Origin of the sequence: Streptomyces sp. DSM 15324, assembly GCF_001514285.1 — a bacterium.
GTDB lineage: Bacteria > Actinomycetota > Actinomycetes > Streptomycetales > Streptomycetaceae > Streptomyces.
This window is the reverse complement of record NZ_KQ949030.1, coordinates 408860-462524: the sequence shown is the minus strand read 5'-3', so window position 1 is coordinate 462524 and position 53665 is coordinate 408860. Positions and strand designations below refer to the sequence as shown.

41 protein-coding genes and 3 pseudogenes (1 of these 44 only partly in view) are annotated in these 53665 nt (G+C 71.6%); 23 read left to right on the top strand and 21 right to left on the bottom strand.

Annotation, left to right across the window (positions count from 1 at the left end; translation table 11 throughout):
• Nucleotides 1-11: 11 nt before the first annotated feature.
• The 5 genes from AQJ58_RS26125 to AQJ58_RS46020 all read left to right on the top strand — a co-directional run bounded on the left by AQJ58_RS26125 (nt 12) and on the right by AQJ58_RS46020 (nt 7069).
• On the top strand, nt 12-1244 hold the full coding sequence (locus AQJ58_RS26125; protein WP_067254196.1) for a sarcosine oxidase subunit beta family protein: 1233 nt from the start codon (nt 12-14) through the stop codon (nt 1242-1244).
• Between the two features lie 30 nt (nt 1245-1274).
• Entirely contained in the window at nt 1275-4478 is a 3204-nt protein-coding gene (locus AQJ58_RS26120) for a sarcosine oxidase subunit delta family protein (RefSeq protein ID WP_067254193.1), read from the top strand.
• The gene (locus AQJ58_RS26115; RefSeq protein WP_067254190.1) at nt 4471-5067 is read left to right on the top strand and encodes a sarcosine oxidase subunit gamma; all 597 of its coding nucleotides are present in this window, start codon (nt 4471-4473) and stop codon (nt 5065-5067) included. The genes AQJ58_RS26120 and AQJ58_RS26115 overlap by 8 nt, the downstream gene beginning before the upstream one ends.
• 86 nt (nt 5068-5153) lie before the next feature.
• Complete coding sequence (locus tag AQJ58_RS26110; protein ID WP_067254187.1) at nt 5154-6776, top strand: serine/threonine-protein kinase; 1623 nt, start codon at nt 5154-5156, stop codon at nt 6774-6776.
• Between the two features lie 131 nt (nt 6777-6907).
• Nucleotides 6908-7069: a hypothetical protein gene (locus tag AQJ58_RS46020; RefSeq protein ID WP_159056340.1), complete on the top strand. Its 162-nt coding sequence runs from the start codon at nt 6908-6910 to the stop codon at nt 7067-7069.
• Between the two features lie 236 nt (nt 7070-7305).
• On the opposite strand, the gene AQJ58_RS26100 is transcribed toward AQJ58_RS46020, so the two are convergent.
• The 6 genes from AQJ58_RS26100 to AQJ58_RS26075 all read right to left on the bottom strand — a co-directional run bounded on the left by AQJ58_RS26100 (nt 7306) and on the right by AQJ58_RS26075 (nt 14388).
• A complete protein-coding gene (locus AQJ58_RS26100) occupies nt 7306-8448 on the bottom strand; it encodes a LacI family DNA-binding transcriptional regulator (protein WP_079079239.1) in 1143 nt (380 codons plus the stop codon).
• 607 nt (nt 8449-9055) lie between these two features.
• Entirely contained in the window at nt 9056-10171 is a 1116-nt protein-coding gene (locus AQJ58_RS26095; protein WP_067254179.1) for a CU044_5270 family protein, read from the bottom strand.
• Nucleotides 10168-10842, bottom strand: a complete 675-nt coding sequence (locus tag AQJ58_RS26090; protein WP_234360300.1) for an RNA polymerase sigma factor — start codon at nt 10840-10842, stop codon at nt 10168-10170. The genes AQJ58_RS26095 and AQJ58_RS26090 overlap by 4 nt, the downstream gene beginning before the upstream one ends.
• A gap of 144 nt (nt 10843-10986) precedes the next feature.
• A complete protein-coding gene (locus tag AQJ58_RS26085) occupies nt 10987-12363 on the bottom strand; it encodes a phosphoinositide-specific phospholipase C-related protein (protein ID WP_067254176.1) in 1377 nt (458 codons plus the stop codon).
• Between the two features lie 106 nt (nt 12364-12469).
• Nucleotides 12470-12994: an HAD domain-containing protein gene (locus AQJ58_RS26080; RefSeq protein ID WP_067254174.1), complete on the bottom strand. Its 525-nt coding sequence runs from the start codon at nt 12992-12994 to the stop codon at nt 12470-12472.
• Between the two features lie 23 nt (nt 12995-13017).
• Nucleotides 13018-14388 carry an MFS transporter gene (locus AQJ58_RS26075; protein ID WP_267892094.1) on the bottom strand — a complete coding sequence of 457 codons (1371 nt, stop codon included), beginning with the start codon at nt 14386-14388 and terminating at the stop codon, nt 13018-13020.
• Nucleotides 14389-14629: 241 nt separating this feature from the next.
• Between AQJ58_RS26075 and AQJ58_RS26070 the strand changes: the two genes are divergently transcribed.
• From AQJ58_RS26070 to AQJ58_RS26045, 6 genes and pseudogenes are all read left to right on the top strand, one after another.
• Entirely contained in the window at nt 14630-15874 is a 1245-nt protein-coding gene (locus AQJ58_RS26070; RefSeq protein ID WP_067254171.1) for an MFS transporter, read from the top strand.
• 37 nt (nt 15875-15911) lie between these two features.
• Nucleotides 15912-16193 carry a hypothetical protein gene (locus tag AQJ58_RS26065; RefSeq protein ID WP_234360299.1) on the top strand — a complete coding sequence of 94 codons (282 nt, stop codon included), beginning with the start codon at nt 15912-15914 and terminating at the stop codon, nt 16191-16193.
• 164 nt (nt 16194-16357) lie between these two features.
• Nucleotides 16358-17242: pseudogene (locus AQJ58_RS26060) on the top strand (ABC transporter permease); the annotation flags it as partial.
• 301 nt (nt 17243-17543) lie between these two features.
• Nucleotides 17544-17898 (top strand): annotated as a pseudogene (locus tag AQJ58_RS41535) (phosphoesterase); the annotation flags it as partial.
• Nucleotides 17899-17997: 99 nt separating this feature from the next.
• Complete coding sequence (locus AQJ58_RS26050) at nt 17998-19023, top strand: helix-turn-helix domain-containing protein (RefSeq protein WP_067254162.1); 1026 nt, start codon at nt 17998-18000, stop codon at nt 19021-19023.
• A 1366-nt stretch (nt 19024-20389) separates the two neighbouring features.
• Nucleotides 20390-21046 carry a hypothetical protein gene (locus tag AQJ58_RS26045; RefSeq protein ID WP_234360298.1) on the top strand — a complete coding sequence of 219 codons (657 nt, stop codon included), beginning with the start codon at nt 20390-20392 and terminating at the stop codon, nt 21044-21046.
• Between the two features lie 189 nt (nt 21047-21235).
• On the opposite strand, the gene AQJ58_RS26040 is transcribed toward AQJ58_RS26045, so the two are convergent.
• Nucleotides 21236-23764: a glycoside hydrolase family 32 protein gene (locus AQJ58_RS26040; protein WP_067254158.1), complete on the bottom strand. Its 2529-nt coding sequence runs from the start codon at nt 23762-23764 to the stop codon at nt 21236-21238.
• Nucleotides 23765-24188: 424 nt separating this feature from the next.
• Here AQJ58_RS26040 and AQJ58_RS26035 point away from each other — a divergent pair, with 424 nt between their 5' ends.
• From AQJ58_RS26035 to AQJ58_RS45725, 4 genes are all read left to right on the top strand, one after another.
• Entirely contained in the window at nt 24189-24734 is a 546-nt protein-coding gene (locus tag AQJ58_RS26035) for a GNAT family N-acetyltransferase (protein WP_067254155.1), read from the top strand.
• Nucleotides 24735-24955: 221 nt separating this feature from the next.
• Entirely contained in the window at nt 24956-26596 is a 1641-nt protein-coding gene (locus AQJ58_RS26030; RefSeq protein WP_159056339.1) for a hypothetical protein, read from the top strand.
• A 297-nt stretch (nt 26597-26893) separates the two neighbouring features.
• Nucleotides 26894-28795, top strand: a complete 1902-nt coding sequence (locus AQJ58_RS26025; RefSeq protein ID WP_234360297.1) for a WD40 repeat domain-containing protein — start codon at nt 26894-26896, stop codon at nt 28793-28795.
• 437 nt (nt 28796-29232) lie between these two features.
• Nucleotides 29233-29643: a hypothetical protein gene (locus AQJ58_RS45725; RefSeq protein ID WP_159056338.1), complete on the top strand. Its 411-nt coding sequence runs from the start codon at nt 29233-29235 to the stop codon at nt 29641-29643.
• A 115-nt stretch (nt 29644-29758) separates the two neighbouring features.
• Here the strand turns inward: AQJ58_RS45725 and AQJ58_RS26015 are convergent, their stop codons facing one another.
• A complete protein-coding gene (locus tag AQJ58_RS26015) occupies nt 29759-30538 on the bottom strand; it encodes a hypothetical protein (protein ID WP_067254146.1) in 780 nt (259 codons plus the stop codon).
• A gap of 155 nt (nt 30539-30693) precedes the next feature.
• Nucleotides 30694-31601, bottom strand: a protein-coding gene (locus tag AQJ58_RS41520) for an IS5 family transposase (protein ID WP_099053913.1) whose coding sequence is annotated in 2 segments (ribosomal slippage) — nt 30694-31256 and nt 31256-31601 — 909 coding nt in all. Because the reading frame shifts where the segments join, the coding sequence is not laid out codon by codon here.
• Nucleotides 31602-31698: 97 nt separating this feature from the next.
• Between AQJ58_RS41520 and AQJ58_RS26000 the strand changes: the two genes are divergently transcribed.
• Together AQJ58_RS26000 and arr are read left to right on the top strand one after the other, a co-directional pair.
• Nucleotides 31699-32118, top strand: a complete 420-nt coding sequence (locus AQJ58_RS26000; RefSeq protein ID WP_067254144.1) for a nuclear transport factor 2 family protein — start codon at nt 31699-31701, stop codon at nt 32116-32118.
• A gap of 151 nt (nt 32119-32269) precedes the next feature.
• On the top strand, nt 32270-32680 hold the full coding sequence (arr, locus tag AQJ58_RS25995; RefSeq protein WP_067254141.1) for an NAD(+)--rifampin ADP-ribosyltransferase: 411 nt from the start codon (nt 32270-32272) through the stop codon (nt 32678-32680).
• Nucleotides 32681-32800: 120 nt separating this feature from the next.
• On the opposite strand, the gene AQJ58_RS25990 is transcribed toward arr, so the two are convergent.
• The 4 genes and pseudogenes from AQJ58_RS25990 to AQJ58_RS44830 form a co-directional block, all read right to left on the bottom strand.
• Nucleotides 32801-33778 carry a hypothetical protein gene (locus tag AQJ58_RS25990; protein WP_067254137.1) on the bottom strand — a complete coding sequence of 326 codons (978 nt, stop codon included), beginning with the start codon at nt 33776-33778 and terminating at the stop codon, nt 32801-32803.
• A 509-nt stretch (nt 33779-34287) separates the two neighbouring features.
• Nucleotides 34288-34950: a response regulator gene (locus AQJ58_RS25985; protein WP_067254135.1), complete on the bottom strand. Its 663-nt coding sequence runs from the start codon at nt 34948-34950 to the stop codon at nt 34288-34290.
• Nucleotides 34947-36068 carry a sensor histidine kinase gene (locus AQJ58_RS25980; protein WP_067254294.1) on the bottom strand — a complete coding sequence of 374 codons (1122 nt, stop codon included), beginning with the start codon at nt 36066-36068 and terminating at the stop codon, nt 34947-34949. Before AQJ58_RS25980 ends, AQJ58_RS25985 begins: the two co-directional genes overlap by 4 nt.
• 169 nt (nt 36069-36237) lie before the next feature.
• Nucleotides 36238-36463, bottom strand: a pseudogene (locus tag AQJ58_RS44830) (ATP-binding cassette domain-containing protein); the annotation flags it as partial.
• Nucleotides 36464-37250: 787 nt separating this feature from the next.
• Here AQJ58_RS44830 and AQJ58_RS25975 point away from each other — a divergent pair.
• Nucleotides 37251-38792, top strand: coding sequence for an alpha/beta hydrolase (locus AQJ58_RS25975; RefSeq protein WP_067254133.1), 1542 nt, complete (start codon nt 37251-37253; stop codon nt 38790-38792).
• A 44-nt stretch (nt 38793-38836) separates the two neighbouring features.
• Here the strand turns inward: AQJ58_RS25975 and AQJ58_RS43500 are convergent, their stop codons facing one another.
• Nucleotides 38837-39088: a hypothetical protein gene (locus AQJ58_RS43500; protein ID WP_159056337.1), complete on the bottom strand. Its 252-nt coding sequence runs from the start codon at nt 39086-39088 to the stop codon at nt 38837-38839.
• A gap of 287 nt (nt 39089-39375) precedes the next feature.
• Here AQJ58_RS43500 and AQJ58_RS25965 point away from each other — a divergent pair, with 287 nt between their 5' ends.
• Entirely contained in the window at nt 39376-41802 is a 2427-nt protein-coding gene (locus tag AQJ58_RS25965) for a SpoIIE family protein phosphatase (RefSeq protein ID WP_067254128.1), read from the top strand.
• A gap of 98 nt (nt 41803-41900) precedes the next feature.
• The gene (locus tag AQJ58_RS44825) at nt 41901-42536 is read left to right on the top strand and encodes a hypothetical protein (protein ID WP_159056336.1); all 636 of its coding nucleotides are present in this window, start codon (nt 41901-41903) and stop codon (nt 42534-42536) included.
• Here AQJ58_RS44825 and AQJ58_RS25955 read toward each other — a convergent pair.
• The 3 genes from AQJ58_RS25955 to AQJ58_RS25945 all read right to left on the bottom strand — a co-directional run bounded on the left by AQJ58_RS25955 (nt 42518) and on the right by AQJ58_RS25945 (nt 46112).
• Nucleotides 42518-43300: a 3-oxoacyl-ACP reductase gene (locus tag AQJ58_RS25955; protein WP_067254124.1), complete on the bottom strand. Its 783-nt coding sequence runs from the start codon at nt 43298-43300 to the stop codon at nt 42518-42520. The two genes, AQJ58_RS44825 and AQJ58_RS25955, sit on opposite strands and share 19 nt — an antisense overlap.
• 2 nt (nt 43301-43302) lie before the next feature.
• Complete coding sequence (locus AQJ58_RS25950) at nt 43303-44670, bottom strand: aldehyde dehydrogenase family protein (protein ID WP_067254121.1); 1368 nt, start codon at nt 44668-44670, stop codon at nt 43303-43305.
• A 74-nt stretch (nt 44671-44744) separates the two neighbouring features.
• Complete coding sequence (locus AQJ58_RS25945) at nt 44745-46112, bottom strand: glutamine synthetase family protein (RefSeq protein ID WP_067254118.1); 1368 nt, start codon at nt 46110-46112, stop codon at nt 44745-44747.
• A gap of 514 nt (nt 46113-46626) precedes the next feature.
• Here AQJ58_RS25945 and eat point away from each other — a divergent pair.
• From eat to AQJ58_RS25930, 3 genes are all read left to right on the top strand, one after another.
• A complete protein-coding gene (gene eat / locus AQJ58_RS25940) occupies nt 46627-48129 on the top strand; it encodes an ethanolamine permease (protein WP_067254116.1) in 1503 nt (500 codons plus the stop codon).
• Complete coding sequence (locus AQJ58_RS25935) at nt 48126-48848, top strand: gamma-glutamyl-gamma-aminobutyrate hydrolase family protein (protein ID WP_067254114.1); 723 nt, start codon at nt 48126-48128, stop codon at nt 48846-48848. The genes eat and AQJ58_RS25935 overlap by 4 nt, the downstream gene beginning before the upstream one ends.
• Before the next feature lie 197 nt (nt 48849-49045).
• On the top strand, nt 49046-50593 hold the full coding sequence (locus AQJ58_RS25930; RefSeq protein ID WP_067254111.1) for an amino acid permease: 1548 nt from the start codon (nt 49046-49048) through the stop codon (nt 50591-50593).
• A 130-nt stretch (nt 50594-50723) separates the two neighbouring features.
• Here AQJ58_RS25930 and AQJ58_RS25925 read toward each other — a convergent pair whose 3' ends face one another.
• The 4 genes from AQJ58_RS25925 to AQJ58_RS25910 all read right to left on the bottom strand — a co-directional run.
• Nucleotides 50724-51557, bottom strand: coding sequence for a PIG-L family deacetylase (locus AQJ58_RS25925; RefSeq protein WP_067254108.1), 834 nt, complete (start codon nt 51555-51557; stop codon nt 50724-50726).
• A gap of 288 nt (nt 51558-51845) precedes the next feature.
• Nucleotides 51846-53042: a fumarylacetoacetase gene (fahA, locus tag AQJ58_RS25920; protein WP_067254106.1), complete on the bottom strand. Its 1197-nt coding sequence runs from the start codon at nt 53040-53042 to the stop codon at nt 51846-51848.
• Nucleotides 53039-53386: a hypothetical protein gene (locus tag AQJ58_RS25915; RefSeq protein ID WP_234360296.1), complete on the bottom strand. Its 348-nt coding sequence runs from the start codon at nt 53384-53386 to the stop codon at nt 53039-53041. The genes fahA and AQJ58_RS25915 overlap by 4 nt, the downstream gene beginning before the upstream one ends.
• Nucleotides 53383-53665: the end of a homogentisate 1,2-dioxygenase gene (locus tag AQJ58_RS25910; RefSeq protein WP_067254103.1), read on the bottom strand. The gene runs 899 nt beyond the window's last position; the window shows 283 of its 1182 coding nt (coding positions 900-1182); its start codon lies beyond the right edge, outside the window; the stop codon is at nt 53383-53385. The genes AQJ58_RS25915 and AQJ58_RS25910 overlap by 4 nt, the downstream gene beginning before the upstream one ends.

Below are 53665 nucleotides of genomic sequence, written 5' to 3'. Positions count from 1 at the left end.
GGAGACGCCCGATGAGCCCTCGTACCCCCGGCGCAGAGCTTCCGGACCACCCCGACTGGCTGTGGCGGACGCCCGAGCCGAAGCGGTCGTACGACGTCGTGATCGTGGGCGGTGGTGGTCACGGCCTGGCCACCGCGCACTATCTGGTGAAGAACCACGGCATCACCAATGTGGCGGTGCTGGAGAAAGGGTGGCTGGCGGGCGGGAACATGGCCCGCAACACCACGATCATCCGCTCGAACTACCTGTGGGACGAGAGCGCGGGTATCTACGAGCACGCCCTGAAACTCTGGGAGGGCCTGGAGGAGGAGCTGGACTATCCGATCCTGTTCTCCCAGCGGGGCGTGCTGAACCTGGCGCACAGTCTCCAGGACGTGCGGGACAGCGTGCGCCGGGTGGAGGCCAACCGGCTCAACGGGGTCGACGCGGAGTGGCTCGACGCCGAACAGGTCAAGGAAGTCTGCCCGATCGTGAACATCTCGCCGGATGTGCGCTATCCGGTCCTGGGCGCCACCTATCAGCCGCGGGCGGGTATCGCCAAGCACGACTACGTGGCGTGGGGCTTCGCGCGGTCGGCGGACGCGGCGGGTGTGGACATCATCCAGAACTGCGAGGTCACCGGCCTGGACGTGGTCGGTGGCCGGGTGGTCGGCGTCCAGACCACCCTGGGGCCGATCGCGGCGGGCAAGGTGGCCCTGTGCTCGGCCGGCCACACCTCGGTCCTGGCCGCGATGGCGGGGATCGAGCTTCCCGTGCAGAGCCACCCGCTCCAGGCGCTGGTCTCCGAGCTGCTGGAGCCGGTGCACCCGACGGTGGTCATGTCCAACGCGGTGCATGTGTACGTCAGCCAGGCGCACAAGGGCGAGCTGGTGATGGGGGCGGGCATCGACGCCTACAACTCCTACACCCAGCGCGGGGCGTTCCACATCATCGAGGAGCAGATGTCCGCGGCCCTGGAGCTGTTCCCGGTCTTCGCGCGGGCCCATGTGCTGCGGACCTGGGGCGGCATCGTGGACGTGAGTCCGGACGCCTCGCCGATCGTGGGCCTGAGCCCGGTGGACGGTCTCTACCTCAACTGCGGCTGGGGCACGGGCGGTTTCAAGGCCACGCCGGGCGTGGGCTGGGTCTACGCCCACACCATCGCCCACGACAGCCCGCACGCCCTGAACGCGCCGTTCTCGCTCGACCGTTTCACCACCGGCGCGCTCGTCGACGAGCACGGCGCCGCCGCCGTGGCCCACTAGGACACCACCGCACTCTTTGGGAGCCGATCCATGCTGCTCATCCCCTGCCCCTGGTGCGGGCCCCGTGACGAGGCCGAGTTCCACTACGGCGGCCAGGCTCACGTGCCCTACCCGGAGAACCCGGCGGAGCTGTCCGACCAGGAATGGGCCCGTTACCTGTTCTTCCGCGACAACCCCAAGGGGCCGTTCGCCGAACGCTGGAGCCACTCGGCGGGCTGCCGCCGCTGGTTCAACGCGGTCCGCGACACCTCCACCAACGAGATCCTGGCCGTGTACCGCTCCGGCGAGGAACGCCCGCAGCGGCTGGAGCCCCGCCCGGTCACCACGCAGCCGAGGCCGCCCCAGCCGGCCTCTCCGGTGTCCGAGAACGGAGCCGAGGCCCTCTCGGGGCGGAACGGAGACCCGGCGGCGGAGCCTGCGGCGGAATTGCGGCACCCGACGCTCGGCCGCATCGACCGCGGCACACCCCTCACCTTCACCTTCGACGGCACCGAGTACCAGGGCTACCGGGGTGACACCCTCGCCTCCGCCCTGCTCGCGAACGGCGTGATCCAGGCGGCGACGAGCATCAAGCTCGGCCGGCCGAGGGGCATCTTCTCCGCCGGTGTCGAAGAACCCAACGCCGTGATCCAGATCGAGGCCCCCTTCCCGGAGCCGATGCTGCCGGCGACCGCAGTGGAGCTCTACGACGGTCTGGTGGCGAGCAGCCTGCCCGGTCAGGGCCGACTGGCGAGCGAGCCGGACCCGGCCCGCTACGACGCCGTGCACGCCCACTGCGACCTGCTGATCGTGGGCGCCGGTCCGGCGGGCCTGGCCGCCGCGGCCGCGGCCGCCCGCTCGGGCGCCCGGGTCATCCTGGCCGACGACCAGCCGGAGCCGGGCGGCAGTCTCCTCGGCAGCGGCGAGCACCTCGACTGGGTGCGGGAGGTCGGCGCACTTCTCGAAGCGGCCCCGGAGGTCCGCGTGCTGCCGCGCACCACGGTGTTCGGCCACTACGACGACAACCACCTCCTCGCCGTGGAGCGCCGTACCAACCATCTGGGGGCGGCGGCCCCGGCGAACACCTCCCGCGAGCGGGTGTGGCGGATCCGGGCGCGCCGGGTGGTCCTGGCCACCGGCGCCCACGAACGGTCCCTCGCCTTCGCGGACAACGACCGGCCCGGTGTGATGCTGGCCGCCTCGGCCCGCACCTATCTGCACCGGCACGGCGTTCTGCCCGGCCGCCGTGCGGTCGTGTTCACCACCAACGACAGCGCGTACACCGCGGCCCTGGACCTGCGTGCCGCCGGTGTGGACGTCGCGGCGGTCGTCGACACCCGTACGGACGCGGGGGAGTGGGGCCGACGGGCCGCAGCCGCGGGCATCGAGGTGCTGACCGGACACGCCGTGATCGGCACCGAGGGCGAGGCCCGTCTGAGCGCCGTCACCGTCGCCCCGTTCGGCGAGACCGAGGGCGGCCGGGAGGTCGCCGCCGATCTGCTGCTGGTCTCGGGCGGCTGGAACCCCGTCGCGCACCTGTTCAGCCAGTCCGGCGGCAGGCTCCGCTACGACGACACCCTCGGCTCCTTCGTCCCCGACACCGGCCGCCAGGCCGTCGAGGTCGCGGGCTCCGCGAGCGGCGTCCTCGACCTGCCCACCGTACTCGCCCAGGGCGCCGCGGCGGCCGCCCGCGCCCTGGAGGCCGAGGGCCACCCCTTCGAGCGGCCCGCCCTCCCGGACGTGGCCGCCGCCCCGCACACCGCGCCGATGCACGTGTTCACGGTCCCGGGCCGGGAGGGCGCCCCGCGTTTCGTGGACCTGCAGCGCGACGTCACGATCGAGGACCTCCACCGGGCCACGGGCGCGGGCCTGCGGTCGGTGGAGCACACCAAGCGCTACACCACGGCCGGTACCGCCAACGACCAGGGCAAGACCTCCGGTGTCCTGGCCAGTGGAGTGGTCGCCGAACTCCTCGGCGTCGACGTCTCCGCGCTCGGCACCACCACCTTCCGCCCGCCCTACGTCCCGGTCTCCTTCGCGGCGCTCGCCGGCCGCGACCGGGGTGCGCTCAGCGACCCCGTCCGCACCACCGCGCTGCACGACTGGCACGTCATGCAGGGGGCGCTGTTCGAGAACGTGGGCCAGTGGAAGCGCCCCTGGTACTACCCCCTGACCGGCGAGGACATGGAGACCGCGGTGCTGCGCGAGTGCGCCGCCGCCCGCGAGGGCGTCGCTTTCATGGACGCCTCCACCCTCGGCAAGATCGACGTCCAGGGCCCGGACGCGGGCGTCTTCCTCGACCTGCTCTACACGAACATGATGAGCACCCTGAAGCCCGGCATGATCCGCTACGGCGTCATGTGCCGCCCCGACGGCATGGTCTTCGACGACGGCACCGTCATCCGCCTCACCGCGGACCGCTTCCTCGTCACCACCACCACCGGCAACGCCGCCACCGTCCTGGACTGGATGGAGGAATGGCTGCAGACCGAATGGCCCCACCTGCGGGTGCACTGCACCTCCGTCACCGAACAGTGGGCCACCGTCGCCCTCGTCGGCCCGAAGTCCCGCGAGGTCCTCGGCTCGCTGGCGCCGGAACTGGCCGTCGGCAACGACGACTTCCCCTTCATGGCCTGGCGCGACACCACCGTCGCCGGCATCGAGGCCCGCGTCTGCCGGATCAGCTTCTCCGGAGAACTCGCCTACGAGATCAACGTCTCGCCCTGGCACGCCCTTACCCTCTGGGAGGCCGTCCACGAGGCGGGCACCCCGTACGGCATCACCCCGTACGGCACCGAGACCATGCACGTCCTGCGCGCCGAGAAGGGCTACCCCATCATCGGCCAGGACACCGACGGCACCATCACCCCCCAGGACCTCGGCATGGGCTGGGCGGTGTCGAAGAAGAAGCCCGACTTCCTCGGCAAGCGCTCCTTCGCCCGCGCCGACACCCAGCGCGCCGACCGCAAGCACCTGGTCGGGCTGCTCCCCGAGGACCCCGCCGACTTCCTCCCCGAGGGCACCCACCTGGTCGCGGACAGCGTCCTGCCGCCCCCGCCGGTGCCGATGCTCGGCCACGTCACCTCCAGCTACCGCAGCGCCGCCCTCGGCCGCACCTTCGCCCTCGCCCTGGTCAAGGGCGGCCGCGACCGCATCGGCGAACGCCTCTACGCCCCCGTCGGCGACCGGCTCGTCCCGGTCACCGTCACCGGCCCCGTCCTCTTCGACCCCGAGGGAGCCCGCCGCGATGGCTGACCCGACACGCACGCCCCGCAGCCCCCTGCTGGGCGCCAAGGACCGGCTGGCCCACGCCACCCGCGCCTCCCACGGCCGGGTCCGCCTCGCCGAACTCCCCTTCCTCACGCAGATCGGTCTGCGGCTGGACCCCAAGGGCCCGGCCGCCGACGCGGTCGGTGTCGCCCTCGGCGTCCCCCTGCCCCTCGAACCCAACACCGTCACCCGCGCCCGCGAACTGACCGTGCTCTGGCTCGGTCCCGACGAATGGCTCGTCGTGGGCGAGCCCGGAGCCGGGCGCGCGCTGGAGGACCGTATCCGGGAGGCCGCCGGGGGCGAACCGGTCTCGGTCACCGACGTCTCCGCCCAGCGGACCACCCTCCTGGTCTCGGGCCCCCACGCCCGTGACCTCCTCGCCCACGGCTGCTCCCTCGACCTGCACCCCCGCGGCTTCGCGCCGGGCCGTTGCGCGCAGACCACCCTCGGCCGCACCCAGGTCGTCCTCGTCGCCCGGGACCGTCCCGATGCCGGATTCTGGGTCCTCGTCCGTTCCTCGTTCGCCGGGTACCTCACCGACTGGCTGCTGGACGCCGCCGCCGAGTACCTGTGAACACCCCGGTCACCCCGCTCGGCTAGAGTCTCGCCTCGACCTCGGCCGGACGTCCCGGCCGGGGTGGCGCGCTGGGGGTACGGCACATGGGGCCCGGAAGAATCGCACTGTCCGGCTACGAGATCCAGGAGGTCCTGGGCCAGGGCGGGTTCGCCACGGTCTACCGGGCCAGGCAGCTGGCCGTCGGCCGGGAGGTCGCGCTCAAGGTGGACAGCAGGGTGCTGTCCACCCCGCGCGACCGGCAGCGCTTCCTGCGCGAGGTCACGGCGGCCGGGCAGCTCTCCGGACATCCGCACGTGGTCCCGGTGTACGACGCCGGGGTGCTGGCCGACGACCGCCCCTACATGGTCCTGGAGTTGTGCCCGGGCGGTTCGCTGGGCGAGCGGCTGCACCGGCAGGGCGCCCTCCCGCCGAAGGAGGCGCGGGACATCGGCGTGGGGCTTGCGGACGCCGTGGCCGCCGCGCACGCCGCGGGGGTGCTGCACCGCGACATCAAGCCCGGCAACGTGATGGTCAACCGCTACGGAGGGGTGGCCCTCACCGATTTCGGGCTCGCGGCCATGCCCCGCCCGGGGCGCGAACTGTCCGTGACTCGCGAGGCGTTGACCCCCGCCTACGCCCCGCCCGAGGCCTTCCGCAGCGCCGAGCCCAGCCCGGCCGGCGACGTCTACTCCCTGGCCGCCACGCTCTACGCCCTGCTGCGCGGTTTCCCGCCGCACCACCCGGACGACGGGACCCAGCTCAGCCTGGCCGAACTCATCGTGCGGCACACCTGGCCGTACGTCCCGCTGCAAGGCATGCCGACGGCCCTCAACGACGTGCTCCGGCACGCCCTGGCCCCGGACCCGGCCGAGCGGCTGTCCGACGCGGGCGCCTTCCGTGACGCCCTCGCCGCCGTCGACCTCGACACCGTGCACCTCGGTGGCAACGGCGGACCCGGCGGCTTCGGACCGGCCCCGACCATGACCACCGTCCCGTACCACCGCGACGCGCCGCCCGTCCAGGACGCGATCCCCGACTCCACGGCGGCCCCGGGCCGGCCCGGCGGAGGGGGCGCTACGACCGTCGCCACCGCGCCGGGCGGCGGCGACGGCGGTGGCGGTCGCCGGGGCGGCCGCCCCACCCGGCTCGTCGCCCTGCTGGCGGCCGTCGTCGTCTCCGTGACCGTGTCGGTCACCGTGGTCACCCAGCAGTACTTCGGCTCGGACGGCGGCGGCACCTCGGGGACGGACGCGCCCTCCGCCGAGGCCACCGCCCAGCACCAGGGCGCCACCGGGTTCGGTGTGCCCACCACGACCGAGAACTGCCCCGCGACGAGCGTCGACGGCGTGGGCGGACGGTGTGTCGCGAGCCCGGAGTGCTGGAGCGGCATCGTCGACATCTCCGGCATCATCACGGTCAGCCGTGCGGACTGCGCGGCCGAGCACGTGTGGGAGACCTTCGCGATCGCCCCGCTGCCCGAGGACGGCATGACGAACAACGCCCGGGACCTGATCAAGCACCCGGACGTCAAGGCCCTCTGTTCGCAGCGGGTGATGGCCGCGACCATGCTCCCCGAGGGGCGCACGCTCGCCAAGGAGTGGCAGACCGACGTCATCCCGCCCACGGCCTCGGAGTGGGACAAGGGACTGCGCGTCTTCCGCTGCGTGGCCGCGGCCCGCACGGAGAACGGACAGAAGACGGGAAGCCAGTTCGCCGTGGCGAACTGACCCCGCGCGGGGACGGGTCAGGAACGGTCGTCCGCGACCAGCACGCGGACGTCCCACGGGCCGAGGTCCAGGCGGAGGCGCCGTACGGCCGCAGGTCCAGCAGGCTGTCGGTGAGGGTGAAGGCGACCTCCTTGGCGATGTTCGGGACCCACGTCCAGAACGTCAGCTCGGTGGGTGTCCTCATCGCCTTGTCGATGTCGGCCCGGCTGACCGGCATGGAGGTGTTTCTGGGCAAGGTGGATTCCCGCCGGGGCGAAGAAGGAGGCACGCGGGGCGAGGGCGTGCGGGGGTGAAGGAAGAGCCAGGAAGCGGAGCGGTGCAGCAGGGTGGGCGCGACGTGGCCACCGGGCGGGTACGCCGATGAGGGGAGGGTGGGTCGCGGGTCAGCGGCGGCCCAGGGGGCGCGCGGGCGACGAGGTGAAGGGGGAGGGCACGGGCGGGACGGGTACGGCGGCTCGACCGTCGGTCACGCTCGGTGCCGTGGGCTCAGGGGCCGGTGGGCCGGTGGGCCGGAGGGCTGGTGGGCCGGTCAGGGACGGCTGGCGAGACCTCCTGTCGTGGGCGTGGGCGCCGGGGCGCCTCCGTCGGCAGGGGAGACGGTGCGCCGTGCGCGGGCCGGGTTCGTCCGGTCGGCGGGGGGCGCGGTCGAGGCGCGGACGACGAGGTCGACCGGTGGGTCGCTCGGCGGCAGGAGATCGGCGTCGGGGTTCTCGATGGCGTGCACGAGACGCTTGAGTCCCTCCTGGGCCACGGTGTCGAAGGGCTGGCGCACCGTGGTCAGCGGGGGAGCGATGTAGGCGGCGACCGGGACGTCGTCGAAGCCGACGACGCTCACGTCCTGCGGCACCCGCAGTCCGGCCTCCGTCAGCGCGTGGATCAGCCCGATCGCCATGTCGTCGTTGGCGACGAACACGGCGGTGAGCGTGTCGTCCGCGGCGAGTTCGCGACCCGCCCGGTATCCGGATGCGGCCGACCAGTCGCCCTCGACGACCGGGGGAACTCGCCTGCCGTCCGCGGTCAGTGTGGCCCGCCACCCCTCCAGCCGGTCCCGGGCGGCGTACCACCGCTGCGGCCCTGCGAGGTGATGGACCGTCGGGTGCCCCAGGTTCAGCAGGTGCTCGGTCGCCGTACGGGCCATGACATCGGCGCCGTCGCCGGCCGTGAGCACCGTGGGCGCGGTCAGTGCCGGGGGCGCGCCGAGGACCAGGACCGGCACGTCGACCCGCAGGGTCGTCTCTCCCCCGGGCCCGCTCTCGTCGATCGGCTCGGAGATGACGATGCCGTCCACGCCCTGGTCGAGCAGCGAGTTCACGGCACCGGCCACCCCGGCGGGGTCGCCCTCCACGGTGTTGACGACCCGGAGCGCGTAGCCCGTGTCCCGGACGACCCGCTCGACCCCCATCAGGAGCGAGGCGGGGCCGTACAGGGCGGTGCCGAGGGTGACGACGCCGATGGAGCGGCTGCGGCCGGAGGCCAGCGCGCGGGCGGCGTTGTTGCGCCGGTAGCCAAGCTGCTCGGCCGCTTCCAGCACCCGTCGGCGGACGTCGGCCGAGACATACGGCTCGTCGTTGAAGACCCGCGACACCGTCTTCTGCGAGACCCCGGCGAGCCGGGCGACGTCCACACTGCGCGCCGCCGCGGAACTGGTGCCCCGCCCTGTCGCTCGCGTCATGGTGTCTCCCGGTGCGCCGAACGGTCGTCCTCGTGCATCGATGATGTCAGACGCCCCGCGGTGAAGCGGGTCTGACTGCGTAGTCATGTCTGCGCTGTCATGTCTACGCAGTCATAGGCAGCGCGTCAAGAGGTCGGACGGTAACGCAGGTCGGACGGGTAACGGGAGGCGCGCGCCCGAGCGCCCCGTCCCGGCGCCACCGCTCAGTCGCAGCGGGACCGGATGAGCAGCAGGGCGATGTCGTCGCGCGCGGAGCGGAGCGACGGGCGCGGCGGACGAGGGTGTCGGCGAGGGCGTTCATGGTGCCGCCGTTCTCCCGCACCGCCTCCGCCACGGCGGCCCGCAGAAGCTCCGGACCGGCCCCGACGTCGACGGCGTCAGCCCCCGGCGCGTCGCCGACCTCCCGGACCCTCGTCCGCACCGCGCTCCGGCCGGTCCGCCGGCGCACACGCCGGCCACCGGCCCCAGCACTCACGAGCCGCCGACCGGGCCCGTGGAACGGCCCCCATGCACGGACCATAGGCCCGCGGCGGGGCGACGGCACCGTCCGGTGCCGTCGCCGCTCGGAGCGGCGGGCGGCGCCGCTCCGGCCGGAGAGCGCCGGTCGTCAGCCCGCCTGCGACGGCGGCTGCTTCATGGCGTCGACGACCGCCCGCTTCAGGATCGCGCTGGTGTCCATCACGGTGCCGGGCCTGAGCAGTCGGTCGTCCCCCTCGCCCTGCTTCACCTGGACGGTACGCTCGCCGAGGAAGACATGGGTCTTCCGGTCGAAGATCCATTCCTCGCGCTGTCCGCTGGTCTCGTCGAGCCGGGCCACGGCCACCCCGCGCCGGCCTACGGCGTCCACCGCGTCGTCGACCACGACGACACCGGGGATCTTCGCGGCGGCCTTGAACAGCGCCGAGTAGAGCGCCGCCGGGGGGTAGCTCTCGCCGAGCAGGTCCCCGATGGTGGCGAACGCCTCCTGGTCGGGCGTCCTGCCCTGCCCCTTCGTCTCCTTGTAGATCTTGGCCAGCAGGACGTCGGGGTCCGTGGGGAGCTTCGCCAGATAGTCGTACGAGGGATCGTTGAGCGTCGCCACCGGGGTGTCGCCCTGCTCGTCGGGCAGGCTGAGCGTCTCCCCCTCGGGGCTCTCGTTCACGGCCGGGTCGATGAGCCAGCCCTTGGTGCCGTCCGCCGACTTCCACACCTGACGGCGGTGCAGGCTGTGGCTGGCCAGGCTCGACTCATCGCCTTCGTACTGGATGAACGTGTCGGCCGTCTGGGACTCGATGTAGACGAACTGCCCCGGCTCGACGGAGGGGTGGGACACGTCGGCCGCGGCCAGCGAGATCTGGTCGAGCAACTGGGGCACGCCCCGGGTGCTGGCCGCGCCGACCTCGGTGGTCAGGGCCGGTCCGGTGGCGAGGGCCGGTCCGGTGGCGACACCGCCGTCCCGCGCCCCGCCCCCGACGGACGGCGACAGCCCGGCGACGACCGCCGCCACCACTGCGGCCGCCATGACGGGCAGGGTGACCGCCGGGCGGGGCAGCCGCAGCCGCCGGGGCCGCGCGGGCGCGGCCGTCGCCGTGCGCTCGTCCTGCTGCAGGTCGTGGATCTGGGCCATCAGGCGCTCCTTGTGGAACTGGTGGCGGCCCGGCGGCAGTTCACGCGTGGTTCCGGAGAAGAGCGGGGCGCTCCCGGTCCGTTCGGCGGGCTGGTGCCCGGACGTGTTCGCGTTCATCGGTTTCCCTCCTGTGCGGGCCGGATCACGTTCGTGCGATCACCTCTTGTCTGTCGGGCGGGACGGCCGCCTTCCCGTATTCCGCGCACTTTTTCGTACGGTGTCCCGCTCGCGGGACCGACCGGTTCGGGCTCGGCGAGCGAACGGAGTTTCCTGCGGGCCCGGGAGAGCCGGGAGGCCACCGTTCCCACGGGGATCCCGAGGGCCTGCGCCGCAGCCTCGTAGTCCAGGCCCTCGCCCAGGCAGAGCGTGACGACCTCGCGCTCCGGCCGGCGCAGCCGGGCGAGGGCGGTGAGGGCGGTGGCGAGGCGGCGCCGGTCGTCGACCCGGGCGGCCACCTCGTCGGCGTGGTCGGGCACCGACAGCTCGGCCGCCGCGGCGGCGTTGGCGGCGGCCCGGTAACGCCGGTTGCTGCGGTACTGGTTGCGTGCGGTGTTGGTGGCGATGCCCAGCAGCCAGGGACGCAGCGAGCCGCCTTCGGGGTCCACGCGGTCGCGCAGCCGCCAGGCCTCCAGGAAGGTGGCCGCCATGACGTCCTCGGCCACCGACCAGTCCGCGGTCAGTCGGAAGGCATGGTTGTAGACCGCGCCGGCGTACGCGTCGAACAGCTCCGCGAACGCGCTCGATTCCCCGGCCCGAACCCGGGTACGCAGATGAGTGCTCACCTCCATGAGCTGTCCGGCACCCCGTATCGCCTTCCCGTGACCTGCGCCACACCCGTCACACCTGTCACGGCCGCCGCGGCCGCCACGCCGCCCCCCGCGGCAGATCTTGGCGCGGGGGATCCGAGTCTCGCGCTCGCGGCGGCCCGTGGCTCACTGCCCCGGGGCGAGGACGTACGTGTTGAGGGTGCCGACCTGGCTGAGCGGGGTGGGGGAGCCCAGGTCGTAGCGGTCCACGGCGAGGTAGGTGGGCTTCTTGCGCGCGGCGGGCGTGCAGAAGTTCTGCGCGCGGTTGAGGAGCTTGCCGTTGTCCGTCGTGGTGGTGCCGCTGATCGTGTAGTCCCGGAAGTGGTTCATCACGAACAGCGGGTGGAAGGCGGCAGAGTCCACGGTCAGCGGCCGGCCGGTGCCCCAGCGGCTGTAGCAGGACCAGTCCGAGGAGCCGATTCCGCCGCCCATGGACCAGTAGTTCTCGACGGTCCACTCCCGCTGGTACATCACACCGAAGGTGTCACGGGCGGCCCAGCCGTTCGCGATGTCGCTCGCCCGCGTGCGGTCGCTGAAGATCAGCAGCCGCTTGCCGCGCGCCGCGAGGTCCGCCATGGTCGGCCAGCCCCTGGCCGCCACACCCTCCTGGTCGGGCCGGTACAGCACGTCGGACAGTCCGCTCACGGAGGCCAGCGAGGCCTTGAGCACGTCGGAGGAGGCGTAGTCCTCCAGGAACACCGTGACGAACTGGCCCGGGTTGGCCTTGAGGAAGTCGACCATGCGCTGGAGGTCGGTGGCGAGCGGGACGGGGCTGCCGACACCGTCACAGCTGTTGTGGCAGAGCACGGCCTTCCCGGAGACGGTGTAGTCGTCCAGCATGAACCCGCGTACGCCGTCGCTGAGTTGGCGGCTGATGCCGTAGTTCTGGTTGGGGAAGAGATTCACCGGGAAGGAGGCGAAGTTGCCGTCGGCGCCGTTGGCGAAGGCGTTGTGCGCGGTCAGGAAGGTGACCTGGTCCAGGGTGCGGGTGTCGGCGGAGGGCATCGGGGCGGTCGCGTACGACACCGGGGTGAGGTACCAGCGGGCGAGATCACCGGCCTGGCCGAGCGCCACGGCACCGGAGTCGGAGGACGACGCGGTGAGGTACTGCGAGGTGCCGGGGGCGCTCACGGTGTACGTGCTGTCCGCGGCGGCGGCGATCGTCCACACGGTGCCCGCCGTTCCGCACGAGGCGGTCACCGCGGAGGTGCCGCTGCGACCGAGGCAGGTGCCCGACTCGTCGGAGTTCCGCAACTGGTAGCCGCCGTCGACCGCGACCGGGGTCCACTGCTGGTGGTCCTCGTTGCCCTTGGGGTTGTGCGCGGCGACCGTGCCGCCGCTGTCGGCGGCGTTCAGGCCGGTGGCGTAGTTCTGCAGATAGGCCGAGGAGACGGGGACGGCCGCCGTGGCCTGCCCGGGGGACAGGACCGGCAGGGTCAGGGCGAGCGCGGCGGAGCCGCAGAGGAGGCGCAGGGGGCGCAGACGCACAGGGTTTCCTTTCATTCCGGCACTGGCCGGCCGATGGCAGAGGCATGACATACCGCCGCCGCCCTCCCGCGCCAGGCTTCTCACTTGAACTCACAGTAGGGGTTGGACATCTGACGTACGGTCACTGGCCGTCGGCGAAAGACGCCTCCCCGCGCAACCAGGCCTCCAGTGCGGCGAAGTCGGACGCCGTGAGGCCGCTCCCGGGGTCGACGCGGTGCAACAGTGCGCGCCCCGGGTGGTGGGCCGAGACCCAGGCGTGGTCGAGATCGGAGATCTCGTCGTCGACCCAGATGAACGGCCGCCCCATCGCCAGCCGGACCAGAGTGCGCGTCTTCCAGTGCAGCACGCCCGCCTCGTCCTCCAGGGGCGCCTGCGGCAGTCCCGCCACCGGCAGCGCGGGCAGTCCGAGCAGCGGCGCTATCACCTCATTGGCCCTGGTCATCCAGGCGGTGGCCCACATCAGGACGCAGGGGAGCGCCAGCAGCCGGGGACCGTGCCCCAGGTCGATCCTCGCCAGCTGGGGGTTCGTCACGTCCTCCCACGCGTCCCACCCCTGCGGGGTCGTGGGCAGCTGTGCGCCGCCGTACGGCAGGACGGTTCCGTCGACATCGAGAAAGAGCAGCGGAAGCTCCCTGTGATCAGACATGGCCGCACCGTAGCGGCCCGCTGTCACCCCTGCCGAGGCGGGGGGACGCACAGCCGTGCGAGGCCCGCGGCCACCAGGTATGCGAGGGCGCCGACGGCCATGCTGACGCGCAGCCCGGTGGCGGGGTCCGTCGCCGTGGCGAGGAGGCTGCCGCCGAGCGCCACCGCGGTGGCGCTGCCGAGCTGACGCGTGGTGTTGAACAACGCGGAGGCGGTTCCCGAGTAGCCGGGGGGAGCGGCGGACATGACGGTGGTCGTCGTCCCGGTGAGGGCGAAGGACGTGCCGAAGCCGGCGGCCATCATGGGGGCGACGAGGAGCGCGTAGGCGGGGTCCGGTCCTGCGGCCGCCCAGCCCGCCAGTCCGACGGCGGCGGTCAGCATGCCGGCGACCACCAGCGGACGGTCGCCGGTACGGCGGGTGAGCCGTCCGGACAGGACGGAGGCGAACGTGGTCATCGCCACCGCCGGGAACAGCGCCAGCCCGGTGGCCACGGCGCTGTAGCCGCGCTGCTGCTGGAAGCCGAGGCTGGCGGTGAACACCATCCCGTAGAAGGCGAAGTTGAACAGCAGGCCGATGGCGGCGCCGCCGACGATCGCCCGGGTGCGCAGCAGGGCGAGGGGCAGGACGGGCGTGCGGGCGAGCCGCTCGCGCACCCCGAAGGCCGCGGCCGCGAGCACCGCCAGGCCGATCCCGGCGAGCACCGCCGGATCGGACCAGCCGCGCCGTCCGGCCTCGTTGAGCGCGGCGGTCAGCAGGGCCACGGCCGCCACGACGGCGCACTGTGCCGGCCAGTCCATCACCCGGGCGGGGTGCCGGGGCGAGCGCGCCACGTGCCGCAGCGTCAGCGCCAGGCAGGCCGCGCCGACCGGCAGGTTGACGAGGAACACCCACCGCCAGCCCACCGTGGACACGAGCAGCCCGCCGAGCAGCGGCCCGGCCGACGCCGCGATGCCCGCCATCGACCCCCACAGCCCGAACGCCCGCGCACGGGCGGCGGGCGCCGGGTAGGCCTGCTGGAGCAGGGCCAGCGAACCGGGCACGATCAACGCCGCGCCGAGCCCCTCGACCAGCCGGGCGACGACGAGGAAAAGGGCGTTCGGGGCGAGGGCGCAGGCGGCCGAGGCGGCGGTGAACACCCCCACGCCCAGGCAGAAGACCAGCCGGTTCCCCAGCCGGTCGCCCAGCGCGCCGCCCGTCAGCAGGAACCCGGCGAAGACCAGGGTGTATCCGTCGGTGGTCCACTGGATGCCGGTCAGCGAGGCCGACAGCTCGCGGCCGATCACCGGGACCGCCACGTTGATGACGGTGACGTCCAGGATGACCATGAAGTACCCGGCGCACACCGCCAGCAGCGGTGCCCATGCCCGCCGTCCGGCCGACTCCCCGCCCGTCACGGCCTCAGCTCCATCCCGCCCGCGCAGAACCGACAGGATCGCCACATTACGGTACGTTTCCCCGACGGCACGGCAGCCGAGCCGCGCCGCGGACGCGCGAGCTCGCGGGCGAGGCGGCCAGGGTGATCCTGATCGCTGTCGCCGTCACGACAGTGAGGCTGCTGAGCTGCCTCAACCTGCCCAGCAAGTACCGGAGTTGCCGTCTGTAGGGGCCGAACGTCCTGACTGATACGGTCCGATCATGCCGCGCCTCCTGGAAGTCCCCGGGTACGTCCGCTTCTGGACCGCCTCCGCGGTGTCCGCCTTCGGCTCCCAGGTCACAGGCCTGGCCCTCCAGGTCCTCACAGCCGTGGCCCTGGGCGCGTCCGCCACGGAGGTGGGTGTCGTCAGCGCCGCCCGCTGGCTGCCGTACCTTCTCTTCGGACTCGTGGCCGGCGTGCTGGTGGACCGCTGCCGGCGCAAACCGCTGATGGTCGGCACGGATCTCGGACGGGCGGTCGTGCTCGGTGCGATCCCCGTGCTGTACGCGCTGGACCGGCTCAGCATCCCGGGGGTGTGCGCGTGCGTCTTCGCCGTCGGGGTGCTGTCCCTGCTGTTCGAGGCGGCGCATCAGTCGTACGTGCCGCGACTGGTCCCCGAAGACCTGCTCAACCCGGCCTACGCCCGGATGGAACAGGCCGGCGCGGTGGCGGGCTCGACCGGCCCGCTCGTCGCCGGAGCGCTGATCAAGGTCATGGGGGCGCCGCTGGCCGTGCTGGTGGACGCCCTCACCTATCTGCTGTCGGGGCTGTTCCTCGCCTCGGTGAAGGCGCCCGACCCGGTTCCCGACCGGGGTGCGCGGCGCAGTGTGGGCAGCGAGCTGCGCGAGGGGGTGGCCTGGGTCTACCGGCATCGAACCCTGGCGTCCATCGCCCTGACCTCGCACGCGATGCTCCTGTTCAACAGCATGGTGAGCACGGTCTTCGTGGTCTTCGCCCTGCACCAGCTGAGGATCGGGAGCTTCGGCCTGGGGGTCACCTACGCCTGCGCCGGCGTCGGCGCCGTACTGGGCGGCGCGCTCTCCGGCCGGATCCTGCGCAGCCTGGAGGTCGGCGCCACCCTGATCGTCTTCCGGGTGGTCGCCGCGGTCGGCTGGCTGCCGCTGGTCCTGGCCCAGAGCGGACCGTGGGCCCTCGCCTCAGTGGCGTTCGCCTACTTCACCGTCTCGCTGGCGATCGGCATCGAGAGCCCGGTGGAGATGAGCTACCGGCAGTCGGTGACGCCCGACCGGCTGCGCGGACGGATGAACGCGACGATCCGCTCGATGAACTGGGGCATGGTCGCGGTCGGCGCCCCCCTCGGCGGCATCCTCGCCGACCGGATGGGCCATCGCTTCGCCCTGGTGACCGCACTGGTGGGAGCGGTCGCCCAGGCGCTCGCGCTGGCCGTGTCGCCCACCCGACGGGCTCGGGCCGACAACGCCCCTGTAGAACAGGTGAGTTGCTGATTTCCCCGGCGTGCCCCGCCCGTTTATGATCTTGGTCGTGACTGTGCAGAATTCTGACAAGACGCTCTCCCGCAAGCAGAGGCTCCAGGAGAAGCAGCGCCGCCAGCTCTCGGTGGTCGACATGGTGGACAAGGCCGAGGCCAAGGTCCGCAAGGCGGAGTCCGAGCTGGCCGTGGCGGTCGCCGAGGCGGTACAGGTGTTCGGCGACGAGAAGTCCGCGTCCGAGGGGCTCGACATGGCGCCCGAGGCGATCCGGCGCTTCCTGCGCATGGCCCAGGAGGAGACCGCGAAGAACGAGGAGTCCGCAGAGGAGGCCTGACCCGCAGTGCCTCGGTCACCGCGTCCTTCGCCCGGTGCGTAGGGGACACCGGCCGTCGACGCCGCCTCCGCCCGGTTCCGGGTCCATGCGCGGCCGGTAGTGCGCCGACTGCGCGTGGACCCGGGACGACGGCGACCGGTCAAGCTGTCGCCCCCGCATGTGCCTGCGCCGTCGCCCCGACCCTCGCCCTGGCCTCGATCGGACTGCTCGGGTCGGTCGCGCTCGGGCGCTCCCCGACGGGGCTGCTGCTGCCCCCGCTCCTCGCTCTCGGCACGTCGGTCGCCCAGATGCTGCCGCTGCCGCTGCCGCTGCCGCTGCCGCTGCCGCTGCCGCTGCCCGTCGCGGTGCGGCTCGCCCTGCCCGGCTACGCCTTCGTCTCGCGGAACGGCCTGTTCACCGGTCCGCCGCAGCTCCGCCCGCTCCTGATCGCCGTCGCGGTCAGCCTGGTGTGGGCGCTGGTCGCGACCGCGCTCGCCCGACTGCTTTTCCTGCGGCGCGACTTCACCAACCCGGCCTACGACGGCTCGGGGCGCCGCGCGCTCACCCTCGGGCTGCTGCCGCTCGCCGGACTGACCGCCCTCACCGTCGCGGTGGTCACCCTGGTGACCCCGTCGGCCGGCTCCGGCATCGAGCAGGACAAGGTCCAGCGCTCCCTCGCCACGGCCTTCGCCCACCTCTACCGCTTGCAGACGGCCCAGCTCCACCGTCCGGCCGTCACCGAGGACCGGTTGCGGGCCACGGCGGCGTGCGCCAAGAGCGACGGGCAGGGCGCCCAGGAGGGCGCGGGCAACGACTGGCGGTGCGTCGTCACCTGGCATCTGCCCGGCGTGCCCGTCGCGGGGACCGCCGTCTACCAGCTCGACATCGGCTCCGACGGGCGGTTCGTGGCGGACGGCGACGGACCGAAGGAAGTGAACGGCTACTTCCTGGTGCGTACTTCGACCGGAGACGCCCCGAACCCCCTGTGGCAGTTCGACGGCAACGTCGAGCTGCTGGACACCACCTCGAAGGGACAGTTCCATGCAGGTAACACGGCAGCGCCGGGTTGACGAGACGCAGCGGGTCACCCTCTTCGGCAGACGCCTCGGCCGCCGGACCACGCTGGTCACGGCAGGCATCGCCGTCGCGCTCGGGGTCACCGGCACCGCGGTCGCCTCGACCTACCGGTTCGGCACCCAGCAGGTCGGTCAGGTCACCTCCCGCGGCCAGGTGGTCTCCGCCGACCAGTACATCAAGCCCTACGGCACCCGCTCCGTCATCGACGACGGCAAGATCATGTCGTCGACGGTCAGCCCGGACGGCACCCGTCTCGCGGCCTCCCTCGCCGACGGCGACGCCTGCCTCGTCATCACGCCGTTCACGGCGGTTCCCAACCGGACCTCGCTGACCCTCGGCGTGAGCCCCCAGCCCTCCTGCGGCGCGGACACCCCGGCGGCCCAGAACCCCGCGGCGGCGCCCGCGCCGACCTCCGTCACCGTCCCCGGCGGCTCAGCGCAAGCTCGCGGCGCGGTGGAAGACCTGGGCCTCGCACCAGAGGCTGACCGGCCCGAAGGCGGTGCCCGACTACGCGAACCCGGCCCAGATGAACCGCTACACCTGGTACCAGACCCACGGCTGGACCAAGCCGTACCCCGGCGACACCGAGGTCTACGCGCCGGACGACGTACCGGTCGCCTACCTCCCGTCCCCGGAGTCCGACGGCTGAGCGGCCGGGTGCCCCGCGCAGCAGGCGAGCTGCGCGTGCAAGGATGTCGAAGGGGAGCACAGGACGGGGAAACGCTCAGGGAAAGCGGAGTTGGGCGGGATGATCGGCACGGTGTTCCGGACGGAGGACGTACCTTCCTCCGAAAGGTTCGACCATTGGCGGGAGATGGTCGGCCGGATGCGGTCGCCCAGTGACATCACCAGTGCGCACGCGGCCGACTTCTGGGCCGAGAGCCGCGTGATGGAACTGGGCTCCGTGACCGTGTGGCCGACGTCGTTCCTGCCGACGCGTTACCGGCGCAGCCCGAAACTGGTGCGCCAGTCCGACCCCGAGCTGTACCACCTCACGCTGCTGATCGACGGCGGCCTGGCCCTCGACCACGCGGGGCGCAACGACGCGTTCGGCCCCCGTGATCTGCACCTGACCGACAGCTCCCTGCCGTACGACCTGTGCCCCTACGGCACCCGATCAGCGGACGGCACCGGGTCGGCGGACGGCACCGGGCCACGGGTCGTGACGGGCGTGGGCGTCGACCTGCCCAAGGCGCTCCTCCCGCTGCCGCCGCACCGGGTACGGGAGTTGCTGGGCCGAGGCCTGCCGGCACGGGAGGGGTTCGGCGCCCTCCTCGCGGACTTCCTGATCAGCCTGGAGCGGCAGGCCGACACCCTCCCGCCGTCGGACGCACCGCGCCTGGGCGGGGTCGTACTGGACCTGGTGTCGGCCTGGTGCGCCCAGGTCCTCGACGCCGAGGCCGACTTGGAGCCGGAGTCCCGCCGGCAGGTCCTCGTGCGACGCATCCAGGCCTTCATCCGGCAGAACCTGCACGATCCGGACCTCACCCCTCCGGTGATCGCCGCCGCGCACCACATCTCCCTCAGCTATCTGCACCGGATCTTCCCGCAGCAGACGCAGGGCGACACCGTCGCCGCCTGGATCCGCGGCCGCAGGCTGGAGGGTGCCGCCCGCGACCTGGCTAACCCCTCGGCGTGCTCCCTGCCGATCCACGCCGTCGCCGCCCGCTGGGGCATCTCCCGCGCCTCCGACTTCACCCGCGCCTTCCGCGCCGCGTACGGGCTCTCTCCCACGGAGTACCGCCACCAGGCACTGACGGGGGGAGGGGAGTAGCGCGGTCCCGGGTGCGGCACTTCACCGGTGCGGGCGGCGACCTCCTCCGGTGCGACGGCCCCGTCCGCGGAGAAACCTTTCGCACCGGCGAAGGTCTCGGGCCTGAGCGCCTCGCCGCCGGCCCACACCTGCGGAGTGCCGCCCAGCGCCGGGAGGCGGTAGATGACGCCGTGCACGGAGTCGGTGACGTAGATCCTGCGGGTGCGTTCGTCGAGAGCGAGCCCGTTGGGCAGGCCGTCGGCGGGGAGCGCGGCGATGCGGTGCGGGCGCCCGCCGGGACGCACCGCCCAGACGCCGGTGAGTTCAGGAGTGCCGGTGGCGTAGGTGACGTAGAAGGTGCCGTCGTGGGCGCGGGCGATGTCGCCGACGAACGCCTCACCCAGGTTGGGTGTGGCCGCCCGCGCGGGGGCCGGCAGGGTGGCCACGACGTGCGTCCGGCCGTCCGCGGTGAGCCGGACGACCCGCGCGACGACGCATCGGGGCGGAAACGGCGGGACCCAACTCAGTTCACCGAGGGCTACCCCGTTCTTGCCCGCCGATTCACGAGGGCCACCCCCGCGCCTGCGGGGACGGCCCCTGTGGTGCACCGGCCCACCGGATCAACGGCGGCCGCGCAACTTCCGTACCAGCTCCTGAGCCTGAGCGCGGCGGCGTGGATCCGCCGCCGACCGGCGTACCTGCTCGATCGTGCGCCGGCCCTGCGGACTTCTCACGAACTGTTTGATGCGTGCGACAACTCCGGCCACGCCGCTCCCTCCGCCTGGGTGCTCCGCTGTTGTAAGGCACCTCGTGTCCTCGGCTACCCGGTGACTGTCCGTTCATCCATGTCCCGCCGGTCCGGGCCACGCTTTCGCCGGACAGCTCGCCGGGCGGATGGAGAGCGGCTGTGGGCTGCCCGGCCCGCCGCCCTGGCCGAACACGACCCCTGCCATCCTTCCGGCTCAGCGCTCGCATGGCCGATTCCCACCCGGAGCTCATGCATGTGCACGGGACCACCTGGCTGACTTGGGCCGAGCTGAGCACGACGGACTGGCAGGAGACCGACGCCTCAGGCACGCGAACGCGCGCCTCGGCCGCGGGGGACGACACCGACTGGGGCCGCGTATGAAGCGTGATGCGCATTCTCAGCCAGGTTTACGGAGCCGCGAACGTACGCCTCGTCGTCTGGTTCCACTGACTCGCGGCTGATCACCCCCGAGCACACCACCACCGCCACGTCCTGACCAGCACGGTCGACGTCTTCGGCACCGCCCACTGGCTGCTTGCCGAACGCGCTCCGCAGCCCCGCGTCGACCTCCTGCCCTTCGACGCGCTGGTCGTTTCCGTCGATCCGTACGGCAACGTCGAACTCACCGAACTGAGCTGCGTGCCAGCCCGCCGACCGCACCTTGACCGCCTGCCCGACGGCGGATTCGTCGTCGCCGCGTCCCGAGCCCGAGGGCACGAGGACGCGAACCAGGTCCAGATCTTCGACGTGCTCGGCCGCGAGACCTCGTCCTTCTCCGTCGGGGACGCCGTCGAGCACCTGCTCGTAGACGAGTCCGGCCATATCTGGGTCGGACACTTCGACGAGAACCCGGCCGGCATCCGCCGCTGGAGCGCCACGGGCCGGCTCGCCTGGACCTCGGACGGCGCCGCCATCCCGGGACTCTTCGACTGCTACGCCCTGAACGTGTCCGGCACCGTGGCCTGGGCCTGCCCGTACCCGGACTTCCCGCTCGTCGAGATACGCCCCGACCACCCTGATCGGCCGGTGAGGGTGTGGGCGAACCGCGTACGGGGCTCCCATGCCGTGGCTGTCCACGGCGAGCGGGTCGCCTTCTACGGCGGCTACGGCGAGGAGCAAGACCGTCTCGCCCACGGGAAGATCACCGCTACATCGGTCGAGCCAACGGATGTCGGCCTGCTGACCCTGCCCGATGGCTCTGCCCCCGGCCGCCGGCGTGTCGTCGGGCGAGGAAGCCGGATCTACGTCCAGACCGAGCCGTTCACCACATGGGGGGTGTTCGACCTCAGCAGCTGATACCCCGCACTCGTCCGAGGACAGTCCCGCCAGGAGCGTGCTCGACGCCGCCGCCCCTACCGCCCCGCCCACCGCAGATGCCGGTCCAGCAACGCGCTTCCGGCGTGGGCGATGCCGTAGGGGATGCTCACCACGCCCGTGCCCGGCCGGGCGCCCGGGCCCCTGAGCGCCCTCCGCTCAGCCGGCGCGTCAGTCGTGGGCGGAGTCGAGGTGCCAGACCGTGGCCTTGTGCAGCTTCACCGAGCCGTTCTCGGCGAAGACCTGGACCCCCTGGCCGGCGGGGTCGGGGAAGATCTGGTCGGTGATCACGGCTTCGCCGCTGCCGCCGAAGACCTCGACCGACGACCGGTCCACCAGGATCCGCAGCTTGATCTTGCCGTTCGCCGCCTTCAGAGGCGCGGTCTGGATGCCGGGGAAGGTGCTGGCGAAGTCCACGGCGCCGGAGTGGGTGCGGTCGACGTACAGCTCCTGGGTCGTGGTGTCGTAGCCGATGACGGTCTCCTGGCCCGAGGCGCCGGTGCGTACCTTCAGCCCGAAGCGTTCGGCGTTTCCGGGGGCGAACGTGGCCTCGATGTCGAGCGCCTCGCCCTCGGCGTCGGGACCGGCCAGGGCCTTCGACGTGTTCGTGACGGTGCCCGCGGGCGCGGTCGCCGGGGCGGCACGCCGCAGCGACTTCACGCTGCGCACCGGCTCGCTGGTCAGCCGGATGCGGCCGTCGACGGTGCGCAGCGCCATCTGGCGGGGGATGCTCTGCGCTCCGCGCCAGGAGGAGGTGGGGATGGTGCCGGCGTAGTCCCAGTTGTTCATCCAGCCGATCATGTACCGCTTGCCGCCGGGGGCGTTCTCCCAGGAGACGGCCGCGTAGTAGTCCTTGCCGTAGTCGGCCCAGCCGGCGCGTCGCAGGGCGGAGAGAGCGGGGGAGCCGGCGGCGGTGAACTGGTCGGCGAGGATGTGGCCCCAGCCGCCGGTGTTCATGTCGACGAGCTGGATCTGCGCCGTCTTGCCGAGGTAGGGGCGCGTGTCGAACGAGGCCCAGTCCAGCGTCTCGCTGTCGGAGCCGGTCGCGGTGCGAACGACCTGGCCGTCGACGACCAGATTGACGGCCGTCTCCTCAGCCCCGGGCCGGGCCTGGATGTCGGACAGCAGGATCTGGTCGGCGTTGATGTGGCCCCAGCCGCCGGTGTTGTCGTCGACCACCCTGATCCGCGCCTTCCTTCCGGCGAGGTCATGGAGGTCCCAGGAGGCCGTCTCGAGTGCCTCGGCGTCCTTTCCGGTGGCGCTGCGCACGACCTGGCCGTCGACGAGGAGTTCGAGGGCGGTGGGGTTCGGAGAGTCGGCGGGGTGGTTGCCCCCGCCGATGAGGAAGGTGAGGTAGCGCCTGTCGACGGTGAACTCGGGCGAGGTGAGGGTGCCGGTGGCGGCGTCGCCGTCGAGGAAGGTGTTGACCAGGCCGCTGCCCTGGAAGCCGTGGACCTGCTGCTGGCCGGGAAGGGTGCCGGCGGCCGGTGCCGGACCGAAGGCGTCGCCGGTCGCCGTCCAGTCGCCGTAGGTGCCGCCGTCGAAGTCGGCGAGGAGCTTCCCGGGCTGGTGCGGGTGCCGGCCGCCACCGATCTTGAAGTTCAGGTAGGGGCTGTTCACGGTGAACGAGGGCGAGGTGAGGCTGCCGGTGGTGGCGTCCCCGGAGTGGAAGCCGTTGGCGAGGCCCTTGCCCTCGAAGCCGGTGACCGTCTGCTGCCCGTCGAGCGTCCCGGCCGCCGGGCCGGGGCCGAACGCGGTGCCGGTGGCTGTCCACGAACCGAAGTCGGGGCCCTCGAAGTCCTGCAGGACCGTTCCGGCGGGCGGAGTGGAGGTGCCGTTGTCCTCGGCGGTGAACTTCGTGCCGTCGAAGTCGCCGATGAAGTACTGGGCTGCCGAACCGCCAGCGATTCCACCAGGGTTGATGTTGACGACCAGGACCCACTTGACGTTGTCGGTGTCTCCGTCGACGGCGAGGGGGAACAGGTCGGGGCACTCCCACACACCGCCCGTCGCGCCGGCCGGGCCGAACTCGCTGAGCAGTGTCCAGTCCTTGAGGTTCTTGGAGGAGTAGAACCGCACCTTGTGCTCGGCGGACAGGGAGACCGTCATGAGCCAGCTCTTCGTCGGCGCGTACCACTGGACCTTGGGGTCGCGGAAGTCCCTCGAACCGATGTCGACGACCGGATTGCCGCGGTACTTGGTCCAGGTGCGGCCTCGGTCGGTGCTGTAGGCGAGTGCCTGGGACTGGATCCCGGTGGTTTTGTCGTGGCCGGTGTAGATCGCCACCATGGGCGGGTTCTTCTTGGTCCCGAAACCGGTGGTGTTCTTCTCGTCGACCACGGCGCTGCCGGAGAAGACCATCTCCTTGTCGTCGTGCGACAGGGCGAGCGGCAGCTGCTGCCAGTGGACGAGGTCCGGACTCACCGCGTGGCCCCAGGACATGTCGCCCCATGAGCTGCCGTCGGGGTTGTACTGGTAGAAGAGGTGGTACTCGCCCTTGTAGTACACGAGGCCGTTGGGGTCGTTCATCCAGTTCTTCTCCGGAGTGAAGTGGAACTGGGGACGATAGGTCTCGGAATACGGCGGGGCCTCGGACGCGGCTGCCTGAGGGGCTGTCAGGGCGGCGGACAGGGCGCAGAAGACCGCCGCCACGGCGGTCGTTCGCACACGGACATGCCGGGCTTCACGTCCAGAGCTCAAGGTGTCTCCTGTCCTGTGACCGTCCGCGCGGCACAGCCCACGGCGGACGGCCCGAAATGTGACGTCCTGGCCCGCGATGTCCTCCGTGCCCGCCGGCCAGAAATGTCATCGATGACTTGTGTCAACGCTGACATCGAGTGGCCCGATGATGTGCGCCATCCGGCCGACGCGTCAACGGTTCGGACGGGAATCGTCCGGCCAGGCTCGCCCGCGAGTCGGACGTCATCGGCTGCGGCGAACGACACCAGTTGCTCGATCCACGACGGCTGGGGCCGGGGACCGAGCAGGTCAGAGCCGCTACCCGCGGCGGCGAACCGGCAGGTTTCCGCGAGGAGTCTCCCGCTCCCGCCGTGTCGACGACCCAGGCGCCACCACCGGCACAATCCAGGTGGGTCCCGGCGCACCCTTTGGGTAGTGTCGGGCAATGCCCGAGTTGCAGCGGCTGCATGCCGGCCATGCCCCGGCGGTCCTGGCCTTCGAGCTGGCGAACCGCGCCTACTTCGCTGCCTCGGTCCCCGACCGCGGCGACGACTTCTTCGACCGGTTCACCGACCGGTACAACGCTCTGCTGGCTGAGCAGGAGGACGGCATCTGCGCCTTCCATGTGCTCGTGGCCGAGGACGGCTCGGTGCTCGGGAGGTTCAACCTGGTCGACATCGAAGACAGCGCCGCCGAGCTCGGCTACCGAGTCGCGCAGCACGCCGCCGGCCGAGGCGTGGCGACCGCAACCGTGCGGGAGCTGTGCCAACTGGCGGCGGTAGAGTACCGGTTGCGCAGGCTGCGAGCGGCCACTGACCGTCAGAATGCCGTATCACAAAGGGTTCTGACCAAAGCCGGGTTCGTCCCCGTAGGCCCCGCCGACCCGGCCCACCTCGGCGGTAAGTCAGGCACCTGGTATCAGCGCGATCTGGCGCACGCGCACGCCGCCTCGCCGGGGGACCGACCACTGGACGGCCGTGGCCACTTCTGATCACCCGACGCCGACCTCTACCACGCGGTGGCCGTGGCCTTGGCCGTGCTGATCGGCGCGGCCTGCGGCTGCTCGGTCGGCGACCGGTGCGTGGCGCTCTCGGCGGTCGGGATCAGCCGGCGCGGACGGCACCGACGGTGATGACGAAGATACTGGCGTAGGTAACCGAGGGGGCACCAGGTATGTCAGAGGGGTTGGCCCAGTGGGGGCCGGAGCTTTTCATGACGCGGGCGTGGGAGCGGCGTCGCGGCCTGATGCCCGAGGACGGCGCGGCCGGGGACGTCGCGCGAGGGGGGTTCGAGCCCTGCCTGCTGGCCCTGCTGCGGTTGTCGGTGGGGACGGGTTCCGGCGCCGAGGTCACCCGTGGCCGGTTGCCGAGGGCGCTCGCCCGCACCGGCCACCTGGCCCGCGCGGCCGAGCTGGTGTGCACGATCACCGACGAACTCGACCAGGGTGAGGAGCTTCTCGGGCTGGTGAAGGCAGCGGCGGCCGCCGGAGACCTGTGCGGGGCTCAGGCACTGGCCGAGTCGATTCCCCTACGGCAGCTGCGGGACCAGGCACTCGTCGCCCTCGTGCCGGAGTGGGCCCGTGCCGGTGAGCGCGACAGGGCCGTCGCCGTGGCGCAGGAGATCCGTTACCCGCACAACTGGGGGAGGGCCTGGGCTCTGTTGGCCAAGGCGGTGGTGGACACAGGCGACATCGACGAAGCGCTCGGCTTCGCCGCCCGCGCCGAGGACGAGGTGAGTTCCTACGCCGTCGACGGGACGGAACAGGTGCTCGCCCTCTTGGTGGAGGTGGCCTTCGCCACCGGCGACCACGAGCGGGCCGCCGTACTCGCCGACCGTGTCGAGGAGATGACCCTGCTCCGCGGCCCGACGGCATGGTCCAAGCCACGGTCGCTCGCGAGGGTGCTGGCCCGCGAGGTGCTCGACGGAGACCTCGACCGGCTCGACGCTCTCCTGCGTCCGCCCTCCGGGCCTGCCGTGGGGGAAGGCGGCGCTCTGTGCGGGTGGGTGCTCGGCGAGGAGGCCGCCCAGGACACGGTCGGGGAAGCCGGACAGGCGGGGCCGGGTCTGCGTCCGGGGCTGCGTCCGGGGCGGGACGAGTCCGGCGGCCAGGGGATGGACCTGGACGGGGGGAATCTGGACGAGTCCGTCGTCAGCTTGCTCTCCGCAGGGGCCCTGCTCGGGGCCTCGGGCCTGGCGTGTGTGCTGGATGCGGTCGCCGAGAGCGCCGACCAGGCCGTGGGCCTGGCCCTGGCCGAGCGGGCCGAGACCCTGCTGGAGACCGGTGATGGCCGTGATCACGACATTCTGCTGAGGTCCGTGACGCTCTTGCTGGCCCGGCAGGGGTGTGCCGAGCGGGCGATGGCTCTCGCTGACGGGCTGGATCCCGAGCTGCGCGGGGGGCGGCAGGCGGATGTCGTCGCTCACCTGGCCCGTTCCGGTGACACGGCCGGGGCGGAGGCTCTCGCGTACGCGATCGGCGACCGCCGGGCACAGGACAGGGCGCTGGTCGAAGTGGTACGGGAGCTGGCGCGGCGCGGCGACACGGGCCGCGCCGAGGCGCTCGTCCACTCGATCGACGACCGCTGGGCCCAGGGCGAGGCGTTGGTGGCGGTCGCCCGTGAGACGGCCCGACACGGCGATCCGGCCCGGGCCGAGACACTCACCCGCTCGATCGCCTACCGCGCGAGCCGAGCCCGCGCGTTGGTTTCACTCGTGGAGCTGTCCGAGCCGTCGCGCGCCCGCAGGCTTGCCGCGCAGGCCGTGGCGCTGGACGGTTGGGCCCCCGTTCTGGAGGCCTTGGAGCGGATCGCGCCGCGTTCGGTGGCGTTGGTCGTCGACGAGCTGACGAGCTGACGACTGACGAGTCGACGAGCTGCCCACTGACGAGTTGACGAGCTGCCCACTGACGCGTTGACGAGTTGACGAGTTGAGCATCGGGCTCGGACACCGGGGCGCCGTCTGATTGTCAGTGCCGGCTGCGAGACTCGTTCCATGATTCCTAAGCTGTCATTGCACAGCCCTCGGTGGCGTGACCTCGCCGGAGTGACGGCGCAGGAGGTGCAGGCCCTCCTGGAGCAGTTTGCCTCCGCGGCCGCCACCGGGAGCGGCGACGCATGGAGGCAGGGGTGGACGCGCCTGTGCGGAGGCCTCATGGATGAGGGGATCGTCTCCGACGGCGCATACGCGGCCCTGCCGCACCTCGTCGAGGCGGCGGCGACCCTGCCTCCGGGTCAGACCGTGGACTTCTGGGTGGACCTGGGATTCATCGTGACCGCCGATCACCGGCCGCCTGTCCCGGCCGATCTCGAGGCGGGGTTCGGCGCCGCACTGCGGCTGGCCGAGCGGGCGGCCGTCCGAAGTCTTCTTGCCGCCGACACTCCCGCGCAGGTCTGCGCCCACCTCGCGCTTTCCTGCGTGGCCTTCGCCGGTCACTACGCAGGCGAAGCGCTGGGGCAGCTGCTGGATCCCCGCGAAAACGGCCTTCTGCTGGTGTGTCCCTGGTGCGAGAGCGACACCGAGATCCCCGAGTTCTTCGTCGTAGACCCGGCGAGTCCGCCCTTCGAGGCTCCGGCACCGCCTGATCCCGCCCTGGTCCGGCAGGGCGGCCATCCCTGGGCCGAGGTCGCCGCGGCCTTGCAGGAGGAGGCCCTGCCGGAGGAGATATTGGGGGAGGGGTGGGAGCCTTTCCTGCGGGTGGCACGCGAGGTCGCGCTGGCAGGGGTGTCCCCGGACATCACGGGACAGGCCGTCCTGTGCCTGGTCGGCGGCCTGGTCGCGGTGAGGGGCGTCCCGCAACGGGACGCGCGGGAGTCGGCCCGCCAACTGATGTGCCTCAGCGGACACTTCCGCTGCTGGGACTGCGAGCGGACGTGGACGATCGCCGACGGCCTGGCGGCTGATCCCGACGGTGCGGGCCCTGAGCGCTCCGCGACGCAGGCGTGGACGGACTCCGACGGGGCGGCTGCCACGGCGGAGCCGGCGGCGCCGACGGCGCCCGGAGGAACAGGCAGGGCGGCGACCCGGTTCCGGCAGGACGGAGACAGGGTGCTCGCGGCCGACGGCACACCCTGGGGCCGTACCGCGGTGTTCTCCGATGGCGCACGCGGTTCGTCCGGGGGTGTCAACGCCCTGGCGGTGGTGTCCCTCCCCGGTCGGCCCGCGCTCGTGGCCGGCGCCGGGGACCAGGGCGTGGTGCGGCTGTGGGACGTGGTCGACGGCCGCCTCGTCCATGACCTGCTGCCGGAGCATCCGGACCGTATCCGCTCGATGACGTCCCTGCCCTTGCCCGACGGGCGCGTCCTCCTGGCGAGTGGCGGCGACAAAGGGACGATCGCCCTGTGGGACCCCGCCACCGGGCAGCCGGTTCGCGAACCGGCCGGCGAATGGCCCGGCGGGGTGACCGGGATGTGTGCCGCGACCGTCCCCGACGGCCGTACGTTGCTCGTCACCGCCACGCCCCGAGGCGCGGTCCGGCTCTGGGACCCGGACACCGGCGAGTGCGTCGGGCGCCTCAACCCCTACGGCAGTCCGATCCAGTCGATCGCCGCCGTCCCGCTCTCCGCCGCCCGCACGTTGATCGCGGCGTCGGACACCGCGGGCCGCGTTCACGTGTGGGATCCCGCCGTCGACGACCCCTGGGAATCGGGCGCGGCCGTACAGTTGAACGCCCGCGCGCTCGCCGACGCCGACCACCGTGCGGCAGCCGTGGCGGCCGTTCCCACCCCCGACCGAACCGTGCTGGCCACAGCAGACCACCAGGGCGTGGTCATGCTGTGGGACCTCACCACCGGTGCCCCGATCGGTAGTGGTCTGCCCGCCTCCACCGGCACCGCAGGCCCGCCGGTCATCACCGGCACCACCCTGCACGGCGGTCGCACGATTCTGGTGGCCGGAACCCGCCACGGCCACCGACTGCGCGTCTGGGAACCGGAGAGCGGCGAGGTGGGGCACATCGCGCTGGACGTGGCGCTCACCTGTCTGGCCACCGCGGGTGCGGACCTGATCGTCGGACACGACCGCGGAGTCCTCAGCCTCCCGCTCACCAGACAGTGAACGCGTTCCGCCGCGAGTCCAGCCCCTCCCACGGCCCGTTCCCGGGAAGGGGCTCGCCCGTCACACCGGAGCATCGGAGGTGAGTCGGTCAGCAGCCGGGGATGCCGGGACCCGGGTCGGCGCCGACGTTCACGTTGCGGTCGTGGTGCCATGGATGAGGGCGACCGCGAAGGGGCCGCTGCGCCCTCCTTCAACCGCCCCTGGGCGGTCAAGCAGGGCTGGTCGGGCTTCAGTTCGGGCGGTTGCACGGCGCCGACCACGACAGCCGCGAAGACTGCTGAGGCCGCGAAGACCGCTGAGGCCGCAGGGGCCGCGGGGGCCGCGGGGGCCGCGGGGGAAGGCCCGCCGCCCGGACGTCGGCGGGCGTCGACGCCGTGGATCTCTCCCGTCCCACCCTGCACACGACGGGTGTGGTGGGCCCGGGTGACCGTTCCATCGTGGCGGTCTTCACCCTGCACCCCAGCGGAACGTCGTACGGCACGGCGTACACGGACATCGGCCGGCTGACCCGTTCACTGAACGTCCCCGGCGCCTCCCGCCCCGCCGGTACGTGGATCGGTACCTGGGGCAGCGGGGTCCGCGTCCGGACCCAGACGACGACCGACTCCGGGACGCTCACCATGCTGCCTGCCGGAGTCGAGGTACTCGTCGGCTGCCAGAAGCGCGGCCAGCAGGTCAGTCAACCACCCTACGTCAACGACTGGTGGGCTCAACTGCTGCAGTACGGCGACTACATGACCAACATCTATCTCAGCGTGCCGGAGAACCAGGCTGCCTGGGGTACCGATCTGCTGAACGAACGGGGGGATCGCCGAGCCGCTCGACGACACCCCCAGGGGCGGCGGTGAGCGCGGTCGTCTTGGTCACGTGCACCTCGGCCCGAGCACAGAATCAGACGAAGGCCGCCCTCACGTCCGGTGAATCCCCAGGTGAAGACACTTGCTGGTGGGCTTCTGCTCTCCCTCAGCCCTGCGGAACCTCTTTCGTGCCGTTGCCCCCCAAGTCCACGGCGTGTGCCTCGCGGAGTTCCTCGGCGACTTCGTGTGCCCGAGCCGGGTCGTAGACCGTCTTCGTTCCGTCCCTGTGCGTCGCGGCGCCCCGGGGCGTGTACTGGTAACTGCGGATCCCGTGGCGGACAGCCAGCTGGTCGACGGCGCTCACGGGTACGTGCCACAGGGCAGACAGGTCCGAAGGAGTCCACCACTCGTCCGGGCACTGGAAGTCCCGGTCGACCTCCGTCCGGTGTTCCATCACTGCCTGGGTCGAGCCGAGTTGGCCCGCCAACCAGTCGAGCAGGGCTTCCGTGCCGACCTGGGACAAGGGCGCGTGGAGTGCCGGTTCGCAGTCCACCGTCGCTCCATGCGGCGTCTGCAACACCACCCTGATCGACTTTCGCCGACCCAGTCTGAGCCGCTCGACCACGACGACGCGCTGTAGATCAGCTACGGCCACGGTGGACGAACGAAGAAAGCGGGCGACCACGATCTGCGTCGCACGGCCCGCAGGGCGGAACTCGATCCACCGCACCATCGTGGTCGACGTCGTGACCGTCAACGCCAGGACGAGCACGGCCACGGACAGGACTGTCAGCCCGAGAACCACCCAGACGATGGCCCAGACCAGCGCGGACGCGGTGAGTACGGCGACCAGCAGGGTCACCACCAGGAGGGGGGCCGCGATCCACAGCGGGACCACGACGCTCGCGCCGAGCGCGACACCGATCTCCCGGAACCGACTTGGCACGAATATCAGTCGCCCACCCGCTGCCGTTGTCGAGACACTGCCCGCTAAGGACGGGTCCGGGTTTCGTGTGGCCATGTTTCAAATGTACGTTTCGGCCGTGAAATGCGTAAGGGGTACGGCGGAGGCCGCGGAAATGGCACATGGCCTTGCCGCGGCTAGGGCCTGTCTGACAAATGATCTTGTCCGGGTTCGCGGAGCCAGAGGATGAGTGCCGCGAGACGGAGTCCGGCCCGGTAACGGGCGGCGAGTTTGTCGAAGCGTGTGGCGATGGCGCGGAACTGTTTGAGCCGGTTGAAGCAGCGTTCGACGACATTGCGGGCCTTGTAGAGCTCACGGTCGAAGGCAGGCGGTCTACCGCCAGCCCGGCCACGCCGTATCCGGTTGGCCTTCTGGTCGGCCCGCTCCGGGATCACCGCCCGGATGCCCCGGCGCCGCAGCGTCTGGCGGATCGCCCGTGACGAATACGCCTTGTCCGCGATGACCGCGTCGGGCCTGCGGCGCGGCCGACCGACGCCGGTCCGGGGCACTCGCACCGCGTCCAGGACCGCGCCGAAGGCAGTGGAGTCGTTGACGTTGCCCGGCGTGACGAGGAGGGCCAGGGGCAGACCCCGGCCGTCGCAGGCGAGGTGGACCTTGGTGGTCAGCCCGCCGCGGGACCGGCCGAGCGCCTGACCAGCCTGTGCGCGTTCCGGATCTTCCAGTTCGTCCCCCGCTGCCGCCCCTTTTTGCGTGCGCCGGCTGCGTGCTGGTGGGCCCGATTGATCGTGGAGTCGACCGAGACCGTCCACTCCACCGCCCCGACGGAGTCGTCACGGACCTGGACCTCCTCGAGCAGGCAGGCCCACGTGCCGTCCGCCTCCCAGCGGGCGAACCGTTCATAGACCGTCTGCCACGGTCCGAAGCGTTCCGGCAGGTCACGCCACGGAGCACCTGTCCGCAACCGCCACAACACCCCGTTGATCACCTGCCGGTGATCCCGCCATGGACGACCCCGCCCGTCAACACCCGGCAACAGCGGCGCTATCCGTTCCCACGCCGCATCCGTCAGCTCTCCACGACCCACCACAAGATCAATTATCAGGCAGTGCCAGGGCCCGTCGCTGCTGAAGGCCGCCCCGGCTGCCGAGGGTCCGCCAGTTGCAACCGGGCATCATGTCGCCATGATCCAAAACGACCAGCACGCGTCCGAGGCGCTCCAGCAGCATCCGGACGTCACCGAGGCGATTATCCGGGAGCAACGCCTTCACGACCCCTCCGTCCGCCTCTCCGGCTTCCTCGCCGAAGCCCTCTTCGGCCCCGATTTCATCGAGGTGGGTGCCTCCGGGCGGCGGTGGACGCACGCGGAGATGGTCGCCGCCCTGCCCACACTCCACGGCGGCGCCGAAAACAGCACCCCCATCACCGCAGAGCACTTCGAGGGCACAGTCCTCGCCCCCGGGATCATCCACCTCACCTACGAGACCCGCATCGAGGACCGGCACGCCCGCCGTTCGTCGATCTGGCGCCGCGACGCCGCCGGGGAATTCCGGCTCTACTACCACCAGGCCACGCCGGTGCCGGACGGGACAGCCCGGCCATAAGGTCCGACCTGGCACCTGCCTGTCCCTTCCCGTCGGGTCCGGCCGCCCGGCCTGATCCGACGGGAATTGTCAGACAGGCCCTAGTGAATGTGGGTGTCCGAGCCGTAGTGGTAGATCGCCGTCAAACCGGCGTGCTTGGTAATCTGCCCTGATGGACAAGGTGTTGGACGAAGGGCCGTTCTTTCACGGCACAAAGGCTGACCTGCGCGTCGGAGATCACCTCACTGCCGGTTTCCGTTCCAACTACCGGCCGGAAATCGTGATGAACCACATCTACTTCACCGCATTGCGCGACGGCGCGGGACTCGCCGCCGAGCTCGCCGCCGGCGATGGGGCCCCGCGCGTGTATGTCGTCGAACCGACCGGGGAGTTCGAGAACGATCCCAACGTCACGGACAAGAAGTTCCCCGGCAATCCCACCCGCTCCTATCGCAGCAGGGATCCGCTCCGGATCGTCGGCGAGGTCACCGACTGGACGCGACAAACACCCGAAGCTCTCCGGATGTGGCGGGACCGGCTGGCCGCGATCCGTCTGGACGAGCGCGCCGAGATCATCAACTGACGAGGTTGACGAAGCCTTCGGCCTGGCGCCAGACCCCTGAGCGCCGGCCAAAGGTACAGCCCGAGTAGAGGTCAGCGCCGTAGGGAGCGCGTGTCCGGGGTGACCGGCTGAACGGCGGCCTCAGGACGGCAGTTGCTCTGCGCCGGCCCGCAGCTCCTGTCCCCAGGAGGTCACCAGGGCGTGAGGAAGAGCCTGGGTGAGCAGGCCACGCAGCCAGCCGCCGCAGTCGGCGGCAAGAGGAATGTCGCCGGCGCGTAGGGCATCCATGCCCAGGGCCAGCAGGAGCCCTCCCCAATGTTCGGCGTGGTCGCCGAGGCCGTAGCGCAGTTCGCCGTGGCCGGAGGCCACCGAATAGCACATGTGGATCTCTCGGCCGGTCAGGCGCCAGCCGTCCCTGGCTGTGCCTGTGGCATCGCCGAGGGCGTGGGACACGGCTCGCGCGGCGTCGGGCAGGAAGCCGAGGTGACTACCGCGCAAGGTGGGCGACCAGCGGTCCTCCTTGCGGCCGCCGTCCACGGTCAGTGCCGCGGCGAGATCGGTCGCCCAACGCTGATCCGCAGCACCAGTGGCATGCAGGGCCTCCGCCAGGGTGTGGGGACCAGGGTGCTCCAGGTACTCGGCCACGGCCCAGGAGGCCTCGCGCAGAGTGTCCTGCGGAGCCAGCCGGGAGAGCACCGCGGCATCCAGCAGGCCGCCGGTGGGCTGCCCCGTACGCTGCAGGACCGCGGCCCGGCGGCCGAGGAGCTGGGAAGCGGGATCGGTCAGGCCGTTACCGGCGAGGAACTCGGCAAAGAGGCGGCCCACGTCGAAGGCCGCGTCCGCCAGCTTGCGGCGTCCCTGGCGGTGATGGAGGAGCATGGCCCGGCCCGCGCAGTCCACCAGGGTGGCGAGCCCCGTGACGGCATCGGCGCCGCGGCCCATGGCACGCGCGTTGTCGTTGTACAGGCGGACCGCCTGGTCGTAGGCGGCTACGGCGAGTTCGGCATCGCCGCTCCTGTACTGTGCCCGGCCGAGGACGGCGGCGCTCCGGGCCAGGGCGTACCAGTCGTCGTACGAGGCGTCCACGGCGTCATTGGCCTGGTCCACGGCGCTGAGCACGGCCCCCCTCCGCAGAGTGGCAAGCGGTTCAGTGCCAGGCTGCTTGTCGAGCGGATCGTAGGTGGAAGGGGGCTTTGCTGAAGTCGTCCCCGATGTGCGGGAGTCGTGCCGGTCTCCCCGTCGCCAGAACGCCATGCCTTGTTCCCCCTCCGCGACTTTTTCGCGATGCAACAAGCCTGCGCTGACGGCATGTTCGCATGGTGGTATGCCCTCAGCAAGGCGTGGTCGGCTCGCGTCCGGACGGGTGAGGTCAGCGTCCGTCCCGACACCGTCCTGCCGTCCGGCTCTGGCAGCGACACGCTCGGCCCCGGATGCGACGGTCCTCTCATGCTCCTCGCCAGGACCGACAGAGGCCAGGGCACACAGGCCGCCACCCGGCTCGCGCGACGGCTCGGTGTCGGCAAGGGTGTCAAGGCGGTACGGGCGCCTCAGCCGACCCAGGATCCCCGCCCAGGTAGGTCGTAGCTTCGCCGAAGGCACCGGCATCCCGGCCTCGACGGTCCCGCACGTCAGTCGGGGTGAATGAGGCGGCTTTCGTAGGCGAAGACCACAGCCTGTGCGCGGTCGCGCAGTTCGAGCTTTTGAAGGATCCGTCCCAGGTGGGACTTCACGGTGGCCTCCGCAAGGTACAGCGTGGCCGCGATCTCCGTGTTGGACAGGCCGCGGGCCACCTGGACGAGTACCTGGCGCTCGCGGGCGGTCAGCCGTTGCAGACGTTCCTCCCGCTGACCGCTGCCGCCGCCGGGAATGTGGGCGGCGAAGTGCTCCAGCAGGCGGCGGGTGACCCGGGGGGAGACCACCGCGTCTCCTGCGGCGACATTACGAACGGCGGTGAGAAGGTCCTCGGGCCGTGTGTTCTTCAGCAGGAAGCCCGACGCGCCGGCCCTGAGTCCGGCGAACGCGTATTCGTCCAGGTCGAACGTGGTGAGGATGAGCACTCTGCTCTGCGGCGAGACGCGGATGATCCGTCGGGTCGCCTCGATACCGTCCACTCCGGGCATACGGACGTCCATGAGTACGACATCGGGGCGCAGTCGCCGGGAGAGACGGACGGCTTCGTCGCCGTCCGCAGCCTCGCCGACCGGTTGCATGTCCGGCTGGGCGTCCAGCACCGTGGTGAAGGCCATGCGCAGGAGTGCCTCGTCGTCGGCGAGCAGGACGCGGATCGTCATACGGACGCGTCCGCGCCGCCGCCGAGTTCCAGGCGGGTGCGCACTCGCCAGCCGCCACCCGGGAGCGCTCCGGCGTGCAGTGTCCCGCCATAGGCGCTCGCTCGCTCGCGCATGCCGGCGATGCCGTGCCCGGACGGGGCGCCGACAGGTCGCGGGGGTCCGTCGTCGGTGACGTCCACCGTGACGGTCTCGGCCAGGCACTGTATCCGGACCTCCGCGTGGGTGCCGGAGGGTGTGTGTTTGAGGGTGTTGGTCAAGGCTTCCTGCACCAGGCGATAAACGGTCAGTTGTGCCGTGGAGGGCACGGACGTGTGATCGCCCTCCACCTCCAGGCGGGTCGGCAGCCCCGCCGCGCGCATCTGGTCGGCCAGAGCCTCCAACTGGGCGATGCCGGGCGGTGGATGACGCTCCGCGTCCGGTTCACCCGCCCGCAGAATACCCAGCGCGCGCCGCATGTCGGTCAGAGCCTGCCGGCCCGTCTCGGATATCTGCGGCAGCACGGCGGACGACTTGTCGGCCGACCGGGCGTAGGCGGCGGAGTCCGCCAGCGCGACCATGACGGAAAGGTTGTGGGTGACGATGTCGTGCAGCTCGCGGGTGATGCGAGCCCTTTCCTCAGCCACTGCCAGCCGCGCCCGCTGGTCCTGTTCGACTTCCAGGTGAGCCGCCCGCTCCCGGAGGGCGCGCATGTTCGCTCCGAGGGCGGCGGCAGCGGCAGCCAACGCGTTCAACGTGAGGACGGTGATCGCGAAGCGGCCATCGGCCGCCCAGCGCAGGCAGGCCAGCACGATGCCGCACTCCAGGACGGCGCAGGCCAAGAGCAGGTGGCGACGGGCCGAGTGCGCTGCCACCGTGTACAGGGCCACCAGCAGAGCACTGTCCGCCGGCAGCTGAAAGCCCAGCAGCCACTGGGCGAACGCCGCGGCAGCCACGGCACAGAACACCGCCCAGGGAGCGTGGCGTCGCCAGACCAGAGGCAGCAGGAGCATGCCGCTGACCGCCACCGGCCCCGGCTTTCCGGCCAGCGCCGACAGCGGCGCCATGAACAGCAGGGACGCCAGTAGAGAGTCCCACGCCCAGGGTGCGAGCCGGGAACCGGCGCGCAGCACGGCGTTCACCAGCCGCACGGACCGGAACGCGGCAGCGAACCGGGCGCGTCGCATCGCCTGTCGGCGCCCGCCAGGCCGGCCCCGGGGGTTTTCGGTCCCGGGGCAGGCCGTCACCTCGACCACCATCGCTTCCCTCACCCGTCTCGCGGTTTCCGTACGACGGCGGCCAGGACTTCGGCCCCTCGGCGGCCGGTGGCTTCAGCAGGTCGCGGATCCACCGCGTGCCCTCGGGGTGCAGGCCGTTGACCGGTTCGTCGAGAATGATCGTGGCCGGGTCGCCGAGCAGGCCCTCGCGGTTCCGAGCCGCTGGCCCATGCCGAGCGAGAAACCGCCGGCCCGCTTCTTCGCGACCCGCCGCAGGCCCACCATGTGATGGCCTCCTCGACCCGGCCGCCCGGAATACCGGTCTTCTCCCCGTAGCGTTTCGTGAGAGCCCTGGCCGTGACCATCGCGGGGTGCCTCCTAGGAGCCGATCGGTTCGACGGTTCATCACCCTAGGTCGCCGACCCGCTGACCACATGAGCTCCTCGTCTGAGAGCGCCGCGCCGAGACTGCGCCCTGAGGAGGACGTCCCGTTCCTACCCCAGTGGCAAAGACGGCCGCTGACCTGGGCTGCGTCGTGTCACACATCAGGAGACCACTCTGGCAGTCGGCAACGGCAGAGGATCGCGGCCGAGCCGTCCAGTACCGGCTGCACCTGTGGCCCGGGCGCCGGGCTGTGCCCCGCTACGGGGGGAGGCGATCGAGCGCCGCATTCCGGTTCCGGGCCCGTGGCGATCTCCGGCGAGGTGCCAGTCCGCGAAGCGTCCTGCTGAAGCGGGGCGAACGCCCGAGCCCGTGGAGCCAGCGGCTCCCACTCGCGGATCCGGCGCCTTGATCCCCCGCACCCCTCGCGGGACGCCGCCGGGGGCCGGTGCTCGTCGGCGCGCAGGACGTCTCAGCGGCCCGGGATTCATCCCCCAGTCGTACGCGAACCTGCCGACGAGATATGGCTCAGTCACCAAAAGCCGCAGGTCAAAGGCCTGGATGAGGCATTCGGTAGGAGGTGTTCGCCGTAGTGCGTCCGGCCGGTGACAGGCCGACCGAGAGCCGATGCGCGGGTTCGGCCACGCGATCTAGGTTCTGCAGACGGCAAGCGGCGCGGCCGACGGACCGCTGTCGGTCGTGCCCTGGAGAGCTGAAGGAGAACTCATGCTGCGCCTACGCAGAGCCGCCGCAGCCGCTGCCGCGGCGGCCATGACAAGTGCTTCCCTGATCACCGGGTGTGCGTTTCACGGAGAAGCCGCAACCTACGACGGCGGGCTGGCCCGTTCCCAGCGCCAGAAGGTCGTCTGGCACGGCTGCAAGAACAGTCCGAGGGACACCATGGGCGACGAGTTGGACAAGGCCGGCGCCCGGTGCGGCGAGGTCACGGTGCCGTTGGACTACCGGCACCCCGACGGCCGGGTCATCAAGGTGGCGCTGTCGCGACTGCGGGCCACCGACCGCGCCCACCGTCACGGCACGCTCCTCTACAACCCCGGCGGCCCCGGCGTGCCCGCCCTGTACCTCGCTCTTCAGCTGCGACAAGCCGAACCCTTGCTGGCCGCCCGGTACGACGTGATCGGCATGGACCCCCGATTCGTCGGCCGCAGCACGCCCCTCGACTGCCACTGGCCGACCGTCAGCATCGGCTCCGCAGGACCCGACAGGAGCACGTTCGAGAAAACCGTGCGGCTGTCCAGGGACCTGGCATCCCGCTGCGCCCGGCACCGGTCCGTGCTGCCCTTCGTCTCCACGCGCAACACGGCCCGCGACATGGACGTGATCCGCGCCGCCCTGGGCGAGAAGAAGATCAACTACCTCGGTTCCTCCTACGGCACCTATCTGGGAGAGGTATACCTTCAGCTCTTCCCGCACCGAGCCGACCGCGTGGTGCTCGACAGCACCCTGGATCCCGACCTCTACGGACCTGACCTGACCCGTACCATGGGGCCGGCCGTCGGCCGGGCTCTGGAGCACTGGGCGGCCTGGGTGGCCCGCCGCGACAGCCGCTACCATCTCGGCTCCACCACCGCAGAGGTCCTCAACGCCGTCAACGAGCTCAACCGGACCGTCAGCCGTGGCCCGATCCGGGTCGGCCGCCACACCGTTGACAGCCAGGTCCTGCCCCAGCTCCTGTGGAACGTCACCGCGGGGGACGACGACGAGGCGTATGCGAGCTACTCCGCTGATGTCCGCGTGCTGGTGACGGCTGCTCGCGGCAGCGAGGCCAATCCCACCCAGGTACTCGAGCAGACCCTGACCGGCCTGGCCGCCCCGGACACGGACGGCACGTTCAGCGTCCAGACCGCGATCCAGTGCGCCGACCGGGCAGCCTCCCACGACCCGGAGGCCTACTACCGCGACATCCAGGCCCACCGCACCACCGAGCCCGTCTTCGGACCGCTCGCCCGCACCGTGACTCCCTGCTCCTTCTGGCCGGCGGCACCCGCGGAGCCCGCCACCAAGGTCCGCAACGACGTGCCCGTCCTGATGGTGGGTGCCACCGGTGACCCGGCGGCCGTCTACCAGGGCCAGCTGGCGGCGCACCGGGATCTGCGCGGTTCGCGCCTGGTCACCTTGCGCGGCGCCTTCCACCACACGGTCTACGCGGGCCTCTTCGCCCCGAAGAACATGTGCGTCGACAAGGCAGTCAACACATACCTGAAGGACGGCACCCTGCCGCCCGGTGATATGACGTGCCGGAGCTGACCCGATCGCGTGACAAGGACCGGGTGGGCGAGCTCTTCCAGAAGTCACGCGCTCTGTACGGGCTCGGCTCGGCCCTGCGCAGTGTCGGCGAGCCGGGCATGGGGGCCCGGGCTGTCGATGTCCACGCCCGTGCCGCGCAGGCACTGAGCGGTTTGGACAACGGTGTGTCGGCGGTGCTGGAGTCGGACCAGGCGGTCGCCGCCCACCTCGAACTCGGTGCCGATGCCGTCGGTCACCCGCTGTTCCTGGGCTTGGCACGCGTGCGGACGCTCAACGCTCTGGTCCTGTTCGACCACGGACGGCGACCTGGCGGTCCGTTCGGCCGGCCGGGCCGTGCGCGCGCCTGTCTCTCGCGGTCCGACGAGATCAACGCCGGCTCCTTCGAAGAGGTCGCCCTCTCCCCACCAGGGGAGCGCCCGGACGCCGCCACCCGACGGAGGCTCCGCGTCCCGAGCAGGTACGGAAACGGATCAGCGGTCCGGCGCTTGAGAGGGGTGTGCCGCGGCGGGATGCTGGAGGGGGCGCACGTACCTGTCTCGCTGAGGTGCGCTGCGCGGTCACCGTAGAGGCGAGAGGTGGCCCCATGGACAACGAGTCTGTCGTCCCCGGAGCGTCGCAGGACGGCGGGGTGCCCGAGGACTTCGCGGTCGTCGTCGACAGCAGGGGAAGGATCACGCTGTGGGGCGCCGGAGCCCGGGAACTGCTGGGGTACGCGGCCGAGGAGGTCATGGGCCGCCCGGCCGCGCGCCTGCTCGCCGCGGGCCTTCCCTTCTCCGCCCGACGTCATCTGTCCGCCCGGGAACCGTGGACGAGCGATGTGGCCCTGCGGCACCGGGACGAGGGCCGTCTCACCGTTCAGCTCAGGGGAACGCCGCTGGTGGACGCGGACGCGCGGCCCGTCTGGCTCATCACGGGTCCGGCCCTGACGTACCCCTCCGGGCCGACCGCCCCGCAGGCGGCGGAGCTGTGGGACCGGACACTCGCGCAGCTGCCGCTGCCCGTGGCCGTCTACGATCGCGAGGCGCGGTTCGTGACCTGCAACCTGACGATGAGCCGTGCCATGGGCATGACCCCGCAGGAGATGGCAGGTCTGACTCTCACGGAGATCCAGCCCACGCACGAGGAGATGGACCGTCTTCAACGGCAGGTGCTGCGCACCGGCGAGATGATCCACCGCCAGGAGCGGCCCGCGCGAGCCCTCGGCGAGATCCACGATCACGCCTGGTCGGTCTTCCTCACCCCGCTGAAGGACGGGACCGGCGCGGTGCAGGGGCTGTCGGCGCTGGTCATCGACACCACGCAGCAGTACTGGGCCCAGCGCCGTCTGGAGGTCCTCAACGACGCCGGACTGCGCATCGGCACCACCCTGGACGTGAACCGGACCGCCGAGGAACTGGCCGAGGCGGCGGTGGCCGGGTTCGCGGACTTCGTGGCCGTCGACCTGCTGACGAGCGTCGTACAAGGTGAGGAGCCGGAGCCGATATCGCCGACCGCACCGATCGTCTTCCACCGCGCGGCATACGATTCGGTGCTTCCCGGCTGCCCCGAGGCCGTGCTCCCCGTGGGCGGGACGAATGTCTGTCCCCCGGATTCCCCACCGGCCCGGGCGGTTCTCACGGCACGGGGCACTCGGCACCGCGTCGGTGACCCGCCGTTTCGGGAGTGGCTCCAGGCCCACCCGCCGCGCGCCGAGACCGTGCGGCGCTACGGGATGCATTCCGTGCTGCTGGTGCCGCTGCGTGCCCGCGGCGTCACTCTGGGCCTGGTCCACTTGGTGCGGCACCGTACGCCGGAGGCGTTCGGCGACGACGACCTCCTGCTCGCCGAGGAGATCGCCGCCAGGGCGGCCGTGAGCATCGACAACGCCCGCCGGTACACCCACCAGCGCCGGACCGCACTTGCCCTCCAGCGCAGTCTGCTGCCGGAACGGCTGCCGACGCCGGCGGCCGTGGACCTCGCGTACCGCTATCTGCCGACCGGTTCCGAGAGCGGCGTCGGCGGGGACTGGTTCGACGCCATCCCGCTGTCCGGAGGGCGGGTCGCCCTGGTGGTGGGCGACGTCGTGGGGCACGGGATCCACGCGTCGGCCACCATGGGCCGCCTGCGAGCCGCCGTCCACACCCTCGCCGACGTCGATCTCGCCCCCGACGAACTGCTCACCCAGCTGGACGATCTGGTTCTGCGCCTCGACCGTGAGGAGGGGCCGGACGCGCGGGAGCCCAGGGAGGAAGCGGCGGGAGAGGTCGGGGCCACCTGCCTGTACGCCGTCTACGACCCGGTCTCCCGCCGCTGCCAACTGGCCAGGGCAGGGCATCCGCCGCCGGCCCTGGCGCTCCCCGACGGCACGGTACGGTTCCTGGACCTGCCCGCCGGGCCGCCGCTCGGCCTGGGAGGGCTGCCCTTCGAGGCCACCACGGTCGACCTCGACGAGGGCTGCACGCTCGCCCTCTACACCGACGGTCTGGTCGAGGCCGCCGACCGGGACATCGACATCGGCCTCGGGCTTCTGCGGGACGCTCTGGCCGAGCCCGCCCCCGATCTGGAGGAGACCTGCGACCGGGTGGTGCGCAAGGTGATGCCCGACCCTCCCGCCGACGACATCGTCCTGCTCCTGGCCCGCACCCGCGTGCTCGGTGCCGAGCAGGTGCGCACCTGGCAGCTGCCTTCCGATCCCGCGGCCGTCGCCGGAGCCCGCCGAATGGCGGACGACCAGCTGGCCGCCTGGGGGCTGGCCGAGATGGCCTTCGCCACCGAGCTGATCGTCAGCGAACTCGTCACCAACGCCATTCGCTACGGCAGCGCGCCCATCCAGCTGCGCCTGATCCGGGGTGACGCACTCATCTGCGAGGTGTCCGACGGCACCAGCACCGCCCCGCACCTGCGGAGGGCCCGCATCTTCGACGAAGGCGGACGCGGGCTGCTGCTCGTCGCCCAGCTCGCGCAGCGCTGGGGCAGCCGCCAGACCCCGACGGGAAAGACGATCTGGGCGGAGCAGCCGCTGCCAGGGTGAGGATCGCGGGGCGTCGGCCGGCTCGCGCCCACCCCGTGGACGGACCCGGTGCCGGGGCTGACCTGGGCCTCGACGCACCCGCGGTGCGACCCCGCGGTGTGACGCCGGGAGCCTACGGGCCGTGGGTCCGGGACCATGCCCTGTCCGGCCCTGTCCGGCCCTGTCCGGCCCTGGCCCCGGCCCTGGCCCCGGCACCCGCACCGGCCCTGGCCCTGGCCCCGGCCCTGGCCCTGGCCCCGGCCCCGGCCCCGGCCCTGGCCCTGGCCCTGGCCCCGGCCCCGGCACCGGCCCCGGCAGCGGGCCGGCACCTGGGGGCGAGCCCCGTCCGGCCACGGCCCGAGGCGGACAGCCCCGGCACGTCGTCCGCCGGGTCGTCCACCGTGTACGGGCCAGGTGGCGCGACGCTGCCCCGTACCCGCGTCCGGCAGGAACACGGCCGGGCACCGCGTCCCGTCGGCCGGGGTGCTCGCCGGGAACGCGGGCGCGCGGCGGTTGACCGCCGCCAAGTCCGGCCGTCTCCACGTGCTCGCGGCTACCGCGCCGAACCCGTACCCGGCTGCACCGGCGCGCCGTCCGTCCGCGCCCCCCGTCCGAACAACCTGGCACTCCTGGAGCGGCTGCCGCAGACGGCCGGCGTCGTGATGTCCGCAGCGTTCGAGGTAGCGGCGTGGAGCCACCGCGCGGCCGCGCTCGGCGAGAACGTGGAGGAGGAGGCCTACAGCGGGGTGACGTAGGCGCCGGCGATACCGCCGTCGACGAGGAATTCGGCGGCGTTGACGAAGGAGGAGTCGTCGCTCGCGAGGAAGGCGACCGCGGCGGCCATCTCCTCCGGTTCCGCGAAGCGGCCCACGGGGACGTGGACCAGGCGGCGGGCGGCCCGCTCGGGGTCCTTGGCGAACAGTTCCTTCAACAGGGGGGTGTTCACCGGTCCCGGGCACAGCGCGTTCACGCGGATGCCCTCCCGGGCGAACTGCACACCGAGCTCACGGGACATGGCCAGCACACCGCCCTTGGACGCGGTGTAGCTGATCTGCGAGGTGGCGGCGCCCATGACGGCCACGAAGGAGGCGGTGTTGATGATGGAGCCCCTGCCCTGGCGCTGCATGTAGGGGATGGCGGCCTTGCAGCACAGGTAGACGGAGGTGAGGTTGACCTCCTGGACCCGCTTCCACGCCTCCAGGCCGGTGGTGAGGATCGAGTCGTCGTCGGGCGGGGAGATGCCGGCGTTGTTGAAGGCGATGTCGACGGAGCCGTAGGTGTCGAAGGCGGTCTTGAACAGGGCGTCGACCTGCTCGGGGTCGGTGACGTCCACCGGGACGAACAGTCCGCCGACCTCGGCGGCCGCCGCCTTGCCCGCCCTCTCGTCGATGTCGGCGCAGACGACGTTGGCGCCCTCGGAGGCGAGGCGGCGGACGGTGGCCAGGCCGATGCCGCTGCCGGCTCCGGTGACGACGGCGGTGCGGCCGACCAGGCGGCGGCAGAGGACGGTCTCGGTCATGGTCAGTTCTCCTCGGTGCTGATGAAGACGTTCTTGGTCTCGGTGAAGGCGGTCAGCGCGTCGGGGCCCAGCTCCCGGCCGAGACCGGAATGCTTGTAGCCCCCGAAGGGCGTCCAGTACCGCACGCTGCTGTGCGAGTTGACCGACAGGTTTCCGGCCGCGACAGCGCCCGAGACCCGCAGCGCGCGCCCGACGTCGCGGGTCCAGATGGAACCCGACAGGCCGTAGTCGGTGGCGTTGGCCAGGCGTACGGCGTCGGCCTCGTCCTCGAAGGGCAGGACGACGGCGACCGGGCCGAAGATCTCCTCGGTGACCGTCCGGTCGTCGGGCGAGGTGGGGGCGAGCACGGTCGCCGGGTACCAGAATCCCTTGCCCTCGGGAGCTTCGCCGCGGATGACCACGGGGGCCCCGTCGGGGACGTAGGAGCGCACGGTCTCCCGTTGGGCGGCGGAGATCAGCGGCCCCATCCGGGTGTCCGGGTCCGCGGGGTCACCGACCCGCCAGGCATGCACGGCCGGTTCGAGCAGCTCCAGGAAGCGGTCGTAGACGCTGCGCTGGACGAGGATGCGGCTACGGGCGCAGCAGTCCTGCCCGGTGTTGTCCAGGAAGGAGGCGGGGGCGGCCGCGGCGGCCTTGTCGAGGTCGGCGTCGGCGAAGACGATGTTCGGGCTCTTGCCGCCGAGCTCCAGGGTCACCCGCTTCACGCCTGCGGCGCATTTGGCCATGATCTGCTTGCCGACGGAGGTGGAGCCGGTGAAGACGATCTTGGCCACGGCCGGGTGCTCGACGAGAGCGTTGCCCGCGACCCGCCCGGCGCCCGGCAGAACCTGGAACAGACCCTCCGGCAGACCCGCTTCCAGTCCCAGCTCGGCGAGGCGGATCGCGGTCAGCGGGGTCGTCTCGGCGGGCTTGAGGAGGACGGCGTTGCCCGCCGCGAGCGCGGGGGCGACTCCCCAGGACGCGATCGGCATGGGGAAGTTCCACGGTGCGATCACCGCGACGACGCCGAGGGGCTCGTGGATCGTGATGTTCATCCCGCCCGCGACGGGTATCTGACGCCCGGCCAGGCGCTCGATGCCGCCGGCCGCGTATTCGAACAGGTCGCGGGCGTTGCCGGCCTCCCAGCGGGCGTTGCCGATCGGGTGTCCCGCTTCGGCGACCTCCAGCCCGGCCAGCTCCTCGAGGTGGTCGTCGATGACGGCGGCGAAGCGGCGCAGCAGCCGGGCCCGGTCGCCGGGGGCGGCGCTCGCCCAGCTCGCCTGGGCCTTCACCGCCCGCGTGACCGCGGTGTCCACGTCGGACGCGGTGGACGCGAGGACGGTGGCGACGATCTCCTCGGTCGCCGGATTGAGTACGTGGTGCTCACTCAAGGCAGGTTCTCCAGGGATGGGGCGAGGCGGTTACGGGACAGGGGGCGGGGCGCAGGTGCCGCCCGGGGGAGGGGTCACATCCGCTCGAAGGACCGGAACCGCTCCCAGTCCGTCACGGCCGAGTCGAACGCGTCCAGCTCGACGCGCGCCATGTTCAGGTAGTGCTCGACGACCTCGTCGCCGAAGGCGGCGCGGGCGATCCGGCTGTTCGCCCAGAGCTCGGCGGCCTCCCGCAGGGTGGTGGGGACGTGCCGGGCGTCGCCGGTGTAGGCGTTGCCGGTGCACGGCTCGGGCAGCTCCAGCTCGTGCTCGACGCCGTACAGACCTGCGGCCACCATGCCGGCGACCGCGAGATACGGGTTCACATCTCCGCCGGGCAGCCGGTTCTCGAACCGGTGGGAGGGGCCGTGCCCGATGACGCGCAGGGCGCAGGTGCGGTTGTCGGGGCCCCAGGCGACCGCTGTGGGGGCGAAGGACCCGGGACGGAACCGCTTGTAGGAGTTGATGTTCGGCGCGTACAGCAGGGTGAGCTCGCGCATGGCGGCGAGCTGCCCGGCGAGGAAGTGCCGCATGAGCTTGGACATGCCGTACTCGTTCTCGTCGTCGGCGAGGACGGGGTGTCCGGCCTCGTCGCGCAGCGAGAGGTGGATGTGGCAGGAGTTGCCCTCGCGCTCGTCCCACTTGGCCATGAAGGTGAGCGACATGCCCTCCTGCCCGGCGATCTGCTTGGCACCGGTCTTGTAGACGCTGTGCTGGTCGCAGGTGGTCAGGGCCTCGTCGTAGCGGAAGGCGATCTCGTGCTGCCCGAGGTTGCACTCCCCCTTGGCGGACTCCACGGTCATACCCGCCGCGCCCATCTCGTTGCGGATGCGGCGCAGCAAGGGCTCGACGCGGCCGGTGCCGAGGATCGAGTAGTCGATGTTGTATTGGTTGGCGGGGTTCATGTCGCGGTAGCCGCGCCCCCAGGCCTCTTCGTAGGTGTCCTTGAAGACCATGAACTCCAGTTCGGTGCCGGCGTAGGCGGTCCAGCCGTGCTGGGCGAGCCGGTCCAGCTGGCGGCGCAGGATCTGCCGCGGGGAGGCCACCACCGGGGAGCCGTCGTGCCACGCCAGATCCGCGAGCAGCAGCGCGGTGCCCGCGTCCCAGGAGGTGCGACACAGGGTGGCCGGGTCGGCGTGGAGGGCGAAGTCGCCGTAGCCCCGCTCCCAGGAGGACATGGTGTAGCCGCCGACGGTGTTCATGTCGGCGTCCACGGCGAGCAGGTAGTTGCAGCCCTCGGTGCCGTGGGCGAGTACGTCGTCGAGGAAGAAGCGGGCGGCGAACCGCTTGCCCTGCAGCCGTCCCTGCATGTCGGTGAAGGCGAGGACCACGGTGTCGATGGCACCGGAGTCGACGAGTTCTCTCAGTTCGTCGACGGAAAGCGGGGGCGTACGGTCAGCCATTGGGGATGCCTCCTGGCGTCAGTCGGTGATCTGGGAGCGGGAAGGCCATCTCCCAGGGGTGCCGCACCGGATGGGGCAAAGGTATGCATGGAGACCTTTGATTGGGAAGGGGGTTCGCTGGACGAGCTGGGAGAGGTGCCGCCGACGCGCGGTCCGGCGCCGGTCCTCCGGCCGGCGCTCCGGCCGGTGCGGGGAGGGCTCGCCGCCCGGTATGCAGCCGTCCCGGCGACGTGAACGGCCCGCTGAACCGCGACCCGCCCCTGGTGTCCAACCTGGAACACTCCCGGCCGTGGCACGAAGCGCTGGTCGAGGCGGTGCTGAAGGGGGCGCGGGCGATGCGCGGACGGTGTGCGGGAGGTGCTGCGCGAACGCGGCGCGGGCGCCGCCGCCCTTCTGCGCGACTTCCTCCCGTGAGAGCGGTGTGATCGATCGTCTTCCTTCCCGGGTCTTGCGCTTCACCTTCCGTCGGGTAAAGGTTTCATCCCGAACCTTTGGATCGAGGCAGGGAGCGGCCATGGCCGACGGCACCGACTCGCGTATCGCAACACCCTCCGCGCCACCGGGTGGCGCGCCCTCCACGGGGCCGTCGGGCGAGGACGCCTACCTGGAGCGGCGCACCCTGCGCCGCGGCAGCGCCGGCTGGCTGTTGTTGACCGGTCTCGGCGTGGCCTACGTCGTCTCCGGCGACTACGCAGGCTGGAATTTCGGCCTGGCCGAGGCCGGCTTCGGCGGCCTCGCCGTCGCCGCCGCCCTGATGGGCCTGATGTACACCTGTCTGGTCTTCTCCCAGGCGGAGATGGCGGCGGTGCTGCCGACGGCCGGCGGGGGCTACGGCTTCGCCCGCCGTGCTCTCGGCAGGTGGGGAGGCTTCCTCACCGGCACCGCCATCCTCATCGAGTACATGCTCGCCCCGGCGGCCATCGCCGTCTTCATCGGGGATTACGTCCAGTCGCTGCACCTGTTCGGACTGCGCGCGGGATGGCCCGTCTACCTGGCCTGCTTCGCGATCTTCATCGGCATCCACCTCTGGGGCGTCGGCGAGGCCCTGCGCTTCAGCTTCATCGTCACCGGTATCGCGGTCGCCGCGCTGATCATCTTCGTTCTCGGCGCCCTCCGCCACTTCGACGCGGATCGGCTCAACGACATCCCGGTGCACGCATCGGCCTTCGGCGCGAACTCGTGGCTGCCGTTCGGTGTCCTCGGCATCTGGGCGGCCTTCCCCTTCGGCATGTGGTTCTTCCTGGGCGTCGAAGGAGTGCCTCTGGCCGCCGAGGAGACCAAGGATCCGGCGCGCTCCCTGCCGAGGGCGATGGCCCTGTCCATGGGCATCCTGCTCGTCCTCGCGGTACTCACCTTCATCGCCACCACCGGTGCGCGGGGCGCCGCCGCGGTACAGGCGGAGGGCAATCCCCTGGTGGCGGCCCTTGAGGGCGGCGGCGAGCCGACCCTGCTGAGCCGGTTCGTGAACTACGCCGGCCTGGCCGGTCTGGTCGCCTCCTTCTTCTCCCTCATCTACGCCGGCTCCCGCCAGCTCTTCGCCCTCTCGCGCGCCGGCTACCTGCCGCGCTTCCTGTCCCTCACCAGCCGCCGCAAGGCGCCCTACCTCGGCCTGCTGGTGCCCGGCGCGGTCGGCTTCGCTCTCGCCGCCGGGACCGGCGACGGTGCGCGCATGCTCAACGTCGCCGTCTTCGGCGCGACCATCTCCTACGCGCTGATGGCGCTGTCCCACATCGCACTGCGCCGCCGCGAGCCCGACCTGCCGCGCGTCTACCGCACCCCGGGAGGCGTGGTGACCTCCTCGATCGCGCTCGTTCTCGCGTGCGCGGCGCTCGCGGCCACCTTCCTGGTGGACCGGGAAGCCGCCTTCATCGCGCTCGGCGTCTACGGCGTGGCGATCGCCTACTTCGCCTTCTACAGCCGTCACCGCCTCGTCGCCTCCGCACCGGAGGAGGAGTTCGCCGCGCTGGCCGCGGCCGAGGCCGAACTCGAACGCGACGCGACACCACCCCGGCCATGACAGGAGAGCCCGTGTTCCAACCGCTGATCGGCATCAGCACCTACCTCGAGACGTCGGTGCGGTGGGGCGTGTGGGAGCTGCCCGCCGCCGTACTGCCGGCGGGTTACCACCGCCTCGCCCAGAAGGCGGGCGCCCTGCCGGCACTCCTGCCGCCGGACACCCCGGCCGCCGCCGAGGCGGTGGTGGCCCGGCTCGACGGCCTCGTGATCGCGGGCGGCCCGGATGTGGACCCCGTGCGCTACCGAGCCGAACGTCACCCGAGGACCGGACCGGCCTACGCGGAGCGGGACGCCTGGGAACTGGCCCTGATCGAAGCGGCCCGGGCGGCGGGCAAGCCGCTGCTGGGCATCTGCCGGGGCATGCAACTGCTCAACGTCGCCCTGGGCGGCACCCTGGTCCAGCACCTGCCCGACCGGGTGGGGCACGGCGACCACTCCGGTCCGCCCGGAGTCTTCGCCGCGCACCGCGTGAAACCCGTACCCGGGACACAGCTGGCCGCGGCGGTGCCCGAGGAGGTGAGCGTGGCCACCTACCACCACCAGGCGGTGGACCGGCTCGGCGGCGGACTGCTGCCCTGCGCACACGCCGAGGACGGCACGGTCGAAGCGATCGAACTGCCGACGGCGAACCCCTTCACCCTGGCCGTTCAATGGCACCCGGAAGCCGGCGACGACCTCCGGGTGATGCGGGCGCTGGTGACCGCAGCACAGAAGGCATGAGCAAGAACCTTTTGAGAACGCCCGCCACCCGTACTGCGGCCAGGGCATTCCGCTCCTGAATTTTATCGTCAGGGTCTTGCGCTGAGTCACCCAAGGGTTAATGGTATCGCTTCACACCTTTGTTCAAGGCGGGCTGCGACTCGCCGCGACCCCTGCACCCACTGTGGCTACTCGAGGCCCTCGGAGGCATTGTGCCCATGGACAAGCATGTCCCGAGTGCGGACCTGCACGAGAGAACGTCCCCGCCGCTCAGCGACGAGCAACGGCTGCATCAACTCGGTTACGCTCAGGAACTGGCCCGTTCGATGTCGGCGTTCTCCAACTTCGCCGTCTCCTTCACCATCATCTCCGTCCTCTCCGGCTGCCTGACGTTGTACGGCTTCGGAATGAACACGGGAGGCCCGGCACTCATCACGTGGGGGTGGCCCCTGGTAGGCGCCATGACACTGTTCGTGGGCCTGGCCATGGCGGAGGTCTGCTCCAGCTACCCCACCGCGGGCGGCCTGTACTACTGGGCGGCGAAGCTGGCGCCCTCACACGGCCCGGCGTGGGCCTGGTTCACCGGCTGGTTCAACTTCCTCGGCCAGATCGCGGTGACGGCGGGCGTCGACTTCGGGGCCGCGTTCTTCATGAACGCGCTGCTGGACCTGCAGTTCGGCTTCGCCGCCACCCCGGCACACACCATCATGCTGTTCGGGCTGGTGCTCCTGGCCCACGGCCTGCTCAACACCTTCGGCGTGAAGCTGGTCTCCTTCCTCAGCAACGTCAGCGTGTGGTGGCACGTCCTCGGCGTCCTGGTCATCGTGGGCGCGCTCGCCGTCCTGCCGTCCAGGCACCAGTCCGCCTCCTTCGTCTTCACGCACTTCGTCAACAACACCGGCTGGCACTCCGGCTTCTACGTCGGCCTGCTGAGCCTGCTCCTCGCGCAGTACACCTTCACCGGGTACGACGCCTCGGCGCACATGAGTGAGGAGACGCACGACGCGGCCAAGGCCGGTCCGCGGGGCATCGTGATGTCCATCCTCGTCTCGCTCGTCGCCGGGTGGATCCTGCTGGTCGGTATCACCTTCGCCATCCAGGACTACGGCGGCGCCCTGGCCAGCGAGACCGGCGTGCCCCCGGCGCAGATCTTCATCGACGCGCTCGGTGCCACGGGCGGCAAGCTGCTCCTGCTCGTCGTCATCGGCGCACAGTTCTTCTGCGGGATGTCGTCCGTCACCGCCAATTCGCGCATGATCTACGCCTTCTCGCGAGACGGCGCGCTTCCCGGCTCCCGGGTGTGGCACCGCATCAACAAGCGGACCAGGACACCGACCAACGCGGTATGGCTGGCGGCCGGCGGTGCCTTCCTGCTGGGGCTGCCCTACCTGTGGAACGCCACGGCGTACGCGGCCGTCACCTCGATCGCGGTCATCGGCCTGTACATCGCCTACGTCCTGCCCGTCTTCCTCCGCCTGGTGCAGGGCAGCCGGTTCGAACGCGGACCGTGGCACCTCGGCCGGTGGAGCAGGCTCGTCGGTGTGATCGCGGTCGGATGGACCCTGTTCATCTCGGTGCTGTTCATGCTGCCGACGAGCAGCCCGGTCACCGCGACGACCTTCAACTACACACCACTCGCGGTCCTCCTCGTCCTCGGCTTCGCCGGCGCGTGGTGGCTGATCTCCGCCCGCAAGTGGTTCACCGGCCCGAAGGTCCAGGGCACGGCCGAGGAACTGGCCGCCATCGAGCACGACATTCAGTTCTGACCGAACGGGGCACCGGACGGCCGGCCCGGCGAACGACTCGCCGGGCCGGCCGCCGACACCCGCCCGCGTGTGTGGGTCGCTTGAAGGCGCCGTGCGGTCGATGTCCCTCCCGGCTGGTGGGGCGGGCGGATCAGCGCAGGCCGGCGAAGAGATCGTTCTCGGGTACGGCCGCTCCGGTGGTGTCCTGGACACGCATGAAGGTCTCCGTGCCCATCATCTCGCCGAACCGTTCCTTGCCCATCCTGAGGAAGAAGATGTTCTCGCCCTGACTGGCGTGCGCGGCCAGCGCGTCGAACTTCTGGTCGCTGAACGCGGTGGCGTCCACCCACGTGGTGATCTCCTCGTCGGGGAGGCCGATCTCGGCCATCGCGGCGGCCTCGGCGGGATCCGGCTCCGGCATGCCCGGCTGGAACTCGCGCATGATCTCGCCGAACCGCCGCATCCCCGAGTGGGGCATCGTGGTCCAGTACACCTTCGGTGTCAGCTCGGTCATCTCCAGCGCCGCCATCGTGATGCGGTGGGCCTGGATGTGGTCGGGGTGGCCGTAGAAGCCGTTCTCGTCGTAGGTGACGACCACATCGGGTCGGTAGTGCAGCATGAGTTCCGCGAGCCGGGCCGCGCCTTCCTCCACGGGGGTCTGCCAGAAGGATCCGGGGGCGTCGTTGCTCGGCCAGCCCATCATCCCGGAGTCGGCGTAATCCAGCATCTCAAGATCGCTGATCTTCAGGACCTCACAGCTCGCCTCGAGTTCCCGACGGCGCAGCGAGGCGACCACCGCCGGATCGTGCCCGGGGTCGCCCGGCTTGACACCCCCGGGTCCGTCACCGCAACCGCCGTCGGTACACGTCACGAGAACCGTGCGGATGCCTTCCGCCGCGTACCGCGCGAGGACCCCTCCGGTTCCGGTGGCCTCGTCGTCGGGGTGGGCGTGCACCGCCATGAGCGTCAAGGGCGGGTCAGTCATCAAGCAGTCCTCCTGCGGCAATACGTTCTTGGTCCGGGTGCGCGGCTCCGACGTCCCCGCCCGTGCGGCGCGCCGGCCCCTCCTCGATGCAACCATGCGGACCGGACCGCCTGTTCCCGAGGCCGGATGCAGTTCCCTTCTGCGGACGGCCGCGGAACTCGCGTACCCCCCCCGGGCGGTGATGCCCGCCCGGTCACGCTTCCACGGCAGGCCGCCCTGGGCGACCGGCGAGGGAGCTGCCCGAGGCGGTGTCGGCGACCGCCTCCGCGGCCGAGGCCGCCGTCTTGCTCATCGGTCCTCCTGCTTGCTGCCGGTGATCCGGCCGCGCGCCTCGCCGAAGCCGATCCGGGTTCCGTCGGCGCCCGGGGCCGTGGCGGTCAGGACGACCTCGTCCCCGTCCTCCAGGAACGTGCGCTGCCGACCGCCCACGGTGACGGGCTCCCGGCCGCCCCAGGTCAGTTCGATGAAGGCGCCGCGTTGCTCCTTCTCCGGGCCGGAGACGGTGCCGGACGCGAACAGGTCCCCGGTGCGCGAGGGAGCGCCGCCCACGGTCTGGTGGGCCAGCATCTGGGCGGGGGACCAGTACATCGCGGCGTACGGCGGCCGGGAGACGACCTGACCGTTCCACTCGACCGTGAGGTCGACGTCGAGGCCCCAGGGCTGTGCCATCCGCAGATACGGCAGCACGGTGGGTTCCTGGACCGGGGTCGGGACCCGGGCGGCGTCCAGGGCGAGCAGCGGCACCACCCACGGCGAGATCGTCGACGCGAACGACTTGCCCAGGTTGGGGCCGAGGGGGACGTACTCCCAGGCCTGGATGTCGCGCGCGGACCAGTCGTTGAAGAGCACCACCCCGAAGATGTGCCGCTCCGCGTCCTCGGCGCCGATGGACTCGCCCATGGCGTTGCCGGTCCCGAGGACGAAGCCGAGCTCGGCCTCGATGTCGAGGCGGGTCGAGGGCCCGAAGACCGGTACGGGGTCGTCTGGTCCCTTGCGCTGGCCCGAGGGGCGGACGATGTCGGTGCCCGAGACGACGACGGACGCCGCCCGCCCGTGGTAGCCGACCGGGAGGTGCTTCCAGTTCGGCATGAGCGGGTCGGGGTTGTCGGGCCGGAACAACCTGCCCAGGTTGGAGGCGTGGTGCTCGGAGGCGTAGAAGTCGACGTAGTCGGCGACCTCGAAAGGCAGGCACAGGGTCACCGTGCCGAGGTCGTGGACCGCCTCCACGGGAACCGGGCCCCGGAGCCGCTCGGTGATCGCGCCACGTACCTCGACCCAGCGGGCGTGCCCCTGGGCCATGAAGGCGTTCAGGCTGGGTCGGGCGAAGACGTCGTCGTCCAGCAGCACGGCCAGATCGATGACGTGCTCGCCGTAGCGGGTCGCCACGCGCGGTGCCCGGCCGGGCGCCGCGTAGACGCCGTAGGGCAGGTTGGTCAGGCCGAACAACGAGTCGGCCGGGACGGCGAGTCGAGTAGTGCTGGTCATGCGGACACCTCGGTGAGCTGGGCGGTCGTCGCGGCGGGCGGCAGGCCGAGACCGGCCGACCCGGCGGCGGGTTCGGCGACCGCGTCGGAGACACCCGGCGGCGGAACGGTCACCGAGAGGGCGAAGGAGCCCTCGGGCCGGTCCGCGGTCAGCTCGGCGAGACGGTCGACGTCCCCGGCGGCGAGGACGAACGCACCGGCCAGCCCGGCGTGGGCGCCGCGGGTGTGCTCCACAGGGGCCGGCACGGCCTCCTCGATCGGCAGGCCGCCGGGCGGGAAGACCGCCGCGTCGTCGAACAGGCCGGCGGGCACCGGGGGGATCCCCGGCCTCAGCGGGGCGCTCATCGGTTCTGCTCCCAGGAGTAGGCGTACGTCCCGTCGTCCGTCGCGCGAGCGGCCTCACCGAGCTGCAGAGGACGGAAGGTGTCGACCATGACCGCGAGCTCGTCGAAGGACTCCGCCCCGATCGACCGCTCCATGGCACCCGGCTGGGGACCGTGGGGGTGGCCGCCGGGGTGCAGGGAGATCGAGCCCTGGCCGATCCCCGAGCCCTTGCGCGCCTCGTAGTCCCCGCCGCAGTAGAACATCACCTCGTCGGAGTCGACGTTGGAGTGGTAGTACGGC

Excerpts from the sequence above, each read along its gene's own strand:
- AQJ58_RS26125 (WP_067254196.1), top strand. The coding sequence starts at position 12 with ATGAGCCCTCGTACCCCCGGCGCAGAGCTTCCGGACCACCCCGACTGG.
- AQJ58_RS26120 (WP_067254193.1), top strand. The coding sequence starts at position 1,275 with ATGCTGCTCATCCCCTGCCCCTGGTGCGGGCCCCGTGACGAGGCCGAG.
- AQJ58_RS26115 (WP_067254190.1), top strand. The coding sequence starts at position 4,471 with ATGGCTGACCCGACACGCACGCCCCGCAGCCCCCTGCTGGGCGCCAAG.
- AQJ58_RS26110 (WP_067254187.1), top strand. The coding sequence starts at position 5,154 with ATGGGGCCCGGAAGAATCGCACTGTCCGGCTACGAGATCCAGGAGGTC.
- AQJ58_RS26100 (WP_079079239.1), bottom strand. The coding sequence starts at position 8,448 with ATGACGCGAGCGACAGGGCGGGGCACCAGTTCCGCGGCGGCGCGCAGT.
- AQJ58_RS26095 (WP_067254179.1), bottom strand. The coding sequence starts at position 10,171 with ATGAACGCGAACACGTCCGGGCACCAGCCCGCCGAACGGACCGGGAGC.
- AQJ58_RS26090 (WP_234360300.1), bottom strand. The coding sequence starts at position 10,842 with ATGGAGGTGAGCACTCATCTGCGTACCCGGGTTCGGGCCGGGGAATCG.
- AQJ58_RS26085 (WP_067254176.1), bottom strand. The coding sequence starts at position 12,363 with ATGAAAGGAAACCCTGTGCGTCTGCGCCCCCTGCGCCTCCTCTGCGGC.
- AQJ58_RS26080 (WP_067254174.1), bottom strand. The coding sequence starts at position 12,994 with ATGTCTGATCACAGGGAGCTTCCGCTGCTCTTTCTCGATGTCGACGGA.
- AQJ58_RS26070 (WP_067254171.1), top strand. The coding sequence starts at position 14,630 with ATGCCGCGCCTCCTGGAAGTCCCCGGGTACGTCCGCTTCTGGACCGCC.
- AQJ58_RS26050 (WP_067254162.1), top strand. The coding sequence starts at position 17,998 with ATGATCGGCACGGTGTTCCGGACGGAGGACGTACCTTCCTCCGAAAGG.
- AQJ58_RS26035 (WP_067254155.1), top strand. The coding sequence starts at position 24,189 with ATGCCCGAGTTGCAGCGGCTGCATGCCGGCCATGCCCCGGCGGTCCTG.
- AQJ58_RS26030 (WP_159056339.1), top strand. The coding sequence starts at position 24,956 with ATGACGCGGGCGTGGGAGCGGCGTCGCGGCCTGATGCCCGAGGACGGC.
- AQJ58_RS26025 (WP_234360297.1), top strand. The coding sequence starts at position 26,894 with ATGGATGAGGGGATCGTCTCCGACGGCGCATACGCGGCCCTGCCGCAC.
- AQJ58_RS26000 (WP_067254144.1), top strand. The coding sequence starts at position 31,699 with ATGATCCAAAACGACCAGCACGCGTCCGAGGCGCTCCAGCAGCATCCG.
- arr (WP_067254141.1), top strand. The coding sequence starts at position 32,270 with ATGGACAAGGTGTTGGACGAAGGGCCGTTCTTTCACGGCACAAAGGCT.
- AQJ58_RS25985 (WP_067254135.1), bottom strand. The coding sequence starts at position 34,950 with ATGACGATCCGCGTCCTGCTCGCCGACGACGAGGCACTCCTGCGCATG.
- AQJ58_RS25975 (WP_067254133.1), top strand. The coding sequence starts at position 37,251 with ATGCTGCGCCTACGCAGAGCCGCCGCAGCCGCTGCCGCGGCGGCCATG.
- AQJ58_RS25965 (WP_067254128.1), top strand. The coding sequence starts at position 39,376 with ATGGACAACGAGTCTGTCGTCCCCGGAGCGTCGCAGGACGGCGGGGTG.
- AQJ58_RS25955 (WP_067254124.1), bottom strand. The coding sequence starts at position 43,300 with ATGACCGAGACCGTCCTCTGCCGCCGCCTGGTCGGCCGCACCGCCGTC.
- AQJ58_RS25945 (WP_067254118.1), bottom strand. The coding sequence starts at position 46,112 with ATGGCTGACCGTACGCCCCCGCTTTCCGTCGACGAACTGAGAGAACTC.
- eat (WP_067254116.1), top strand. The coding sequence starts at position 46,627 with ATGGCCGACGGCACCGACTCGCGTATCGCAACACCCTCCGCGCCACCG.
- AQJ58_RS25935 (WP_067254114.1), top strand. The coding sequence starts at position 48,126 with ATGACAGGAGAGCCCGTGTTCCAACCGCTGATCGGCATCAGCACCTAC.
- AQJ58_RS25930 (WP_067254111.1), top strand. The coding sequence starts at position 49,046 with ATGGACAAGCATGTCCCGAGTGCGGACCTGCACGAGAGAACGTCCCCG.
- AQJ58_RS25925 (WP_067254108.1), bottom strand. The coding sequence starts at position 51,557 with ATGACTGACCCGCCCTTGACGCTCATGGCGGTGCACGCCCACCCCGAC.
- fahA (WP_067254106.1), bottom strand. The coding sequence starts at position 53,042 with ATGACCAGCACTACTCGACTCGCCGTCCCGGCCGACTCGTTGTTCGGC.
- AQJ58_RS25915 (WP_234360296.1), bottom strand. The coding sequence starts at position 53,386 with ATGAGCGCCCCGCTGAGGCCGGGGATCCCCCCGGTGCCCGCCGGCCTG.